This is a genomic window from Halomonas sp. TP35 (assembly GCF_052375975.1).
Taxonomy (GTDB): Bacteria; Pseudomonadota; Gammaproteobacteria; order Pseudomonadales; family Halomonadaceae; genus Vreelandella; species Vreelandella citrativorans.
Window position 1 is genome coordinate 1 of record NZ_JBQSUZ010000020.1, and the last position, 56913, is coordinate 56913.

52 protein-coding genes and 2 tRNA genes (1 of these 54 only partly in view) are annotated in these 56913 nt (G+C 55.8%); 24 read left to right on the forward strand and 30 right to left on the reverse strand.

Going from position 1 to position 56913, the window contains the following annotated elements:
* Positions 1–2: 2 nt before the first annotated feature.
* The gene (gene tyrS / locus ACT3RU_RS16350) at positions 3–1202 is read right to left on the reverse strand and encodes a tyrosine--tRNA ligase (protein ID WP_087108645.1); all 1200 of its coding nucleotides are present in this window, start codon (positions 1200–1202) and stop codon (positions 3–5) included.
* Positions 1203–1317: 115 nt separating this feature from the next.
* On the opposite strand from tyrS, the gene ACT3RU_RS16355 reads away from it, so the two are divergent.
* The 6 genes from ACT3RU_RS16355 to metW all read left to right on the forward strand — a co-directional run bounded on the left by ACT3RU_RS16355 (position 1318) and on the right by metW (position 6604).
* Positions 1318–2460 carry an anhydro-N-acetylmuramic acid kinase gene (locus ACT3RU_RS16355; RefSeq protein WP_192528371.1) on the forward strand — a complete coding sequence of 381 codons (1143 nt, stop codon included), beginning with the start codon at positions 1318–1320 and terminating at the stop codon, positions 2458–2460.
* 129 nt (positions 2461–2589) lie between these two features.
* Complete coding sequence (locus ACT3RU_RS16360; protein ID WP_192528372.1) at positions 2590–3300, forward strand: YggS family pyridoxal phosphate-dependent enzyme; 711 nt, start codon at positions 2590–2592, stop codon at positions 3298–3300.
* A gap of 14 nt (positions 3301–3314) precedes the next feature.
* Positions 3315–4139, forward strand: a complete 825-nt coding sequence (gene proC, locus ACT3RU_RS16365) for a pyrroline-5-carboxylate reductase (protein ID WP_192528373.1) — start codon at positions 3315–3317, stop codon at positions 4137–4139.
* Between the two features lie 28 nt (positions 4140–4167).
* Entirely contained in the window at positions 4168–4761 is a 594-nt protein-coding gene (locus ACT3RU_RS16370) for a YggT family protein (protein ID WP_087108653.1), read from the forward strand.
* 68 nt (positions 4762–4829) lie between these two features.
* The gene (gene metX, locus ACT3RU_RS16375) at positions 4830–6011 is read left to right on the forward strand and encodes a homoserine O-succinyltransferase MetX (protein ID WP_087108655.1); all 1182 of its coding nucleotides are present in this window, start codon (positions 4830–4832) and stop codon (positions 6009–6011) included.
* Entirely contained in the window at positions 6011–6604 is a 594-nt protein-coding gene (gene metW, locus ACT3RU_RS16380) for a methionine biosynthesis protein MetW (protein WP_192528374.1), read from the forward strand. Before metX ends, metW begins: the two co-directional genes overlap by 1 nt.
* On the opposite strand, the gene sfsA is transcribed toward metW, so the two are convergent.
* On the reverse strand, positions 6545–7378 hold the full coding sequence (gene sfsA / locus ACT3RU_RS16385) for a DNA/RNA nuclease SfsA (protein ID WP_192528375.1): 834 nt from the start codon (positions 7376–7378) through the stop codon (positions 6545–6547). The two genes, metW and sfsA, sit on opposite strands and share 60 nt — an antisense overlap.
* The gene (locus tag ACT3RU_RS16390; protein WP_192528376.1) at positions 7375–8535 is read right to left on the reverse strand and encodes an aminotransferase class I/II-fold pyridoxal phosphate-dependent enzyme; all 1161 of its coding nucleotides are present in this window, start codon (positions 8533–8535) and stop codon (positions 7375–7377) included. Before ACT3RU_RS16390 ends, sfsA begins: the two co-directional genes overlap by 4 nt.
* Positions 8536–8720: 185 nt before the next feature.
* Between ACT3RU_RS16390 and dksA the strand changes: the two genes are divergently transcribed.
* The 11 genes from dksA to ACT3RU_RS16445 all read left to right on the forward strand — a co-directional run bounded on the left by dksA (position 8721) and on the right by ACT3RU_RS16445 (position 21135).
* On the forward strand, positions 8721–9158 hold the full coding sequence (gene dksA, locus ACT3RU_RS16395) for an RNA polymerase-binding protein DksA (RefSeq protein WP_087108663.1): 438 nt from the start codon (positions 8721–8723) through the stop codon (positions 9156–9158).
* Between the two features lie 82 nt (positions 9159–9240).
* Positions 9241–10131, forward strand: a complete 891-nt coding sequence (gene gluQRS / locus ACT3RU_RS16400) for a tRNA glutamyl-Q(34) synthetase GluQRS (RefSeq protein WP_192528377.1) — start codon at positions 9241–9243, stop codon at positions 10129–10131.
* Between the two features lie 10 nt (positions 10132–10141).
* Complete coding sequence (locus ACT3RU_RS16405) at positions 10142–10318, forward strand: hypothetical protein (RefSeq protein WP_172117580.1); 177 nt, start codon at positions 10142–10144, stop codon at positions 10316–10318.
* On the forward strand, positions 10308–13250 hold the full coding sequence (locus ACT3RU_RS16410; protein ID WP_192528378.1) for an ATP-binding protein: 2943 nt from the start codon (positions 10308–10310) through the stop codon (positions 13248–13250). Before ACT3RU_RS16405 ends, ACT3RU_RS16410 begins: the two co-directional genes overlap by 11 nt.
* Positions 13228–14610 carry a sigma-54-dependent transcriptional regulator gene (locus ACT3RU_RS16415; protein WP_192528379.1) on the forward strand — a complete coding sequence of 461 codons (1383 nt, stop codon included), beginning with the start codon at positions 13228–13230 and terminating at the stop codon, positions 14608–14610. The genes ACT3RU_RS16410 and ACT3RU_RS16415 overlap by 23 nt, the downstream gene beginning before the upstream one ends.
* 841 nt (positions 14611–15451) lie before the next feature.
* A complete protein-coding gene (gene pcnB / locus ACT3RU_RS16420; RefSeq protein WP_192528380.1) occupies positions 15452–16837 on the forward strand; it encodes a polynucleotide adenylyltransferase PcnB in 1386 nt (461 codons plus the stop codon).
* Positions 16838–16844: 7 nt separating this feature from the next.
* Positions 16845–17345, forward strand: coding sequence for a 2-amino-4-hydroxy-6-hydroxymethyldihydropteridine diphosphokinase (gene folK, locus ACT3RU_RS16425; protein ID WP_192528381.1), 501 nt, complete (start codon positions 16845–16847; stop codon positions 17343–17345).
* Positions 17346–17581: 236 nt separating this feature from the next.
* A complete protein-coding gene (gene panB / locus ACT3RU_RS16430; RefSeq protein ID WP_192528382.1) occupies positions 17582–18373 on the forward strand; it encodes a 3-methyl-2-oxobutanoate hydroxymethyltransferase in 792 nt (263 codons plus the stop codon).
* A gap of 37 nt (positions 18374–18410) precedes the next feature.
* Positions 18411–19259: a pantoate--beta-alanine ligase gene (gene panC / locus ACT3RU_RS16435; protein ID WP_192528383.1), complete on the forward strand. Its 849-nt coding sequence runs from the start codon at positions 18411–18413 to the stop codon at positions 19257–19259.
* Between the two features lie 49 nt (positions 19260–19308).
* On the forward strand, positions 19309–19689 hold the full coding sequence (panD, locus tag ACT3RU_RS16440; protein WP_087108680.1) for an aspartate 1-decarboxylase: 381 nt from the start codon (positions 19309–19311) through the stop codon (positions 19687–19689).
* A gap of 267 nt (positions 19690–19956) precedes the next feature.
* A complete protein-coding gene (locus ACT3RU_RS16445) occupies positions 19957–21135 on the forward strand; it encodes an acetyl-CoA C-acetyltransferase (RefSeq protein ID WP_192528384.1) in 1179 nt (392 codons plus the stop codon).
* A 100-nt stretch (positions 21136–21235) separates the two neighbouring features.
* Here ACT3RU_RS16445 and ACT3RU_RS16450 read toward each other — a convergent pair whose 3' ends face one another.
* From ACT3RU_RS16450 to rlmE, 16 genes are all read right to left on the reverse strand, one after another.
* Positions 21236–22405 (reverse strand): MFS transporter, encoded by a 1170-nt coding sequence (locus tag ACT3RU_RS16450; RefSeq protein WP_192528385.1) that lies wholly within the window; start codon positions 22403–22405, stop codon positions 21236–21238.
* Positions 22406–22531: 126 nt separating this feature from the next.
* Positions 22532–24694 (reverse strand): polyribonucleotide nucleotidyltransferase, encoded by a 2163-nt coding sequence (pnp, locus tag ACT3RU_RS16455; protein ID WP_087108686.1) that lies wholly within the window; start codon positions 24692–24694, stop codon positions 22532–22534.
* A 183-nt stretch (positions 24695–24877) separates the two neighbouring features.
* Positions 24878–25147 (reverse strand): 30S ribosomal protein S15, encoded by a 270-nt coding sequence (rpsO, locus tag ACT3RU_RS16460; protein ID WP_018917553.1) that lies wholly within the window; start codon positions 25145–25147, stop codon positions 24878–24880.
* 168 nt (positions 25148–25315) lie between these two features.
* Positions 25316–26236: a tRNA pseudouridine(55) synthase TruB gene (gene truB / locus ACT3RU_RS16465; RefSeq protein ID WP_087108689.1), complete on the reverse strand. Its 921-nt coding sequence runs from the start codon at positions 26234–26236 to the stop codon at positions 25316–25318.
* Positions 26236–26646, reverse strand: coding sequence for a 30S ribosome-binding factor RbfA (gene rbfA / locus ACT3RU_RS16470; RefSeq protein ID WP_087108691.1), 411 nt, complete (start codon positions 26644–26646; stop codon positions 26236–26238). The genes truB and rbfA overlap by 1 nt, the downstream gene beginning before the upstream one ends.
* 18 nt (positions 26647–26664) lie before the next feature.
* Complete coding sequence (infB, locus tag ACT3RU_RS16475) at positions 26665–29205, reverse strand: translation initiation factor IF-2 (protein WP_192528386.1); 2541 nt, start codon at positions 29203–29205, stop codon at positions 26665–26667.
* A 27-nt stretch (positions 29206–29232) separates the two neighbouring features.
* Positions 29233–30747 carry a transcription termination factor NusA gene (gene nusA, locus ACT3RU_RS16480; protein WP_087108695.1) on the reverse strand — a complete coding sequence of 505 codons (1515 nt, stop codon included), beginning with the start codon at positions 30745–30747 and terminating at the stop codon, positions 29233–29235.
* A 72-nt stretch (positions 30748–30819) separates the two neighbouring features.
* Positions 30820–31281 (reverse strand): ribosome maturation factor RimP, encoded by a 462-nt coding sequence (rimP, locus tag ACT3RU_RS16485; RefSeq protein ID WP_087108697.1) that lies wholly within the window; start codon positions 31279–31281, stop codon positions 30820–30822.
* Between the two features lie 307 nt (positions 31282–31588).
* A tRNA-Met gene (locus ACT3RU_RS16490) sits at positions 31589–31665 on the reverse strand.
* A gap of 152 nt (positions 31666–31817) precedes the next feature.
* Positions 31818–31904, reverse strand: a tRNA-Leu gene (locus ACT3RU_RS16495).
* A gap of 34 nt (positions 31905–31938) precedes the next feature.
* Positions 31939–32298, reverse strand: coding sequence for a preprotein translocase subunit SecG (gene secG / locus ACT3RU_RS16500; protein ID WP_172117596.1), 360 nt, complete (start codon positions 32296–32298; stop codon positions 31939–31941).
* Between the two features lie 4 nt (positions 32299–32302).
* The gene (gene tpiA / locus ACT3RU_RS16505; RefSeq protein WP_087108701.1) at positions 32303–33052 is read right to left on the reverse strand and encodes a triose-phosphate isomerase; all 750 of its coding nucleotides are present in this window, start codon (positions 33050–33052) and stop codon (positions 32303–32305) included.
* 78 nt (positions 33053–33130) lie between these two features.
* Complete coding sequence (gene glmM / locus ACT3RU_RS16510) at positions 33131–34480, reverse strand: phosphoglucosamine mutase (RefSeq protein ID WP_087108703.1); 1350 nt, start codon at positions 34478–34480, stop codon at positions 33131–33133.
* Complete coding sequence (gene folP / locus ACT3RU_RS16515; protein ID WP_225733907.1) at positions 34477–35391, reverse strand: dihydropteroate synthase; 915 nt, start codon at positions 35389–35391, stop codon at positions 34477–34479. Before folP ends, glmM begins: the two co-directional genes overlap by 4 nt.
* Positions 35392–35488: 97 nt before the next feature.
* On the reverse strand, positions 35489–37507 hold the full coding sequence (gene ftsH, locus ACT3RU_RS16520) for an ATP-dependent zinc metalloprotease FtsH (RefSeq protein WP_192528387.1): 2019 nt from the start codon (positions 37505–37507) through the stop codon (positions 35489–35491).
* 204 nt (positions 37508–37711) lie between these two features.
* The gene (rlmE, locus tag ACT3RU_RS16525; protein ID WP_087109134.1) at positions 37712–38359 is read right to left on the reverse strand and encodes a 23S rRNA (uridine(2552)-2'-O)-methyltransferase RlmE; all 648 of its coding nucleotides are present in this window, start codon (positions 38357–38359) and stop codon (positions 37712–37714) included.
* Between the two features lie 114 nt (positions 38360–38473).
* Between rlmE and yhbY the strand changes: the two genes are divergently transcribed.
* Positions 38474–38800 carry a ribosome assembly RNA-binding protein YhbY gene (gene yhbY, locus ACT3RU_RS16530; RefSeq protein WP_192528388.1) on the forward strand — a complete coding sequence of 109 codons (327 nt, stop codon included), beginning with the start codon at positions 38474–38476 and terminating at the stop codon, positions 38798–38800.
* 128 nt (positions 38801–38928) lie between these two features.
* On the opposite strand, the gene greA is transcribed toward yhbY, so the two are convergent.
* From greA to carA, 3 genes are all read right to left on the reverse strand, one after another.
* Entirely contained in the window at positions 38929–39405 is a 477-nt protein-coding gene (greA, locus tag ACT3RU_RS16535; RefSeq protein WP_087108711.1) for a transcription elongation factor GreA, read from the reverse strand.
* Positions 39402–42632: a carbamoyl-phosphate synthase large subunit gene (gene carB, locus ACT3RU_RS16540; RefSeq protein WP_192528389.1), complete on the reverse strand. Its 3231-nt coding sequence runs from the start codon at positions 42630–42632 to the stop codon at positions 39402–39404. The genes greA and carB overlap by 4 nt, the downstream gene beginning before the upstream one ends.
* Before the next feature lie 69 nt (positions 42633–42701).
* Positions 42702–43847, reverse strand: a complete 1146-nt coding sequence (carA, locus tag ACT3RU_RS16545) for a glutamine-hydrolyzing carbamoyl-phosphate synthase small subunit (RefSeq protein ID WP_192528401.1) — start codon at positions 43845–43847, stop codon at positions 42702–42704.
* Between the two features lie 111 nt (positions 43848–43958).
* On the opposite strand from carA, the gene ACT3RU_RS16550 reads away from it, so the two are divergent.
* Entirely contained in the window at positions 43959–44117 is a 159-nt protein-coding gene (locus ACT3RU_RS16550) for a hypothetical protein (RefSeq protein WP_192528390.1), read from the forward strand.
* Between the two features lie 229 nt (positions 44118–44346).
* Here ACT3RU_RS16550 and dapB read toward each other — a convergent pair whose 3' ends face one another.
* Complete coding sequence (gene dapB, locus ACT3RU_RS16555) at positions 44347–45150, reverse strand: 4-hydroxy-tetrahydrodipicolinate reductase (RefSeq protein WP_192528391.1); 804 nt, start codon at positions 45148–45150, stop codon at positions 44347–44349.
* A gap of 168 nt (positions 45151–45318) precedes the next feature.
* A complete protein-coding gene (locus ACT3RU_RS16560; RefSeq protein WP_087108719.1) occupies positions 45319–45603 on the reverse strand; it encodes a DUF2218 domain-containing protein in 285 nt (94 codons plus the stop codon).
* A gap of 288 nt (positions 45604–45891) precedes the next feature.
* Between ACT3RU_RS16560 and ACT3RU_RS16565 the strand changes: the two genes are divergently transcribed.
* Genes ACT3RU_RS16565 through ACT3RU_RS16575 form a run of 3 tightly spaced genes read left to right on the forward strand, consistent with a single transcriptional unit; the run spans position 45892 to position 48822 of the window.
* Positions 45892–47019, forward strand: coding sequence for an ABC transporter substrate-binding protein (locus ACT3RU_RS16565; RefSeq protein ID WP_192528392.1), 1128 nt, complete (start codon positions 45892–45894; stop codon positions 47017–47019).
* Positions 47009–48079, forward strand: coding sequence for a FecCD family ABC transporter permease (locus tag ACT3RU_RS16570; protein WP_192528393.1), 1071 nt, complete (start codon positions 47009–47011; stop codon positions 48077–48079). The genes ACT3RU_RS16565 and ACT3RU_RS16570 overlap by 11 nt, the downstream gene beginning before the upstream one ends.
* Positions 48073–48822, forward strand: coding sequence for an ABC transporter ATP-binding protein (locus ACT3RU_RS16575; RefSeq protein WP_087108725.1), 750 nt, complete (start codon positions 48073–48075; stop codon positions 48820–48822). Before ACT3RU_RS16570 ends, ACT3RU_RS16575 begins: the two co-directional genes overlap by 7 nt.
* On the opposite strand, the gene ACT3RU_RS16580 is transcribed toward ACT3RU_RS16575, so the two are convergent.
* From ACT3RU_RS16580 to grpE, 4 genes are all read right to left on the reverse strand, one after another.
* Complete coding sequence (locus ACT3RU_RS16580; protein WP_192528394.1) at positions 48800–49699, reverse strand: DMT family transporter; 900 nt, start codon at positions 49697–49699, stop codon at positions 48800–48802. The two genes, ACT3RU_RS16575 and ACT3RU_RS16580, sit on opposite strands and share 23 nt — an antisense overlap.
* Before the next feature lie 98 nt (positions 49700–49797).
* Positions 49798–50949, reverse strand: a complete 1152-nt coding sequence (dnaJ, locus tag ACT3RU_RS16585; RefSeq protein ID WP_192528395.1) for a molecular chaperone DnaJ — start codon at positions 50947–50949, stop codon at positions 49798–49800.
* 111 nt (positions 50950–51060) lie between these two features.
* Entirely contained in the window at positions 51061–52992 is a 1932-nt protein-coding gene (dnaK, locus tag ACT3RU_RS16590) for a molecular chaperone DnaK (RefSeq protein ID WP_192528396.1), read from the reverse strand.
* 129 nt (positions 52993–53121) lie between these two features.
* On the reverse strand, positions 53122–53751 hold the full coding sequence (gene grpE / locus ACT3RU_RS16595) for a nucleotide exchange factor GrpE (RefSeq protein ID WP_087108733.1): 630 nt from the start codon (positions 53749–53751) through the stop codon (positions 53122–53124).
* 223 nt (positions 53752–53974) lie between these two features.
* On the opposite strand from grpE, the gene recN reads away from it, so the two are divergent.
* Positions 53975–55648, forward strand: a complete 1674-nt coding sequence (gene recN, locus ACT3RU_RS16600; protein ID WP_192528397.1) for a DNA repair protein RecN — start codon at positions 53975–53977, stop codon at positions 55646–55648.
* A gap of 115 nt (positions 55649–55763) precedes the next feature.
* Here the strand turns inward: recN and fur are convergent, their stop codons facing one another.
* Positions 55764–56216 carry a ferric iron uptake transcriptional regulator gene (fur, locus tag ACT3RU_RS16605; RefSeq protein ID WP_018917582.1) on the reverse strand — a complete coding sequence of 151 codons (453 nt, stop codon included), beginning with the start codon at positions 56214–56216 and terminating at the stop codon, positions 55764–55766.
* Positions 56217–56288: 72 nt separating this feature from the next.
* On the opposite strand from fur, the gene ACT3RU_RS16610 reads away from it, so the two are divergent.
* Positions 56289–56759, forward strand: coding sequence for an outer membrane protein assembly factor BamE (locus tag ACT3RU_RS16610; protein WP_087109136.1), 471 nt, complete (start codon positions 56289–56291; stop codon positions 56757–56759).
* A gap of 5 nt (positions 56760–56764) precedes the next feature.
* Here ACT3RU_RS16610 and ACT3RU_RS16615 read toward each other — a convergent pair whose 3' ends face one another.
* Positions 56765–56913 carry the final stretch of an RnfH family protein gene (locus ACT3RU_RS16615; protein ID WP_192528398.1) on the reverse strand. It continues 163 nt past the right edge of the window, so 149 of the gene's 312 nt are visible here — the last part of the coding sequence; its start codon lies off the right edge, out of view — the gene reads right to left on this strand; the stop codon is at positions 56765–56767.

Genomic DNA, 56913 nt, shown 5'->3' on the forward strand with positions numbered 1-56913 from the left:
CTTCAAACAAGCGTCACACGGCCGTAACGTTTCTTGCCCGCCTGTATAACGTAGACCTTCCCCGTTGCCAACATAGTGTCCTGCGCAACCACGTTGCCATCAACCTTAACACTCCCGTTCTTAAGCATGTCTTTCGCTTGGGCACTATTTTTGGTAAGGCCTGAACGGTTGAGTACGGCAGCAATGGGCGCTTGACCAGCGCCTTCAAAATCCACTGCTATTTCTGGCAGATCATCAGGCACTTCGCCATCGGCCAGTTGGTTACCCGCTGACTTGTGCGCATTAGCGGCGGCTTCTTCACCGTGGTAGCGAGCAATCAGCTCACGCGCCAGTTCCATTTTCACATCACGCGGGTTTGCACCCTGCTCAACGCTCTGCTTAAGCGCACCAAGCTCTTCGTTGGATTTCAGCGACAGTAGCTCAAAGTAGCGCCACATTAAGCTATCGGGCATTGAAACCAGCTTGTTGAACATGGAACCCGGTGCTTCATCAACGCCCACGTAGTTACCGAGCGACTTCGACATCTTCTGCACGCCGTCAAGACCTTCCAGCAGCGGCATGGTGATAACGACTTGAGGCTCCTGACCGAAGTGCTTTTGAATTTCACGCCCCATCAGCAGGTTGAACTTCTGGTCGGTGCCGCCTAACTCGATATCCGCTTCCAGCGCCACAGAGTCATAGCCCTGAACCAGCGGATACAGAAACTCATGAATGGCGATAGGTTGATTGGCTTTATAGCGTTTTTCAAAATCATCCCGCTCAAGCATACGCGCAACGGTGCTTTGTGCGGCCAGCTCAATCATCTTGGCGGCGGTCAGCTCGCCAAACCACTCCGCATTAAAGCGCACCTCGGTCTTTTCAGGATCAAGGATCTTGAAAACCTGCTCTTTATAGGTTTCCGCGTTGGCTTTCACATCGGCTTCGGTCAGTGGCTTGCGGGTGATGTTCTTACCCGTCGGGTCACCAATACGTCCAGTGAAGTCACCGATCAGAAAAATAACGGTATGCCCCAGGTCCTGGAATTGACGCATTTTGGTCAGAAGCACACTGTGCCCCAAATGCAGGTCAGGGGCTGTGGGGTCAAAACCAGCTTTGATACGCAGCTTGCGCCCGGAGGCCAGCTTCTTTTTAAGCTCGTCCTCTACGAGGATTTCATGCGTACCCCGCGCCAACAGCGCTAAAGCCTGATCCACCTCACTCATTGCCTCTCTCCACTCTAAACGTTGCCCCATTGGGCATACAGATGAACAATAGCCGACGATGTTACCATGCCTGCCCGACCTGGTTGAGCCTTCGCACCGCCTTGGATACTGCTTTATGAAAACGCTCCCCACTGCTCCCACGCTTTATTATATGGGTTTAATGTCAGGCACCAGCCTTGACGGTATTGATGCAGCGCTTATTGCGATCACTCCCACCGCCCCGCCTCGGCTGGTGGCCACCCATGCCGAGCCCATGCCGGAAGCATTGCACAGCGCACTATTAACGCTATGTAACGCAGAGCAGGTAAGTTTCGCCCAGTTGGCCTTGGCAGAAAATGCCTTTTGCCACCTTCAGGCGCAGGCTATTAACACACTCTTGGCCCAGCAGGATCTTTCACCCAGCCAGATTAGTGCGATCGGCAGTCATGGCCAAACCATCGAGCATGCGCCTGACGGACATAGCGGCGGCCCTGCCTACACGCTGCAGTTGGATAATCCAAGCCTATTGGCGGAATTGACTGGCTGTACTGTCGTCGCCGACTTTCGCCGCCGCGACTTGGCGGCAGGCGGTCAGGCAGCCCCGCTTGCACCCGCCTTTCATCAGGCACTGTTCGGCAGACAGACGGTAGAGCAGCTCATCCTTAACCTGGGCGGGATTGCCAACGTCACTTGGTTGCCGCGCCATGCAGACCAGCCGGCACTGGGGTTTGATACCGGTCCGGCTAATGTATTACTGGATGCCTGGTTTGCGAAACATTACCCCAGCCGGTTTGATCAAAACGGCACCTGGGCCAAAAGCGGCCAGGTAGATAGCGCTCTCTTGGTGCGTTTTCTCACCGAGCCCTTCTTTCGCCAACCGCCGCCGCGCAGCACCGGGCGCGAACTTTTTCACTTAACGTGGCTCAAGCAGCACCTTACCGGCACAGAGTCGCCCGAAGACGTGCAGGCCACACTTGCCGAGCTAACAGCGATCAGCGTGGCCGAAGGCATTAAGCACTTATTACCCGACAACCAACCCGCGACCCTAATCGCCTGCGGCGGAGGCGCCCATAACGCCTATTTAATGGCACGCCTAGCCCATCACCTACCTAACGCCACGTTTACCTCCCCATCGGCTTACGGCTGGCCAGAAGACTGGATTGAAGCAGGTGCGTTTGCCTGGTTTGCCCATCAGCGCTTGCACCATTTACCTGGCAATTTACCCTCGGTCACTGGCGCCAGCGGCCTGCGCGTATTGGGGGGCATTTACTCACGCTAAGTGCCAAGCGGCGGAAGCTGCTGATCTTTATTAGCGAAAAGAGACCTTTCGAACGCATTCTACTTTGCCGAGGGTGCGCGCAGTTCGGTAATATCCCTATCACTTCCAACTGCGGTAAGGTGCTTGAGTATGATGGACATCGCGCTTCCTGAATCGCTCGCCCAAGCGCGAGAACGTCTGCATCAGGCGCTTTTAGAGGCCAAGCGCCCTTTAAATGACGCAACGCTGCTGGCGGTGAGCAAAACCAAGCCAGTCTCCCTGATTCGCCAAGCTTATGCGCTTGGTCAACGGGCGTTCGGCGAGAACTATTTGCAAGAAGCATTAGACAAGCAGATCGAGCTCGCTGACCTGAACGACATTGTGTGGCATTTCATTGGTCCGCTACAGTCAAATAAAACCCGTGCGGTGGCAGAGCACTTTGACTGGATACATAGCATTGATCGCTTAAAAATTGCCAACCGGCTCAGCGAGCAGCGCCCAAGCCATTTAGCGCCGTTAAATATATGTTTACAGGTTAATATTAGCCGTGAGGCGTCTAAATCGGGGGTTATACCTGAAGACGTTAAGGCGCTGGCCTATGAGGCAGCCCAACTGCCCCGGTTACGGCTGCGCGGTTTAATGGCAATTCCCGCGCCAGCTGACACGCTAGAGGCGCAGCGCAAGCCGTTAGCCGAACTAAGTCATCTGCTGACAGAACTACAGACAACGCTGCCTCAGGCCCCATTAGACACGCTATCAATGGGCATGAGTGATGACCTTGAAGCCGCCGTGATGGAAGGTGCCACACTGGTACGTTTAGGCACCGCTATTTTCGGTGCGCGCGGCGCAGTCAATTCATAACAAAGGACACGCACATGACAAATAAGATCACTTTCATCGGCGCAGGCAATATGGCGACCGCTATTATCGGCGGCCTTATCGACAGCGGTGCTGCGCCCACGGACCTTACCGCCACCGCCCCCAGCAGCAGCGAGCTTGCGCCGGTTAAAGAGCGCCTGGGTATTAATATCCACACCGACAACAACGTTGCCGTCAGTCACGCAGACGTGGTGGTTCTGGCCGTTAAGCCACAGATCATGCGGGTGGTATGTGAAGAGCTGCGGGAGACTATTCAGCAACAACGCCCGTTGGTGATTTCGATTGCAGCAGGCCTGGACGCCGCGACCATCGACCAGTGGCTAGGGGGCAATAACGCCTTGGTCCGCTGCATGCCCAATACACCTTCGTTGGTGGGATACGGCGCCAGCGGCCTGTTCGCCAATTCAGCCGTGAGCGATACCCAGCGCGATATCGCCACTCAGCTAATGAACGCCGTCGGCATTGTTGAGTGGGTGGAAGAAGAGTCGCTTTTGGACGCGGTAACGGCGGTTTCGGGCAGCGCCCCGGCCTACTTCTTTTTAATGTTTGAGGCCATGGAAGAGGCTGCCGTAACGCTTGGCTTACCGGCTGAAACGGCACGCCGCCTGGCCATCCAAACAGCGCTGGGCGCCGCCACCATGGCGCAGAAGAGTGACAAAGACCCTGCCACGCTTAAGCAGAACGTGATGTCGCCTGGCGGCACTACTGAACGCGCGATTCATCATCTGGAAGAGGCGCAGTTGCGCACTACCATTGCCGATGCCATGGAAGCCTGTGCCAAGCGCGCCCAGGAAATGGCCCGTGAATTAAGCAGCCACTGAATCATCTAACGTAACGGAGACACCAGCAATGGGCAGTCAATTGGGTAGCGCCGGGTTAACGCTAGTTAACTCACTGATCAACATTTATTTATTTTTACTTATGCTGCGATTCTTATTGCAGGCATCGCGGGCGGACTACTACAACCCGCTAAGTCAGTCGGTGGTTAAGATCACCCAGCCTGTCGTAAGGCCTTTCCAGAGCTTTTTAGGCCCTGTGGCAGGCCGTTTCGACCTTGCCACACTCGCCGCAGGCTTTGTGCTGAAAGTAGTGAGCATGGTGGCTATCTTCATGGTGATCGGCATTGGCATCCCGCCCATTGCCGGGCTGCTAATTGCAGGGGTGGCGGCGATTGCCAATGCGATCTTAAAGATCTACTTTTTCGCTCTGATTGTGATGATCATTTTGAGCTGGGTTGCTCCGAATGCCAGCCACCCGGGCGCACTACTGGTCATGCAGCTGGTTGAGCCCATCATGGCGCCGGTACGCAGGGTAATTCCACCGCTGGGAATGATCGACCTGTCTCCCATCGTGGTCTTTATTGCCATCAATCTTCTTGATGGCTTGGTGGCTGGCTCTCTGATCCGTGCTGCCGGCATTTCAGGGGCCCTGGTAGGGCTTTAAGATTTTTTTAGCCCCGCTTCCCCCCGGCTTTATTCAGAAGAACCCATTTTGCAGGACTAACGCTTTCGATGCCCGACTCAGACACGCTTGCCTTTGCTGACCGACCAACGGACGCCGTTGGTCTTGTCACGCCTCATATTGCGCAGTTCGACACGCCACTTGCCCTCGCCTGCGGAAAAGTGCTTCCGGAATATGAGCTGATCTATGAGACCTACGGCACGTTAAACGCCGAACGCAGCAATGCGGTGTTGATTTGCCATGCGCTTTCCGGCCATCACCACGCGGCGGGCTATCACAGCCAGAATGACCGCAAGCCCGGCTGGTGGGATGCGCACATTGGGCCAGGTAAATCGATCGACACCAATCGCTTCTTTGTGGTTTCCCTGAATAACCTGGGCGGCTGCCACGGCAGCACCGGGCCGGTTAGCCACAATCCTGAAACCGGTCGCCAGTGGGGGCCAGACTTCCCCATGGTCACGGTCAGTGATTGGGTCGCAAGCCAGGCGCGCTTGGCCGACCACTTGGGGATTGAGCGCTGGGCGGCAGCCGTAGGCGGAAGCCTCGGTGGCATGCAGGCACTGCAGTGGACAATAACCTACCCTGAGCGAGTGGCAAATGCCGTGGTGATTGCCGCAACGCCCCGGCTTTCAGCGCAGAACATTGCGTTTAACGAAGTAGCTCGTCAGGCCATCCGCTCGGATACCGAGTTCTTCGGCGGCTGGTACGCCGAACACGATACCGTACCCAAGCGCGGGCTGAAACTGGCGCGTATGGTGGGGCATATCACCTACTTGTCAGAAGACGCCATGGGCAGTAAGTTCGGGCGCGACCTTAGAAGCGACGACCTTAACTTCGGCTTCGATGTTGAGTTCCAGGTCGAATCCTACCTGCGCTACCAGGGCGACGCGTTCTCCACCGCCTTTGATGCCAATACCTATCTCTTGATGACCAAGGCGCTGGACTATTTTGACCCGGCCGCCACCTGCGACGGCGACCTGGCCAAAGCGCTTGCCCCTGCACAGTGCCCTTTCCTGATTGTCAGTTTCACTACCGATTGGCGCTTCCCGCCCGCCCGTTCCCGTGAGCTGGTCGATGCCCTTACCCGTGCAGGCAAGTCGGTTAGCTACGCCAATATTGCGTCGCCCCATGGGCACGATGCGTTTTTGCTACCGGAGCCACGTTATGAAGCGCTGTTCAGCGCCTTTATGAACCGTACTGCTCGTGAGCTAGGCCTGGAGGAGATCCGTTGATGCGCGCCGACCTTGAACTGATTTACGACTGGGTGCCCAAAGGGGCTCACGTGCTGGACCTCGCCTGCGGCGATGGCGAGCTTCTGGAGAGCCTGGCCCGCGACAAGGGCGTAACTGGCTACGGTCTGGAGATCGACCCAGATGGTATAGCCAGCTGCGTGGCACGCGGCGTCAGCGTGATAGAGCACAACCTGGACGACGGGCTGGCCAGCTTTTGCGATCACAGCTACGACCAGGTCATCATGACCCAAGCACTCCAGGCGCTGCGCCGCCCCGACAAAATGCTTGATGAGATGCTGCGCGTCGCTGACGAAGGCATTATCACCTTCCCCAACTTTGCCTACTGGCGTCACCGCGTCTACCTGGGCCTACGCGGCTACATGCCGGTCTCCAAGTCGCTGCCTCACGCCTGGTACGACACACCCAACATCCACTTGTCGACCTTTAACGACTTCGAGCAACTGTGCCGTGAAAAGGGCCTGGTGATCGTGGACCGCGCCGTGGGTGTGGGCGAGCGCCGTGGGCACTGGACCTCAAAGTGGTGGCCCAACCTCTTCGGCGAGATCGCCATCTTCCGCGTACGTCGCCGTTAAGCGAACCGGCAGCGTGCGCGCAAGCGTTACGCTGACCGGAACACCCTCCCTCCACTGGGTGCTCGTACCATACGCGAGCACTTCAACACCGCTGGCAATCGCCGCCTCAAGCCCTGCCGCATAGGCGGCGTCGATATGCGCAGCGGGTGCGACATCATTAATACCTTCGTGAGCAATGCAAAACAGCAGCACGGCCCGTTCACCCTGCAAGGCCAATGCACTTAACGCCTGCAGGTGTTTAAGCCCACGCACGCTTACCGAGTCGGGGAAATAACCGTATCCATCCAGCTCTTTGAGGGTTACCTGTTTGACCTCAATGTACGCACGCCCTTTAACCGGGTCCTCAAGCAGAAAATCAAGCCGCGATTCCCCTACCTTTACCTCACGACGCTGGCAGGCATAACCGGCGAGCGCCTCCAGTTGGTTAGCGCTGAGCGCCGCCTCGACAATCCGGTTGGTTCGCCCCGTATGAACTGATGCCAACGACACGCTGCCATCGGGCTGGGGCAGTTCAATGAGCTCCCATGTCCATAAAAGCTTACGTTTGGGGTTATCACTGGGTGACAGCCACACTCGGCAGCCGGGCACATTGACGGCTTTCATCGACCCGGTATTGGGGCAGTGCGCTATCACTTCTCGGCCATCGTCCAGGCGCACATCGGCAAAAAAACGCTTGTAGCGGCGCAGCAGCGTACCGGGCACCAGTGACGGATAACGCAATGGGGAATGCAACGGAGAATGCAACGGAGAATGCAGCGAAGAGGCCAGTGTCATAGCCGCCCCACGAAGCGGGTGATCCGCGCCACCGCCTCCTCAAGCCGAGCAACGTCATTGGTAAACGCAATCCGCACATGGTGCTCGCCACCGCGCACGGCAAAATCAATACCGGGGGTAATGGCTACATTTTCCTCTTCCAGCAGCCGTTCACAAAATACCTGGCTATCGCGGCTATAGCGCGAGATATCCAGCCAGAGATAAAACGCGCCTTGAGGCGGTAAATCGGGCGCCAAGCCGAGCGTCGCCAGCCCATCAAGTAATACCTGACGGCGCTCGGCGAGAATTTCACGACGTTGCTCCAGAATCGCCCGGCACTCGGGAGTGAAAGCGGCAAGCGCTGCATGCTGAGAAGGGGTAGAAGCCGCCAGAAAGACGTTCTGAGCAAGCCGGGTCAAGGGCTCAACCGCGCGCTGCGGCGCGACCAGCCAGCCCAGGCGCCAGCCGGTCATCCCGAAATATTTTGAGAAGCTGTTAACCACAAACGCTTCACTGGAAAGTGATGTCGCAGACAGTGGAACATCGTCGTAGTTGAGCCCTTGATATATCTCATCAACGATCACTTCGCCCGAGCGCATGGCCACGGCGTCCAGCACTTGAGAAAGCTGCTCAGCACTCAAGGTGTGCCCAGTAGGGTTGGAGGGCGAGGCCAGCATGGCCAACCGAGTTTCAGCACGCCAGTGCCGCTCGACCAAACCAGCATCCAACTGCCAGCCACTCTCACGCCCCACGGAAACCGCGTCAATTTCAGCGCCTGCCAACGCCATGAAATGGCGGTTGCACGGATAATTGGGGTCCGTCATCAGTACCCGATCACCGCCCTCTACAAGCAGTTGGCTTGCTAGCAGCAGCGCGCCGGATGCACCCGGTGTAACCAGAATTCGGGCAGGATCCACGTCAGCATTAAAGTGTTCAGCATAGTGGTCAGCGATAGCTTCACGCAGCGCAGGCAGCCCGGCGGCGGGAGTATAACGCGTCTGGCCACGTACCAAGGCCTGTTGGCCTGCCGCAATGATCGGCTCAGGCGTGGCAAAATCAGGCTCACCGACCTCCAAATGAATCACATCATGCCCGGCTGCCTCCCGCGTCTGGGCCATTTCCAGCAAGTGCATCACACGAAAGGGCGCCACGTGGCTGACTCGCGAATTCCAGGCCATAACGGCTCCTCCACCTAATAGAATAAAAGCATGACATGGGTCGTACAAACGGTAGGACCATAGTCGCAAACGCACCATTATGCTTGCAAAGCGGGAGTTTTTCAGCTAAACAAGCATCCCTTTGGCGTGAGATCGTGGCATACGCTCATGATCAATCAGCAGTCATATACGTAAGGGGCAATCCCATGCCAGTAGCGGAAAAAAAACCGGAAGCGGCCAAGTCCTTCACTCCGTATGAGTCGGCACCGGGTGAAGAGTACATGAACGATAAGCAGTTGGCGCATTTTCGTCAGCTGCTGTTGGACTGGAAGCAAGACCTCATGGAAGAGGTGGACCGCACCGTGCGCCACCTTCAGGAAGACGCCAACAACTACGCCGACCCCGCCGACCGGGCAACGCAGGAAGAAGGCTTTAGCCTTGAACTGCGCACTCGCGACCGCGAGCGCAAGCTGCTCAAGAAAATCAACGAAACCATCGAAAATATTGACGACGACGATTATGGCTTCTGCGAAGCATGCGGCGTTGAAATCGGTATTCGCCGCTTGGAAGCCCGTCCTACCGCCACCCTTTGCGTTGATTGCAAAACCCTGGCGGAACTTAAAGAAAAACAGCTTGGCGGCTAAGCCGGTTATTTAACCCCTTGGTACGCTAACGCTGAAAGCGGGCACCTTTGGGTGCCCGCTTTTGTTTTGGGTAAAGGTTTTTATGATGTCTTCTACCAGCTACCGGGGGCGCTTTGCCCCCACTCCTTCAGGGCCTTTGCATTTTGGTTCGCTTGTTGCAGCGCTCGGCAGCTATCTGGATGCCCGTGCCGCTGGCGGGCGCTGGCTGGTGCGTATTGAAGATATCGACCCACCGCGCTGCCCCCAAGGGGCAGACGCCACCATTTTGCGCCAGTTGGAACGCTTTGGCTTACAGTGGGATGAAACGCTGTGCTGGCAGCACAACCGCCATGACGCTTATCAACAAGCGCTGGATCAACTCATTGATCAGCGCTTGGCGTATCCTTGTAGCTGCTCACGCAAACAGTGGCAATCGCATGCTATTTATCCAGGCTGGTGCCGTGACGGGTTAAGGGAGCCGGGTAAGCCGGTTGCCTGGCGGTTACGCAGTGACCTGGCTAAGCGCCCGATTGTCTGGCAGGACCGTCTGTTTGGCGCGCAGCAGTTTGACCCAGTAGCGCTGGGTGACGTAGTGCTTAAGCGCAAGGATGGCCTTTGGGCTTATCAACTGGCGGTCGTCGTTGACGATGCCGAGCAGGGTATTACCGACGTGGTTCGTGGGCTCGATTTACTCGACAACACCCCTTGGCAGCGTCAGCTTCAAAGTGCTTTGAAGCTTCCAGAACCGCGCTATTTACATTTGCCACTGGTCGTCACCCCAGACGGCCAAAAGCTTTCAAAACAGAACCTGGCCCCGGCGCTTGCCGAGGATGAGGACGGCATGCGGCGCCAGCTTTTTCAGGCGCTTCAAGCGCTTGACCAAGCACCACCGGCAGCTCTGGCCACAGAACCTCCCGCCAGCCAGCTACACTGGGCAGTGGCAAACTGGGCGATTGAGCGCCTTTCCCCCACCGAACATCGCCGCTCGCCGTAAGGAGTTCTCCATGTATGTCTATCGCATCATGCTGTTTTTGGTGTTTGGCGGTTATTTGCTCTCTCCGTTATTAATGGACGGCTGGAGCAATCCGAGCACGGCCTGGTACCGCCCGTTCGCTATCTGGGGCGTGTTGATTGCGCTCACGCTATGGCTTGAGCAAAAAAGGAAGTTAGATGAGCGTTGAGTTAACCGGCGTTTTACTGCTCGGCCTGGGCTTCCTGGGGCTGATGTTTAGCTGTGGCGTCGCCGTTGAGCGCGGCTGGTTGCCTACATACGTTACCCGCCACCCCATCGTTTACACCCTCGCACTCGGCGTTTATGCCAGCGCCTGGGCAATTTATGGCAGCGTTGAACTTGCGGCCCAGGCAGGGTTTGGCTACTTGGCTTACTACCTGGGCGCGGCCGGTACCTTTCTACTTGCTCCGGTCCTGCTGGTGCCTATCCAGAGGATTACCCGCACGTATCAGCTCACCTCACTCGCGGATCTGTTTGCGTTTCGGTTTCGTTCGCGCTGGGCAGGCTCGCTGGTCACGTTAATCAGTCTTTTGGCCGTGCTGCCATTGTTAGGCATTCAAGTTCAAACCTTGAGCAGCGCTATTCAATGGCTCACCGGCAGTGCCTATAGTTCTGCGGTCGCACTGCTATTTTGTGGGCTGATTGCGGTACTCGCCGTGATGTTCGGAGCCCGGCATAGCCATACGCGCCAGGATCCGTTAATCAGCATGTTGGCGCTTGAGTCTCTGATCAAACTACTCGCCATGCTGTGCCTGGGAGCGGTGGCCTTATGGCTTGTTTTTGATGGACCCAATGATTTACAACGCTGGCTTGAGGGGCCGGGCCTACAAGCCCAGCAGGCAACCTATCAGTTGGATGACGCTCAATGGCGCACGCTGTTACTGCTGTTTTTTGCAGCTGCGTTCATGATGCCCCATCTATTTCATATTACCTTTTCCGAAAACCTGTCACGCCACACCCTGCTTCAGGCCAGCTGGACATTACCGCTTTACCTGTTATTGATGGCCTTGCCTATACCGCTTATCTGGTGGGCCGCTCAATCGGTCAATAACGAGCTTCCGGTCACTGCCTACGCGGTGTATATGATCAGCGAACACTGGTGGGTCAAAGCGCTGGCTTTTCTGGCCGGACTAGCCGCTGTCAGCGGTACGATGATCATGATCGCCCTGGCGCTATCCGGCATGATGCTCAACCATATTGTGCTGGTGGCCAGGCCGCCCGAAGCGCGTAGCGACCTTTATGGCTGGCTACTCTGGCTACGCCGAGCCTTGGTGGTCGGCGTGATTGTTAGCGGCTGGCTATTTTATGAGGGGGTCGGGCGCCATCACGACCTCGTTACCCTGGGCATGGCATCGTTTGTGGGTATGGCGCAGTGCTTGCCCGGCATGCTGGCACTGCTTTACTGGCCAGGCGCAAATCGCAAAGGCATGGTTGTTGGCCTTATCGCAGGTGTCACCCTATGGCTTTGGGGGCTTTGGCTACCGCTTATCTTCACGTTCCCGACACCCGCACTGCCCTTCACTCACCTGATGAGCGACAGTGCGCCCCCCTGGTACACGGTAACGCTGGTATCACTGGCTACCAACATTGTTCTCTTGATTGTTATTTCGCTGTTTACACGTATTTCTGAGGGCGAAAAATCGGCAGCCGAAGCGTGCTCCGTCGATGCCGTTATCCGCTCCAAACGACTACCGCTGGAGGCTGCCACCGCTGCTGACTTTTCTACTCACCTGGCTCAAGCGATCGGCGATGAAGCCGCCCAGCGAGAAGTGTCCAGAGCATTAAAAGCGCTTAAGCTCACACCACAAGAACGACGCCCTTACGCACTGCGCCGCCTGCGTGACCGTATTCAGGCCAACCTGTCAGGCTTAATGGGGCCTTCGGTCGCACGTGATATTGTCGACCGCTACCTGCCCTACCGCCATGACGATGTCCCGGTAACGGACGACATCCACTTTGTGGAGAGCCGCCTGGAAGCCTACCGTTCACGCCTGACCGGGCTTGCCCGAGAGCTTGACGGACTGCGCCGCCATCACCGCCAAACACTAGCTTATCTTCCTGTTGGCCTGTGCGTATTTGGCGATGACAAAGAGCTTTTGATGTGGAATCAGGCGCTTTCCCAGCTCTCCGGCATCAGCGGCGAAAGCGTGATTGGCGCGCGCTGCGATAATTTACCTGCGCCGTGGCCTGAGCTATTGGGCAACGTCTTGCTAGCCTCCCACACGCCGCTTTATAAGCAGGCGGTATCGCTGCACGGCAAGGATTACTTTCTTACCCTGCATAAAGCTGAGCTTAGCGGCCACGACAGCCGAGGCGGCAGCGTGGTGTTGGTCGAAGACCACACCGAGATGAAGTGGCTGGAAGATGAGTTGGTACATGCCGCCCGCCTGGCTTCTATTGGCCAGTTGGCAGCTGGCGTTGCCCACGAGATTGGCAACCCGATTACCGGGATTTCGTCACTGGCGCAAAATTTACGCTACGATACCAATGACCCCGCTCTGCTAGAGACTGCGGATCAGATCCAGCAGCTAACCCGGCGCGTAACGACCATTGTGAACTCGCTAGTCGGCTTTGCGCATGGCGGCCGCCAGTCTGGCCCGCCGCCTGCGTCCCCCGTGGCGCTTAACACGCTGAGCGAAGACGCATTAAACTTGATCCACCTGGCGCGCTCGGGTGAGGATGTAACGTTGACCAATGCGTGCCCTGATGCTCTTGTGGTGCGCGGGGATGCTCAGCGTTTAACCCAAGTGATGGTCAATCTGCTTAGCAACGCCAGGGACGCTTGCATGCCCGGCGGCCAAGTGGTGATTACCGCAGGGCAGCAGGCAGGCAGTGCCTGGTGGAGAGTGACTGATAACGGCCAGGGGATTGATCCTCGCGTGCGTGACCACTTGTTTGAGCCTTTCACCACGACCAAACCTGCAGGCGAAGGCACGGGACTTGGGCTGTCGCTTGCGTATCAAATTATCAACGAGCACCAAGGCAGAATAGACGTGGCCTCGCCGCCGCCCAATGAGCCTCGCGGCACGGCCATTACGCTTTGGCTGCCGCTTTACCAACAGGATGGCCAGCGACCCTATGCCCAGGATTCTGATTGTTGAAGATGAAGCGATTATTCGCAGTGCGCTAAAGCGCCTGCTTGAGCGTCATGACTATACCGTCAGCGAAGCAGGCAGCGTTGAAGAGGCCAGCCAACTAACGCTTCCTGAGTTCGACCTCATCATCAGTGACCTGCGACTGCCGGGCGAGCCTGGCACCACGTTGATTGGCGCTGCTGCTCCCGCGCCGGTGCTGATCATGACCAGCTATGCCAGCATGCGCTCAGCGGTAGATGCCTTAAAACAGGGCGCCGTCGACTATATCGCCAAGCCGTTTGACCATACTGAAATGCTGGAGACCATTGAGCGTATATTGCATCAGCAGTCGATGCAGCATGGCGAGCCACCTGCAATTACCGGTGATGGTGGCAGCCAGCAGATGATGATTGGCGAATGCGCGGCCATGCAACAGGTCTATACGCGTATCCGCAAAACTGCGCCAGCCGATGTGACCGTGCTGATTTTAGGAGAATCAGGTACCGGCAAAGAGCTGGTTGCACGGGCCATTCACCAACAAAGCAAGCGCGCCAACGCCCCGCTGATCAGCGTTAACTGTGCCGCTATTCCCGAAACGCTGATTGAGTCTGAACTGTTCGGCCATGAGAAAGGCGCGTTTACCGGCGCCAGCGCATCACGCACCGGCCTGGTGGAAGCCGCCGACCAGGGCACGCTGTTTCTTGATGAGATTGGTGAACTGCCCCTTGATGCCCAGGCACGCCTGCTACGTGTGTTACAAGAGGGAGAAATCCGCAAGATTGGTTCTGTGGAAACCCGCCACGTTAATGTCCGCCTGATTGCCGCAACCCACCGCGACCTGCGGGCATTATCCAAAAGTGGTGAATTTCGCTTGGACCTTTACTACCGCTTAAACGTGATGCAGATCGAGCTCCCCCCGCTGCGCGAACGCGAAGACGACGTGCTCCAGATTGCCGATATCTTGCTGGATAAAGCGTGCACGCGTCACGAGCGCCCCGGCCTACGGCTTTCAAGGGCCGCCCGTCAGGACCTGCGTGATTACCCGTGGCCAGGTAACGTTCGTGAGCTTGAAAACGCCCTGGAGCGAGGCGTGATTTTAGCCGAAGGCCATCTGATTCACCCGGACGATCTCGGGCTGGCACCTGCACCGCCTCGTGCCCATTCACAGGCGAGTTCAGCGGCGTCCTCCAGCGAGGAGAGCACGCCAGCGGAGGATGAGGATGATCTCTCTTTGGAAGACTATTTCCAGCACTTTGTGCTTGAGCATCAGGACCTGATGAGTGAAACCGAGCTGGCTCAAAAACTGGGCATTAGCCGTAAAAGCCTGTGGGAACGGCGCCAGCGGCTCGGTATACCGCGTAAAAAAACCGCTCGGCGTCCTAACTGACGCCGTTTGCACGCTTACCTGCGAACGCCTCACACCAAATGCTTACGACCATCGTCTACTATACTGATTTAAATAAAAAATAACCGAATTTGCGTTACCCAATCATTGTTACCTACCCACACAACGCCCTTAAAAAACCGGACCAAAAACGGTAACACTTATCTGTTACCGAAGTTCCTCAAAATAAAAAATAATCATAAGCGATTGAAACAAATAAACATTTCAACAAGTGGCACGACGAGTGCAGTATTACTGGGTAAGAAAAATAAACTGGGCCGAGCGGTGGGTCGCTAACAAAAACAACATGACACCACCCCAACCTGAGCCATAACAAAAACAACAAGGCCAGGTGAGATAACAGCACTAATAATAACAACAGGCTTCAATCTCATGACTTGCTGGCGCTAAGCACAATAAGCGCAGCTAATAAAAACAACAGGTAGCAAGTGCCCAAAATGGACGCGACGTACACCAAATGATCTGCGCCCCAACAAGAATAATAGCAGTGAGTGTGTACACCCCCGGAACCAACAATAATACGTCGGGGAAGAAAAGTTCGCGGTTGGATTATTGTTTTGAATACGAGGCGGTCGGATACTGCCTATCGACTGCGGTGCGTATTCAGGGCGATGTGCCATCATGAAGAAAAACAGCAGCATGGACGCTGATTCAATGCTTTATAGGGGAGGCTCTTTTAGCCTCCCCTTTCCGCGTTTAATGGGTAAGGCGCTCGCAAACCTGCCCGAGGTGCTTTGCAAGCGTAAAGGGGTCGGCTACACTCATCGGCTTACCGCTTACTTCACGGTCACTTTTTCGATACCCTGCGAGTCGATATCGCCGCATGTTCAAAGGATTTACCCGTTTCTTACATAGCCCGGGAGAGCAATTGAAAACCCTGCTCGATCCCCAAGAGAGTGAAACCGCTCTCAGCCCACGCATTATCCCTCGGTCCGAGCACCCTGTTTCTCGCCAACATATCAGCGACGCTGCGCTAAAAGTGCTTTACCGCCTTAGCGGTGCAGGCTTCGACGCCTACCTGGTGGGCGGATGTATTCGCGATGCGCTGCTTGGCAAAATGCCCAAGGACTTTGACGTTGCCACCAACGCCACGCCGGAACAGGTGCGTGACCTGTTTCGCAATTCGCGTTTGATTGGCCGACGCTTTCGTATTGTCCATGTCCGCTTTGGGCGCGAGGTCATCGAAGTCACTACGTTCCGTGGCAAGCCACAAGACGAACACGGCGAGAATATCGCTCACCAGTCGGACGACGGCTTGCTGCTGCGAGACAATGTATGGGGCAGCATTGAGGAAGATGCCTTACGGCGTGACTTCACCGTTAACGCGCTGTACTACAACATTGCCGACTTCAGCCTTCACGACTTTGCCAACGGTGCACGTGATATTGAATCGCGCACGCTGCGCCTGATTGGCGACCCGGCCACACGCTACCGGGAAGACCCGGTACGTATGCTGCGCGCCGTTCGCTTCGCGGCCAAGCTCGACTTCACTATTGAGCCGGCCACCGAAGCGCCGATGTACGACCTTGCGCCGCTGTTGCTGCAAATTCCGCCTGCACGGCTATTTGATGAAGTGCTTAAGATGTTTATGTCAGGCTATGGGTTGGCAACCTTCCGCCTGCTCAGCCATTACGGCCTGTTTGGCATGCTCTTTCCCGAGTCGGAAGAGGCCATGGCCGATGCGGCATGGGCGGAAAAGCTCATTGAATTCGCCCTGGCCAATACCGATAAGCGCATTGCCGAAGATCGCCCGGTGACGCCTGCCTTCCTGCTGGCCGCCTTCTTATGGGCCCCGGTTGCCAATCGCCAGGTCGAGCTTGAAAGTGAAGGCATGCCCGCGATACCGGCACTGCAAACGGCCGCGCAGGAGGTAGTATCGCGTCAGTTGGAACATACCTCTATCCCTAAACGCTTTGGCATGCCCATGCGCGATATTTGGGAGCTACAGGCACGCCTGCCGTTACGACGTGGCAAGCGCGCGTTCCAAACCCGCGAGCACCCACGCTTCCGCGCCGCTTACGACTTACTGCTGCTGCGTGAGCAGGCGGGCGAAATCCCGCGCGGTTTGGGCGACTGGTGGACGGCCTTCCAGCAGGGCGACGAGCATGAGCAGCTTCGCTTGCTACAAAAAATTGGGGGCGACCCGGCAAGCCAGGGCGACCGCCGCCGCAAACGGCGCCGTAAACCCACGCACAAATCGGAAAAGTGAGCAACGCATGAGCACGACATCGCTTACGTATATCGGCTTGGGTAGTAATCTTGATGATCCTATCAGGCAGGTGCGCCAGGCGATTTCGGCACTTGCCCTACTGCCCTTGAGCCAGCTGACGGCCACCTCCTCACTTTACGCGAGCCGCCCGGTTGGCCCCCAGGACCAGCCAGATTTTGTCAACGCAGTGGTCAGCCTGACAACGCTCCTTTCGCCGCTGGCGCTGCTTGACCAGCTACAGGCGTTAGAACAACAGCACCGGCGCCAGCGGCTACGCCACTGGGGCCCACGCACGCTGGATCTGGATTTACTGCTTTTTGACCAGCAGACAATTTCCTACCCGCGCTTAAACGTTCCCCATCCGCGTATGCACGAGCGCGCCTTTGTGCTCGCTCCCCTGGCTGAACTGGACGCAACGCTGGCGCTTCGCCAGCAGCCGGTAAGCGAATGGCTAAATCAAATCCCCGAACCAGGCATTCAGCGTTTAGTCGAAGATGGCCCTGCCTAAGCGGTTATCTTGCTACCCTAACCTCGACACACAGCACTGGACCGGGTAACAATCGTTTTCCAGCCCACATACTAACGTTCTGGTTCGTCTTTCAGGGTCAATTGTTCAAGACCCGTTTTTAAGAACTGTTTTTAAGAACTGTTTTCAAAAATCGTATTTAAGAACATTGCAACATCGTGATATTAACAACGGCCGGCTGCCCATGCCGCAGCGGCCACGACGAGTGAGAGCATGCCATGAAACCCGTGACTCTAAGCACGCTACAGGCCTACAAGCGCGCTGGCGAAACGTTTAGTTGCTTAACCGCTTACGATGCCTCTTTTGCCCAAGCGGCTAGCCACGCCGGTATCGACGTACTCCTGGTGGGTGACTCGCTCGGCATGGTGCTCCAGGGGCATACCAGCACGCTCCCCGTGACAGTCGACGATATTTGCTACCACACCCGCTGTGCCGCACGCGGCAAAGGCCATAGCCTGTTGATGGTTGACCTGCCGTTTATGAGTAACGCCTCTACCCAGCGCATGCTGGAAGATGGCGCAGCCCTCATGCGTGCTGGTGCGGAACTGGTCAAGGTCGAAGGTGAAGCCTGGATGGCCGAGGGGATTCGTGAACTTACGCGGCGCGGCGTACCCGTATGCGCCCACTTGGGCTTAACGCCACAGGCGGTTTATCAGCTAGGCGGCTACAAGGTACAAGGACGAGACACCGTCCAGGCAGAGCGTATCCTGCAGGATGCCAAGGTACTGGTTGAAGCGGGTGCTTCGGTTATTTTACTGGAGTGCGTACCGGCAAGCCTGGGCAAGGCCATTACCGACGCGCTTGATGTACCGGTCATCGGTATTGGCGCAGGCCCCGATACCGATGGCCAAATTCTGGTCATGCACGATGTGCTCGGCGTCACCCATGGCCGCCCGCCGCGATTTGTGAAAAACTTCATGGCAGATGCTGGCAATATTCAGGGCGCCTTTCAGGACTTCCACGAGGCGGTCAAAACGCGCACCTTCCCAGCTCCCGAACACTGCTTCTAACCTGCCCGTTAGCGACGTAACCTTACGACACATGACTATGCGTACATTGCGAGAGATCAACGACCTGCGCAGCCTCCTGCGCGACTACCGAACGCACGGCCAGCAAATCGCCCTCGTGCCGACCATGGGCAATCTTCATGCCGGGCATTTAGCGCTGGTTGCCAAGGCGCGTGAGCACGCTGATATTGTCGTTGCCAGCCTGTTTGTAAACCCCATGCAGTTTGGGCCTAATGAAGACCTGGACGGCTACCCACGCACCTTCGCCGATGACCAGGCAAAGCTTAGGGCAGCCGGATGCGACGTGCTCTTTTCACCCTCGGTAAGTGCGCTTTATCCCAATGGGCTAACCTCACAAACGTGTGTTCACGTGCCTGACGTGGGCGAGGGCCTGTGCGGTGGCTCACGGCCAGGGCACTTTGACGGCGTGTCTACCGTTGTCACTCTGCTGTTTAATCTGGTACAGCCCGACGTTGCCTGCTTTGGTGAGAAGGACTACCAGCAGCTTGCCGTTATTCGCAAGTGTGTGCATGACCTGCATATGCCGATTGACATCATAGGCGTACCGATTGTGCGCGCCGACGATGGGCTAGCGCTTTCATCGCGTAACAGCTACTTGAGCGATGCCGAACGCGCGATAGCCCCTACGCTTTACCGCACGCTGTGTGAATTGCGCGACGCGTTAGAGCAGGGTGAGCCACTAGAAACCATTTTGGCGAACGGGCTTATTGAACTTGCCGAGGCGGGCTTCACGCCCGATTACCTTGAGCTTCGTACCCCTGAGTTAACGCCTGTCAGCACCACCACTCGTGATGCGGTATTACTGGCCGCCGCTCGGCTAGGTCCCGCTCGATTGATTGATAATCTCAGCGTGCAGCTGCCCGCTTGATCCATTACGCTTTATCGCCAAGCCGCAGGCTTCGCAACCAGGAGTTGTTATGCAAACGATTATGCTCAAAGCCAAGCTCCATATGGCACGCGTTACCCATGCAGTGCTTAACTACGAAGGGTCTTGCGCCATTGATGGCGACCTACTGGATATGGCCGGTATTCGTGAAAACGAACAAATCCAGATCTATAACGTTGAAAACGGTGAGCGTTTTACCACCTACGCGATCCGTGGCGAAGAAGGCTCTCGTTTGATCTCGATTAACGGCGCGGCGGCGCATTTAGCCGCCCCCGGTCACCGGATTATTATCTGTAGCTACGCCCACTATTCGGAAGCCGAGCTTGAGCAGCACCAGCCAGCTCTGGTCTACCTACAAGAAGGTAACGAGGTTAGCCATACCAGCAACGCCATCCCGGTGCAGCTCGCATAGAAGCCATCGTTTTTTTCAGTTATTTAGAGCGGACCTTTAAGGTCCGTTTTTATTTGTATCCAAAAGCGCATTGCCGCAACGCACAACTTTCCCCTATGCTGAGTAGCAAGCCTGACATAAAAAACAGATAGCGTAGGTTATGCTCAGTACATCAGGCAGTAAGAACAGATAGCAAGAACAGACAGTAAAACAGGTCCGTAAAAACAGGCCCGTACAAACAAAATAGCAAAACAGGCGGTCTACCTTACTCACGTTAGGAGTCATCTCATGCAAGAAGTGGTCATTGTTGCGGCTCGCCGCACTGCGGTCGGTTCCTTTGGCGGTTCACTGGCAGGCATTCCTGCAAGCGAGCTTGGCGCGTTAGTGATTAAGGATATCCTTGAATCAACCGGCGTTTCTCCCGACCAGGTGGACGAAGTACTCCTCGGCCAAGTACTAACGGCGGGCGTGGGACAAAACCCTGCTCGTCAGGCGGCGATTAAAGCGGGCCTGCCTGCTTCCGTACCGTCCATGACAATCAACAAGGTATGTGGCTCAGGCCTAAAAGCCGTGCATCTTGCAACACAAGCGATTCGCTGTGGCGACGCTGAGCTGATTCTGGCGGGTGGGCAGGAAAACATGTCGGCGTCTCCCCATGTATTACCCCATTCGCGTAAAGGGCAACGCATGGGCGACTGGAAAGCCATTGATACGATGGTACACGACGGCCTTTGGGATGCGTTCAACGACTATCACATGGGCATCACTGCAGAGAATCTTGCTGAAAAATACGGCATCACCCGCGAGGAAATGGACGCGTTTGCCGCTCAATCGCAACACAATGCCGCCAAGGCCATTAAAGAGGGCAAATTTAAAAGCCAGATCGTGCCGGTGCAGATCCCCCAGCGCAAAGGCGATCCCGTTGTGTTTGATACCGACGAGAATCCGCGCGAAATTACCGCTGAAAAGCTGGCGGGCATGCGCCCGGCGTTCAAAAAGGACGGCACCGTTACCGCAGGTAACGCCTCCTCACTGAATGATGGCGCGGCCGTTGTGATGATCTGTTCGGCAGAAAAAGCCAAGGCGTTAGGTCTTGAGCCGCTGGCACGTATTGCCGCTTATGCCAATGCGGGCGTAGACCCTGCCATTATGGGTATCGGGCCAGTGCCTGCTACCCGTCGCTGCCTGGAAAAAGCCGGCTGGAGCCTGGAGGATCTGGACTTGGCGGAAGCCAACGAGGCTTTTGCGGCACAGGCCCTTTCTGTTCAGAAAGAGCTGGGTTGGGACATATCCAAGGTGAACGTCAACGGCGGCGCGATTGCCCTGGGCCACCCCATTGGTGCCTCTGGCTGTCGCGTGTTGGTATCGCTCCTTCATGAAATGATTGCCCGGGATGCCAAGAAAGGCCTGGCGACGCTGTGTATCGGCGGCGGCCAAGGGGTGGCACTGGCGATTGAGCGCCCTTGATCGCGGCGATTAACGGATAAAATGTAAATGCCCCTGTCACTGACAGGGGCATTTTTATGCCTCAAGGCTTCACGCCTGACATCTAACCCTCATTTGGCATTTAACGGTGCTTTTCACCCACAATGGTGGCGGGTGTTCGCCATACCAACAGCGCGCCCAGCAAGAATAGGCCTGATGCGGCCCACATGGTAATAGGCAGGCTAGTAGCATCAACGACCCGGCCACCGACCATCGCGCCCAACCCAATGGAGAGGTTGAACACAAAGGCCATCAAGGCGGTTGCGGCTTCGGTATTGGGCGCCGTGCGTAAAATCCACGTCTGAATACTCACCGACACGCTGCCAAATGCCGCACCCCACGCCATCAGTAGTAGCACGCCGCTGACAGGCTCGACCCCGAGCAGCGGGAAAGACGCCACTACCAGTAGCAGCAAGCCTGGAATCGCCAGTACAGCGCGATAGGGGTGGCGCCCAGCGAACATGCCTGCGGCGATATTGCCCAGAATTCCTGCCGCCCCATAAAGTAGCAGCAAGCTGCCCACATGGCTCTGAGCCACACCACTTATCTCCTGAAGGATAGGGCTAATGAAGGTGTACGCTGCAAAGTGTCCGACAACCACAAAGCCCGTGACCAGAACCGCGACCCGAACGCCACGGTTAGTAAACTGCTGGGCTAGCACTTTGAGGCGGACTGGCTCCCGGGGTGGCAGTGGCGGCAGCCAGCACCATAGTGCCAGTGCGGTTAACAGGCTAAAACCGCCCAAAGCCGCAAACGCGATTCGCCAGTTACTTAGATCACCCAACAAGGTACCCAATGGCACGCCAAGTACCGATGCAGCGGCTACGCCGCCAAAAATAATCGTCATGGCCTTGGGCACTTTATCGCTAGGCACCAAGCGCGGAGCAATACTCCCGGCCACGGCCCAATAACCGCCGATGCTGACACCCACCAGCACGCGGGCGGCCAGCAGCAGAATAAAGCTACTGGCCAGCGCTGAAAGCACGCTACCAATCACCATGACGACCATGAGTAGCGTGAGCATAATGCGTCTATCCAACCGGCCTACCGCCACGGGCAGTAGCGGTGCCGAAAAAGCGGCGACCACGCCCGGTACCGTTACCATCAAACCAGCGACACCGGGCGTTACATCCATGGATGAAGCCACCTGAGACAACAACCCGATAGGCAGCTGTTCAGCGGTTACCAATAAAAAAATGCCGATCATCACGGCGACCACCGCCCACCAACGCGGTGCCTGTTCCTTCTCCATGCCGACTTCCTTCTAACTAAACGTCCATCCCACCAAACTTTCTTTTAATCAAACTTTCTTTCAATCAAACAACGCCGCCCCCGTAACCAGGGGCTACGGGGGCGGCATAGACAACCTCGCGGCAATTTAGTCCGCGATGTTCTCACTTTCAGCGGCAAACGCTGCTTTCTCTTCTTCAGTGATCTCTTTCATCGAGAGCTTCACGCGGTTGCGGTTATCGATGTCGAGCACCTTCACAATCACGTCGTCGCCTTCATTCAGGAAATCACGCACGTTGTTAACGCGCTCAGCCACGATTTGTGAAATATGCACAAGACCATCGGTACCCGGCATGATGTTCACAAAGGCGCCGAAGTCAGCAATACGTACGACCTTGCCGTTATACAGCTTGCCAATTTCCGCTTCTGCAGTAATCGCCAATACGGTATCGATGGCTTTTTTCGCCGCCGCTTTGTCTTCGGCGTAGATGCGCACGGTACCGTCGTCATCAAGGTCGATAGACGCGCCGGTATCTTCGCAAATCTTGCGAATGGTGGCGCCGCCTTTACCAATAACGTCACGGATCTTGTCCGGGTCGATCTTGATAGTGGCCATGGAAGGCGCATTATCGGAGACGTCGGTACGGCTCTGGCTAATGACCACGTTCATCTGCTCAAGGATACCCAGACGCGCTTTGTGGGCTTGCTGAAGCGCGGTCTCCATGATTTCTTCGTTGATGCCTTCGATCTTGATGTCCATCTGCAGGGCAGTAACACCCTCCTCTGAACCGGCAACTTTAAAGTCCATATCGCCAAGGTGATCTTCATCACCCAGGATATCGGTCAGTACCGCGTAGCCATCTTCGTCTTTCACCAGGCCCATGGCGATACCCGCCACCGGCGCTTTCAGCGGTACACCCGCATCCATCAGCGCAAGCGAGGAGCCACATACCGAAGCCATCGAGCTTGAACCGTTGGATTCGGTAATTTCCGATACCACGCGAATGGTGTAGGGGAAATCTTCTTCGGACGGCAGCATGGCTTGAATACCACGACGTGCCAAACGGCCATGGCCGATTTCACGACGTTTCGGGCCACCCATAAAGCCCGCTTCACCGACCGAGTAGGGAGGGAAGTTGTAGTGCAGCATAAAGCGGTCTTTACGCTCGCCTTCCAGCGACTCGATCAACTGAGAGTCACGCAGAGTGCCCAGCGTTGCCACTGCAATCGCTTGGGTCTCACCGCGAGTGAACACCGCCGAACCGTGAGTCTTGGGCAGCACGCCCACTTCGATCGCCAGCGGGCGCACGGTGAAGTTGTCACGGCCATCAATGCGCGGCTCACCTTTTACAACGCGTGAACGTACAACGCGCTTCTCAAGACCAGCAAAGGCACCTTTTACTTCGTCTTTGCTGAACTTGTCGTTAACCGGCTCGCCGTCAACGACTGCCAACTGCTCAACCGCCTGATCTTTCAGAGCTGCTAGCGCGTCTTGGCGCTGCATCTTATCGGTGATGCGATAGGCATCGCCCACCTGAGCTTCAAACGCATCCGCAATGGCGGTTTTCAGCGCCACGTTCTCAGCGGCTGGCTGCCAGTCCCAACGCGGTTTCCCGGCCTCTTGAACCAGTTCGTTAATCGCGCTAACCGCGACCTGCATTTCCTGATGACCAAACAGTACGGCGCCCAGCATTTCGTCTTCCAGAAGCTCTTTGGCTTCGGACTCGACCATCAGCACAGCATTTTCAGTACCGGCAACCACCATGTTCAGTTCAGAAGTCGCGAGCTCTTCAACGGTCGGGTTAAGGAAATAACCTTGCTCTTCGTTGAAGCCAACGCGCGCAGCGCCGATCGGGCCGTTGAACGGCACGCCAGAAATGCTGAGTGCAGCGGAGGTACCCAGCATCGCGGCAATATCCGGATCGTGGTTACGATCAGTGGAAAGAACGGTACAGATAACCTGCACTTCGTTCATAAAGCCTTTGGGGAAAAGCGGACGGATCGGACGATCGATCAGACGCGAGGTCAGAGTTTCTTTCTCGGTCGGACGCCCTTCGCGCTTAAAGAAGCCGCCGGGAATTTTACCTACTGCGTAGGTTTTTTCCTGGTAATGAACCGAGAGCGGAAAAAAGGGTTGGCTGGGGTTGGCTTCTTTACGCGCCACCACGGTACACAGCACAACGGTATCTTCCATGGTGACCATGACGGCACCTGTGGCTTGACGAGCGATACGCCCGGTTTCTAGCGTGACGGTGCTACGACCGTACTGAAACGTTTTTTTTACCGGATTCACGGCGACTTCCTTTAACATTAATATCTACTTGTCTATTCGTTTGGGTCGTTTTGACTCGCCACCATTCTAGGCGCTGTAGCGCCATACGGCTACCAGAAACCCAAAATCACCGGGGCAAAGCCACGGCCTGTGACCGACACGCATAAAAAAACGGGCAGCTCACAAGGAGCTGCCCGTTTCTCAATCTTCGCCAACAATAACTTAGCGGCGCAGACCTAAACGCTGGATCAGAGACTGATAGCGTTCGAAATCTTTACGCTTCAGGTAGTCCAGCAGTTTACGACGCTGGTTTACCATGCGGATCAGACCACGACGCGAGTGGTGATCCTGCTTGTTGGTTTTGAAGTGGTCCTGCAGGCCATTGATGTTGGCGCTCAGCAGTGCAACCTGTACTTCAGGGGAACCGGTATCGTTATCGCCGCGGCCGTATTCGTTGACGATTTCGGCTTTCGTTTCAGCGGTTAATGCCATCTGTCTCTCCAGTAAGCAATATGCCTAAAATTTAATGGGTGAGACCACGCATATTTGCAGTCTCAGGCGACTCTTTTCGACGTACTGTTTCCAGTACTATTTCAAGTGCTATTTCAAGTGCTATTTTCGCGTAAATCGTCACATCCTTGCAACGTTTCACCCGGACTCTTACGAGATAGCGACGGTACTTAACAGTCGCTTGGGCGCTACTTCCTGAGCACCTTTTACAACACCGAGGCCGATAAACGTCTCAGCATAATAAAGTCTTGCCAATGCATCGGGGGCCAGCGTACCAATACTCAAGTTGACCGATTGACCGTGGGCTAAGCGCCCGTAAGCCGTTTCGTCCACCTCAAGCGTCGGCAGGTGATCCACCAGCACATCAGCGGGCATTAATTCAGCCTCACGCGAGGCCTGATCGGCCAATGCTTCAAGCGCTTCGAGGGTCCACATCGCATCGCCCGTAAAAGGCCCGGTTTTGAGCCTGCGGAGCTGACTGATGTGAGCACCACACCCCAGCGCCAAACCGATATCTTCGGCCAGCGTACGGATGTAAGTTCCCTTGCTGCAGGTGACTTCAAGCTCGAAGGCTTCGCCGTCAAACGCAAGCAGGCGCGCATCATACACGCTTACCCGCCGCGCTGCACGCTCTACCTGCTTACCCTCACGGGCCAGCTCATAGAGTTTTTTGCCCTGATGCTTGAGCGCCGAATACATCGGCGGCACCTGATCGATCTCACCGCGAAAGCGCGCAATCGCGGCTTCGACATCATCCGCTGTTAACGACGGCACATCGCGGCGTTCAATCACCGTGCCTTCTGCATCACCGGTGTCGGTGATCACACCCAGCTCAACGCGGGTGCGATACATCTTGTCGGCTTCCAGCAGGTGCGCGGAGAACTTGGTGGCCTCGCCCAGGCAAATCGGCAATAAACCGGTTGCCATGGGGTCCAGCGTGCCGGTATGCCCGGCTTTTTGAGCCTCGAACAAACGACGCACACGCTGCAAGGCATGGTTGCTGGAAATACCCTTGGGCTTATCCAGCAGCAATACCCCATTGACCGGTAAACCGCGACGGCGACGGGCCATTAGCGCGTCTCCTCACCTTGATCAGAGTCACCCTCTTCATCCGCTTGACGAGCCCGGTCAGTCGATACGGCCTCTTCAATCAGGGAAGAGAGGTGCTGCCCACGCACCACGCTCTCATCGTAATGAAAACGCAGTTCAGGGACATGGCGTAGCTGAATACGTTTGGCAATCTGGCTTCTTAGAAATCCGGCGGCGCGCTTAAGCACCTGCAGATTCTCCTTGATACGCTCAGGCTCCTGCTCACCCAGCAGGGTGACATGGATATCGGCGTAGCCAAGATCACGGCTAACGGTCACGCCGCTCACCGTGATCATGCCCAAACGCGGGTCTTTCACTTCGCGTTGAATAAGTACCGCCAGCTCCTTTTGGAGCTGGTCGGCTACTCGGTCGGTACGCTTAAATTCGCGCATGGTTGTCTCCTCGCGGCCTTACAGGCTGCGCTCGACTCTGACTTGATCGAAGACTTCGATCTTGTCGCCGACCTGGACATCGTTGTAGTTCTTCACGCCGATGCCACACTCCATACCGTTACGTACATCTTGTACGTCGTCCTTGAAGCGGCGCAGCGATTCGAGCTCGCCTTCGTAGATGACCACGTTGTCACGCAGTACGCGGATGCGTTTGCTGCGGGACACGGAACCTTCGACGACCATACAACCCGCCACTGCACCGATCTTCGGCGCACGGAACACGTCGCGCACTTCGGCAACACCGACGATCTCTTCTTTCCACTCGGGTGCGAGCATACCGCTCATCGCCTGCTTGACCTCATCGATCAAGTGGTAAATGACGCTGTAGTAACGCAGATCCAGGCCTTCACGCTCAATAATCTCGCGAGCGGCGGCGTCAGCGCGGACGTTAAAGCCGACCACGATCGCCTCAGAGGCCAGCGCCAGGTTAGCGTCGGTACCGGTGATACCACCAACACCTGAAGAGACCACCGCCACTTGTACTTCATCAGTGGAGAGCTCTTCCAGAGCACCTTTAATCGCCTCCAGAGAGCCTTGTACGTCGGCTTTAAGAACGATATTAACCTTGGCCACTTCATCCTGGCCCATCTGGCTAAACATGTTCTCAAGCTTGGCTTTCTGCTGACGCGCCAGACGTACTTCGCGATACTTGCCTTGACGGAAGTTAGCCACTTCGCGGGCTTTCTTCTCATCAGCCACGACCATGAAGTCATCACCTGCATCCGGCGTACCGTCCAGGCCCTGAATCTCAACGGGCATGGCAGGACCGACGCTCTCAACCTGCAGGCCAAGTTCGTTGGTCAGCGCACGTACACGGCCGTAGTGCAGGCCAGCCAGAACGATATCGCCTTTCTGCAGCGTACCGTTTTGAACCAGCACGGTGGCAACGGGGCCACGACCTCGGTCAAGACGCGACTCAACGACAACGCCTTTACCTGGTGCCGACGGCACTGCTTTCAGCTCAAGCACTTCAGAAACCAGCTGAATCGCTTCCAGCAGCTCTTCAATACCGTCACCGGTCTTGGCGGAAACGTGTACAAACTGCGTATCACCGCCCCACTCTTCGGAAATCACGCCGTGCTGCGAGAGTTCGTTACGAATGCGGTCAAAATCAACACCCACCTTATCGATCTTGTTCACCGCAACGACCATGGGTACTTCAGCCGCTTTGGAGTGCTCAATCGCCTCGATGGTCTGGGGCATCACGCCGTCGTCAGCAGCGACCACCAGGATAACCACGTCGGTTGCCTTGGCACCACGAGCACGCATGGCGGTAAACGCCGCGTGACCAGGGGTATCCAGGAAGGTCACGCCACCGTGATTGTCTTCAACGTGATAGGCACCGATATGCTGGGTGATACCACCCGCTTCACCAGTGGCCACTTTGGCACGACGAATGTAATCAAGCAGCGAGGTTTTACCGTGGTCAACGTGACCCATAACGGTCACGACGGGAGAACGGGTGATCTCTTCGCCTTCATAGGAGATGCCTTCAAGCATTTCCGTTTCCAGCGCATCATCTTTCACCAGTTTGACCTTGTGGCCCATCTCTTCCACTACGATGGCCGCTGTATCCTGGTCAATCGTTTGGTTGATGGTCACGGCCGCGCCCATGTTAAACATGGCCTTGATGACCTCGTTGGCCTTGATCGACATTTTGTCGGCAAGCTCAGCCACGCTGATTGACTCAGGGATCGATACTTCACGTACGATCGGCTGAGTCGGCTTCTGAAAGCCGTGCTTACCATTGCCGCTCTGGCTTGGGCCACGGCGGCCGCCACGACGTTCGGCACGTTTTACTTTCTTCGCGCCACCGCCGCGCTTACGCTCTTCGCGATCACCACGGTCATCTTCAGCATCACGACCTTTTTTCTTCGCGACAGCTTTCTTGGGCGGTGCGGCACGACGGTCGGTACGGCCTTCTTTCGGCGGTGCCGGCGGCATATCATCTGTCGCTGGCGTATCGTCGATCTGAAGCTCGGGCACTTCAAGCTTAGGCTCAGCCGCAGCTTTTGCTTCGGCTTCTTTGCGCGCTGCGTCTTCCGCTGCTTTCGCTTTAGCGGCCGCTGCTTTCTCTTCAGCTTCACGTGCTTCACGTGCTTCGCGCGCTTTACGCTCGGCTTCAGCTTCGGCCATATCGCCCACTAGCTGGCGCGGACCTGAATGCTTGGGCTCAGCGACTTTCGGCTTATTCTCTTCAGCGCTTTTAACATACGTTTTTTTCTTACGTACTTGCACTTCAATCGTTTTACCGCGCTCGCCGGTATTGATGCGGCTACGTGTTTTGCGAGTCAGCGTGATCCGGTTTTTGCTCGGATCGGCTTCAGCAACACCACCATGGCTTTTCTGCAAAAAGCCAAGCAGTTTCTGCTTATCTTCCTCAGACACGGCATCGCCTTCAGAGGCGTGCTTCAAGCCAGCTTCTTTCATCTGTTCTAATAGGCGGGGCACATCACGGCCCACCTTTACTGCAAAATCTTTAACTGTCATATCTGACATAGTGACCCTCCTCAGCCCGTGACCTGTTTACTGTGTGTTCGAATCCGATGCGTTATCGTCTTCAAACCAGGGCGCACGGGCAGTCATGATCAGTGCCGCTGCGCGCGCTTCGTCCAACTCCTCGATATCGACCAGATCGTCGACAGACTGCTCGGCGAGATCTTCCATAGTGACAATGCCACGGCTAGCCAGAATGAAGGCCAGATGGCGCTCCATGCCGTCCATTTCCAGCAGATCTGCTGCTGGTTGGGCACCGTCTAGCGCTTCTTCCGAGGCAATCGCCATCGTCAGCAGCTCGTCTTTCGCACGTGCACGCAGCTCTTCAACCAGATCTTCATCGAACTCTTCGATCTCGAGCATTTCTTCAAGCGGCACGTAGGCAACTTCTTCCAGGGTGGTAAACCCTTCTTCGACCAGCAGGCGAGCTACGTCTTCGTCCACTTCCAGTTGCTGAACGAACGTGTCCACCAGACTGTCAATTTCCTGCTCGCGCTTGGATTCGGCTTCTTCTTCGGTCATCACGTTGATACGCCAGCCGGTAAGCTCTGACGCCAAGCGTACGTTTTGACCACTACGACCAATTGCCTGTGCCAGGTTATCTTGAGCAACCGCCACGTCCATTGCATGGGCGTCCTCGTCGACAAGGATAGACCCAACATCAGCGGGCGCCATGGCATTAATGACCAGCTGGGCGGGATTGTCGTCCCACAGCACGATATCGACACGCTCATTTTGCAGCTCAGACGAAACAGCCTGAACGCGTGAACCACGCATACCCACACACGCCCCTACCGGGTCGATGCGGCGATCATTCGTCTTAACGGCAATTTTGGCACGTGAGCCAGGGTCGCGCGCAGCCCCTTTAATCTCAATCAGCTGCTCAGCAATTTCAGGCACTTCGATTTTAAACAGCTCGATAATCAACGCTGGGTTAGTACGCGACAGCTGCAGCTGGGCACCCCGTGCATCCGGGTCAACTTTAACCAGCAGTGCGCGAACCCGCTCGTTCATGCGGTAACGCTCGCCGTGGATCATCTCATTGCGCGGCAAGAAGGCTTCAGCATTCTCGCCCAAATCAATAATCAGGCCGTCACGGGTGGTCTTTTTGACAATACCGGCCACCAGCTCGCCTTCACGGTCCGCGTATTGACGAACCACTTCAGCGCGCTCAGCTTCACGTACTTTTTGTACGATGACCTGCTTGGCGGTTTGGGCGGCAATGCGTCCAAACATCGCGTTTTCAATCTGCTTTTCGACAACGTCGCCAAGCTTCAAAGGCGGGTCGCGCTGCTCAGCGATGGTCTCTTTGATTTCGTAATCTGGCGTTTCGAATTCGTCATCTTCAACGACTGTCCAGTAGCGGAAGGTGTCGTATTCCCCTGTACGGCGGTCGATACGCACCCGCACATTGGCTTCTTCATTTTCAAAACGCTTGCGTGACGCACTCGCAAGAGCCGCTTCTACCGCCTCGAAGATGACATCACGGGGGACGCCTTTTTCGTTGGAGATCGCGTCAACGACCATTAAAATTTCTTTACTCATGCGTTTGCCTCGCCAGAAAACCTGTCCTTTTGTGCATCACCCCGGCAGCCTGCCGGCAGCGCCGCCACCCGGTTAATCGTCGAACTGCGGTACGATGTGCGCTGAATCAATGCTTTCAATCGGAAAGCAGAACTCCTCGCCATCCAGTTGTAGCAGTACTTCATCACCCTCGACACCTGCCAAGAGCCCCTGGTATTTGCGCCGTCCATCAAATGCCACGCGCAGCTTAAGTGCGACATGGTGGCCTTGATAGCGGGTAAATTGATCCAGGGTATATAAAGGGCGTGCCATACCGGGCGAAGAGACTTCCAGCCGGTACTCACCGGGAATGGGATCTTCCACGTCCATCACAGCACTGACTTGGCGACTAATATCAGCGCAATTTTCCACACTGACACCGCTTTCGCTTTCGATGTAAATCACCAACCGCGAATGCTTGCCTTGGGAAACATGGTCGACACCCCATAGCTCAAAGCCCATGGCGGCGACGACAGGTTCAATTAGCGCATGTAGCGCTGCGTGTTTAGTGGCCACAGACAAAGCTCCTATAGCCGTTGCATCAGGCACCTGGCCAGGAGTTATTAGAGAAGCCAGGAGGCTGATTGGCGTTACCCGGAATGTGTCTCCGGCAACTCGGACGATATCCGCTCTTGAGACACGCTTGTTAACAAAAAGCTTGCTAACAAAAAGCCCCTTCACAGGAAGGGGCTTTTCATAAGAAACCTGTAATACCAACCAGGAAACACAACGCAGGATTTACCTACTTGGCAGCTAACCCTTATCGACATTTCATTACCATGATCTGTCAGGCTAGTCGCCTATCTAACGTGTTACCAGGAAATGGTAGCGGGGACCGGATTTGAACCGATGACCTTCGGGTTATGAGCCCGACGAGCTACCAGACTGCTCCACCCCGCATCAATCTAGGTCGACGATAATAGACACTTGAACCACTTACGTCAAGAACTCTTTTCGTCTCAGGCGCTAAACCTGGGTTTCTTTATCAAAACGTTTTTTGACGAACGTTGTTTGATAAAGAGTCTGGGAAGCTGGCGAGCCAGCAAAACAGATGGTGCCGAAGGCGGGACTTGAACCCGCACGACCATACGGTCACTACCCCCTCAAGATAGCGTGTCTACCAATTCCACCACTTCGGCATCAGGGGAGGCTAACGAAAGCGACATCAAGCATTTACTCGCTGCTTTCCTCTAGCACTGGCGCGGTATTATCCACACTTGCAGGGCTATCGTCAAGCGTTGGAACGCTTTGCTGTTGCTCGATCAGGCGTGAATCAGGAATGCCCGCTTCCGGCGCCTGGCCTGCTTGCGTTGCAAAGTACGCTAGCGCCATAGAGGTTACGAAAAAACCTGCTGCCAGAACCGCAGTTGTACGCGATAAAAAGCTACCGCTACCGCGCGAGCCAAATACCGTTTGAGAGGCACCACCTCCAAACGCGGCACCAGCTTCGGCACCTTTACCCTGCTGAAGCAGGATCAATACAACCAGGGCGACCGCAATCACCACGTGGACCATAAGAATTGCAACTTGCATGGCGTTATCCTGCTGACTGACAAATGGCGTAGAAATCATCGGTTTTGAGCGAAGCACCGCCCACTAAACCGCCGTCGATATCCGGCTGGGCAAGTAGCTCAGCCGCATTTTTTGCGTTCATACTGCCGCCGTAGAGCAACCGCATCTGCTCAGCGAACGCTGTACTAAACTCTGCGAGGTAGGCGCGAATTCCGGCCATTACGTCCTGCGCCTGCTCGGGCGTTGCTGTCCGCCCAGTACCAATCGCCCATACGGGTTCATAGGCAATCACGACCGCTTGGCGCTGTTCGGGCGCTAAACGCGTCATCGCATAGCCTACCTGGCGCAATACCACATCCATGGTCTTTTCTGCATCACGCTCGGCAAGTGATTCACCCACACACAGAATGGGCGTCAGACCATTATCAAGCGCCGCCAATAAGCGATCAAACACCTGCTCATCGCTTTCACGGTACAGCTCGCGACGCTCGGAGTGACCCACCAGTACGTACGACACCTCGAACTCTTTGAGCATACGTCCGCTCACTTCACCCGTATGCGCACCAGACTCGACTGGATTGAGCGTCTGGGCGCCTAGCGTTAGCGGTGTATTGCGAAACGCCTGACGCGCCGCGTCCAGATATGGAAAGGGGGGAATAAGCACAACGTCCAAGGCTGCAGGTAACGAGACATCAGCAAACGCGCTGCCAAAATCATTTATCAGTGCAGCGGACCCGTTCATTTTCCAATTACCGGCAATTAATGGCGTACGCATGAACTCTCCTCACTCAAGGTGGAGCGAAATGGTATAGGAGCGGCCTTGACAAGACAACCGCTGACAAGCACAGCTGCCTTATTTGAGCAAGGCTTGAACACGATCAGCCAGCCCTTGAGTCAACTGTTCGACATTCAAGTGACCACAGCCTTCTACCATAACGCGTATCAATGGCTCAGTGCCGGAGGGCCGCAACAGCACTCGCCCCTGATCACCCAGCTGTTTTTCAACGTCAGCAACAGCATCCTGTAGCGTGCTTAATGCCATAACATCATGCGCCAAGGTTCCTGCGGGCAAGCGCACATTCACTAATGCCTGAGGGACTTTCTCAAACCCTTTCAGTAATTCAGGCAACGATGTTTGCTCACGGATCATCAATGCCAACACCTGTAGAGCAGCGACAATGCCGTCACCAGTGGTTTGCACATGACCGCATACAATATGTCCCGACGCTTCGCCACCCAACTCCCACTCGTTAGCAGCCATCATTTCCATGACAAAGCGATCGCCCACCTTGGCACGCTTAAAGGGGATACCCAGCTTTTCAAGCGCGACAGCAAGGCCAAAGTTACTCATTAAGGTGCCTACCACGCCACCTGCTAACAGGCCTCGCTCATGACGGTCACGGGCAATCAAATAGAGAATATCATCGCCATCAATTTCGCGGCCATCACTATCCACCAGCAGCACGCGGTCCCCATCACCATCAAATGCGATGCCTAAATCGGCCCCCCGGTGAATGACCGCAGCACGTAGCGCCGCAGGATGCGTAGAGCCTACTTGATGGTTAATATTCAAGCCGTCAGGTGACGCGCCGATAACGCTGACCTCAGCGCCTAGCTCGCGAAACACGTTTGGCGCAATGTGATAGGTCGCACCGTGGGAGCAATCCAGCACAACGTTTAGCCCATGCAGGCTTAAGCGGTCTGGCAGCGTCGATTTGCAAAACTCGATATAGCGACCGGCGGCATCACCGATCCGGGTTGCCTTGCCCAGCTGGGCCGCTTCAGCGGTCGTTAACGGCGCCTCCAGCATGGCTTCGATACGGTCTTCTGTCTCATCGGGGAGCTTTTTGCCCTCTGCCGAGAAAAACTTAATGCCGTTATCATCAAACGGATTATGTGATGCTGAAATCACGATCCCTGCATCGGCACGAAAAGTGCGGGTGAGATACGCAATACCCGGTGTCGGCATCGGGCCCAAAAGCGACACATCAACGCCTGCTGCCGAAAGCCCAGCCTCTAACGCCGACTCAAACATATAACCTGAAATACGCGTATCTTTACCAATCAACACCCGCGTCCGACCCTTTTCGCGGCGCAATACCTGGCCCGCTGCCCAACCAAGCTTGAGCATAAAATCGGCAGTGATAGGTGCTTGTCCAACCGTACCCCGAATCCCGTCGGTACCAAAATAGCGTCGTGTCATGAATGTTTTTCCTCGTTTAGCGGCATGTCGCACCCCTCCTGGAGTACCGCCCAGGCCATATTAACGGCATCGACCGTCGGCCCTACATCGTGCACGCGTAGAATTTTAGCGCCACGTTCAACGGCCATGGCAGACAGCGCAAGACCACCCGCCAAACGCTCTTCAACCGGACGCCCCAGCACTTTGCCAATCATGCTCTTACGCGACATTCCAACCAATAGCGGCAAACCAAGCGACTGCAGGGCACCCATATATTTTAGCAGGCGCAAATTGTGTTCAACCGTTTTACCAAACCCAAAGCCTGGATCAAGCAGCAAACGGCTGCGACGAAGACCAGCAGCCTCGCACTCCGCTACACGCTGCGCCAGATAATCAGCGACAGCCACTTCCACCGGTTGGTCATAAGAAGGTGAATGCTGCATATCCTGTGGCTCACCCTGGCGGTGCATTAAACAGACAGGAAGCCCGCTGCCAATGGCCGCCATTAAGGCATCTTCACGCTCAAGCGCACGCACGTCGTTAATCATTCCGGCGCCAAGCGCACTTGATTCGCGCATCACCAGCGAGCAGCTGGTATCGACCGACACCAACGCATCCAGCTCACGAACCAGCGCTTCAACAACCGGCGCGACCCGATCAAGCTCCTCTTGAGCACTTAGCGGCTCAGCCCCGGGGCGCGTCGACTCACCGCCCACATCAATAATCGCGGCACCTTCGGCAAGCATACGCTCGGCATGACGCAGCGCGTCATCCAGCGCTACGTGCCGACCACCATCAGAAAAAGAGTCGGGCGTAACATTTAAAATCCCCATAACGCGAGGAAAAGAGAGATCCAGCACATGGCGCCCGCAACGCATGTGCACATTATCATTCATTGCGGGTGATAAAGAGGGGTCAATTATTGATTTCATGCGGCTACCTATTAAAAAGAAGCACTGCTACTGCCTGAATAACAGCATAACAAAAAGGCGCCCCATATTGGGGCGCCTTTGCAGTGGCCGGAGCGTATCAGGAACCCGTTGAACCACCTAGCGGGTCAGAGGGGCGCCGGCGAGGCTTGTCATCATCCTCATCACCCTCGCCACCTGAAGCACTACCACCAGACGCATGATCAGTGGCGTTCGATGAATCGTTCTGCGCCGCCGGTACGTCATCGCTAACGGGCGTACCACCGCCAGGTGAATCACCATCGTTCCAGCCTTCCGGCGGACGCGGATCACGGCCTTCCATGATGTCTTTCAACTGGTCGGCATCGATGGTTTCGTACTTCATCAACGCTTCGGTCATGGCTTCCAGCTTATCGCGATTATCGGTCAGGATCTGACGCGCCTGCTCATAACAATCGTCAATAATCTTACGAATTTCTTTATCAAGACGCGTCGTTGTGTCACCCGACTTCATCTTGCTGCCGCCCTGACCTGGGCCACCGAGGAACTGATGTGACTCGTCTTCGTCGTACATGATCGGGCCCATCTCATCCGACAGCCCCCATTTCGCGACCATGTTATGAGCCAGTTCCGTAGCGCGCTTGATGTCATTAGAAGCACCGGTGGTGACACCGTTGGCTCCCAGTGTCATCTCTTCGGCGATACGACCACCGAACAGCGAACAAATTTGGCTAAGAATCTGCTGACGCGACAGGCTATAACGGTCTTCCTCGGGCAGGAACATGGTGACACCCAATGCCCGACCGCGCGGAATAATCGTTACCTTGTAGACCGGATCGTGCTCAGGCATCACCAGGCCAATAATCGCATGGCCCGATTCGTGATAAGCCGTATTCAGCTTCTCTTTATCGGTCATGACCATCGATTTGCGCTCAGCGCCCATCATGATCTTGTCTTTGGCAAGCTCCAGCTCTTCCATGCTGACCAGGCGCTTGTTACGGCGCGCGGCGAACAGCGCTGACTCATTCACCAGGTTAGCCAAATCGGCACCTGAGAAGCCTGGCGTTCCACGAGCAATAATCGACGGTTTAACGTCTTCAGCCAGCGGCACCTTACGCAGGTGAACGCCCAGAATATGCTCACGGCCACGGATATCCGGCAAGCCAACGGTCACCTGACGGTCAAAACGGCCCGGACGCAGAAGCGCTGGGTCAAGTACGTCCGGACGGTTGGTCGCGGCAATCACGATAACGCCTTCGTTGGCTTCAAAGCCGTCCATCTCAACCAGCAGTTGGTTAAGCGTCTGCTCACGCTCATCATTACCGCCGCCCATACCAGCACCGCGTGAACGACCTACCGCGTCAATCTCATCGATAAAGATAATACAGGGTGACTGCTTCTTGGCCTGTTCGAACATATCGCGCACCCGCGAGGCACCGACACCCACAAACATTTCAACGAAGTCGGAACCAGAAATCGAGAAGAACGGCACCTTGGCTTCACCGGAAATCGATTTTGCCAGCAGTGTTTTACCGGTTCCCGGTGGGCCCACCATCAACACACCACGAGGAATCGTACCGCCCAGGCGCTGAAATTTAGTCGGATCACGCAGGAAGTCGACGAGCTCTTCTACTTCCTCTTTCGCTTCATCACAGCCGGCTACGTCGGCAAAGGTAGTTTTGATCTGATCCTGAGAAAGCAGCTTGGCCTTGGACTTGCCAAAGCTCATCGGGCCGCCTTTACCGCCGCCAGCACCACCCTGCATCTGACGCATAAAGAACATAAAGATGGCCAGGATCAACAGAATCGGAAAGCTTGCGATCAGTAGGCGCGTCCAGATGCTTTGCTGCTCTGGCGCTTTACCCACAACCGTTACACTATTGCTTAGCAGGTCATCCATCAGCTTGGGATCTTCAGCCGCCGGACGAATCGTCTGGAACTGCGAACCGTCCGTACGCTCACCGTTAATGGTATAGCCATCAATGGTAACGCTACGAACCTGCTGATTTTGCACCTGCTCCACAAACTGGGAGTAGTTGGTGCTTTGGGGAGCACTTTCGGTACTAAAATTGTTGAACACTGTCAGTAGCACAGCCGCGATGACCAGCCACAGAATCAGGTTCTTCGCCATATCGTTCAAGGGGCTACCCTCATTACAAGAATCCGTCAGTTAAACGCCAATACTGAGACCTTACACCAGTACCTGGCGTTCAACCATTGCCAAAGCACTATTAACTTTGGGCCATCTGTATCACGCTTATCTCATGCGTATAATGTGACACACCTTGCGCCTGCCTGTCTGGCAATCGCGATGATAAATCTTTGCTATGCACAACCTGTCATTTTAGCCGCGAAACCCCTCCGCTAGAAAGTAGACTTCCCGCGAACGAGCCCGCGAGGCATCTGGCTTACGGATCACGACACGATCAAAACTGCCGCGCAATTCTTTAAGGTAGGCATCAAACCCTTCCCCCTGAAACACCTTGGCCAAAAAGCGGCCTTTGGGGGGCAGTGTCTCACGGGCGAGCTCTAGCGCCAGCTCTACAAGGTACATGGCCTGAGGCTGGTCAATCGCAGCCATACCACTCATATTGGGGGCCATGTCGGACATCACAAGGTCTACCTGACGATTTCCCAGCCGTTCAAGAATCGCATTAAGCACTGACTCTTCCGTAAAATCGCCTTGAATAAAGTCCACCCCTGCCAGCGCATCCATCTCCAGTATGTCAGAGGCGATCACCACGCCGTCCATACCGACTTTCTCAGCAGCGATCTGGCTCCAACCGCCAGGTGCCGCGCCCAGATCAATGATCGTCATGCCCGGGCGAAACAGCTTATCTTTTTCATCCAGCTCCAGCAGTTTATAGCTTGCGCGAGAGCGATAACCATCCTGCCAACTCTGTTTCACGTACTGGTCGTCAAAGTGCTCTTTCTTCCAGTTGTTGCTGGTTTTGCTCACTGAATGTTTACGGTTCGGGGGCTTTTGCTGCATATCAGAATCTAACACTGCAATAAGAGATAGGCGCGTTAACGCGATAGCTTTCACTTGGTGGCATTTCACCGTAAGATGGAACGTTAAGCGCTAACCGGGATACCGCAAGATACCATGAGCTTGTCACAGGCACAAAAGAAAGCATTTCGCAGCATTGGCCACCATTTGAACCCAGTGGTCACCGTTTCTGAAAACGGCGTCTCCGAAAATTTGCTCACAGAACTCAACCGCGCGCTCAACGATCACGAGCTTATCAAGGTGAAACTTGCCCTGCCTGAGCGTGACGACCGTGCGGCCATGCTAAACGAACTGGTCACCGGCAGCCGCGCCGAGGTCGTGCAAACGATTGGCAAAATGGCACTGCTTTATCGCAAAAACCCTAAAGCCAATCCGAAGCTCTCTAACGTTTCACGCTTCGAGGGTCACCACGGCCGCCACTAAAGCACCACTGACTGGTTGTTACAAAGAACGATAAAAAGCCCGCGACTCGGTTGATATCAACCTGATAAGCGGGCTTTTTTATGGGCGCCCATTAAGCTGGGCACCCACTAGCTCTATAGACCTAGCGCTTAGACATATTCAACGCTTTCGATCTCATACTCAACGTCGCCACCGGGTGTTTTCACCACGGCAACGTCGCCCTCTTCTTTACCGATCAGCGCACGTGCAATTGGGGACGTAACGGAAATACGGCCAGACTTAATATCTGCCTCATCTTCGCCCACAATGCGGTAGGTCACGCTGGCATCCGTATCCAGGTTGAGCAGAGAGACCGTGACACCAAAGATCACTTTCCCTGTATTAGGCAGCTTGGTGATATCAATCACCTGCGCTACCGAAAGCTTGCTCTCGATCTCCTGAATACGACCTTCGATAAACCCCTGTTGTTCACGGGCAGCGTGGTATTCGGCGTTCTCCTTAAGGTCGCCGTGCTCACGCGCTTCGGCAATCGATGCAATCACTCGTGGGCGCGCTTCGCCCTTAAGATGATTGAGTTCTTCGCGAAGGCTTTTTTCACCCGCAACCGTCATCGGGACCTTGTTCATTGACTTGCTCCTGCATGCAGATCCTGAAGGCGACGCACCGTAATCTCCCTACCGTACTCAAGTGCCATACAAACGGCATTAGCGCCCGCCAAGGTGGTTGCATAGGGCACCTTGCGCGCAAGAGCAGTACGGCGAATGACCGAAGAGTCATTAATAGCCTGACGACCTTCGGTAGTGTTCACGATGTAGGCGATTTCGTCGTTCTTAAGCAGATCGACGATATGGGGACGACCTTCATAGACTTTATTGACGTGCTCGACCGCAAGCCCAGCGGCTTCCAGTGCTTCGGCTGTGCCGCGTGTCGCGCATAGTGTGAAGCCTAATGTTAGCAGAGAACGAGCGACTTCGATAATCCCCGCCTTATCCGGCTCACGCACGGAAAGGAACGCCTTGCGATCACCCTCAAGCGCCGGAATCGCTTCGCCCGCGCCCAGCTGCGCCTTAAAGAACGCTTCTGCAAAGGTCTCGCCTGAACCCATCACTTCACCGGTAGACTTCATCTCCGGCGACAGAATCGGATCAACACCCTGGAACTTGTTGAACGGGAAAACCGCCTCTTTCACGCTATAGAAGTGCGGAATGATTTCGCGCTCAAAGCCCTGCTCTGCAAGTGTCGTGCCCGCCATGCAGCGTGCCGCAATCTGGGCAAGCGAAATACCAATGCATTTGGATACAAACGGCACGGTACGTGAAGCACGTGGGTTAACTTCAATCACGTAGATCTCGCCATCCTGCCAGGCAAGCTGCACGTTCATTAAGCCCTTCACGCCCAGCTCTACGGCCATCTGCTTGACCTGCTCGCGCATCTCATCCTGCACATCGGCGGGCAGCGAGTAGGGCGGCAGCGCGCAGGCGGAGTCACCGGAGTGAACGCCCGCTTGCTCTACGTGCTGCATGATACCGCCAATCACTACCTGCTGACCGTCTGATACCGCATCAATGTCGATCTCAATGGCAGCACTCAGGAAGTGGTCCAGCAGCACCGGCGAGTCATTGGAAACCTTGACCGCATTGGTCATGTAGTTCTCAAGCTCAGAGGCGTCATAGACGATCTCCATGGCCCGGCCGCCCAACACGTAGCTTGGGCGCACCACCAACGGGTAACCGATGATTTCCGCCTTGGCGAAGGCTTCTTCAAAGCTGCGCGCGGTGGCGTTAAGCGGCTGCTTCAGGCCGAGCTTTTCGATCATCACCTGGAAGCGCTCGCGGTCTTCGGCACGGTCGATGGCATCCGGCGTGGTGCCAATAATCGGCACACCAGCCGCTTCCAGCTCGCGGGCAAGTTTCAGCGGCGTTTGGCCACCGAATTGGACGATCACGCCGACCGGCTTCTCTTTGTCGGCAATTTCAAGCACGTCTTCAAGCGTTACCGGCTCGAAGTAGAGACGATCAGAGGTATCGTAATCGGTCGACACGGTTTCCGGGTTGCAGTTGACCATGATGGTTTCATAGCCGTCATCGCGCATGGCGAACGCAGCGTGAACACAGCAGTAGTCAAACTCGATGCCTTGACCAATACGGTTCGGCCCGCCACCCAGCACCATGATCTTCTGGCGATCAGATACGTCCGCTTCACACTCCTCTTCATACGTGGAATACATGTAGGCGGTATCAGAAGCGAACTCGGCGGCGCAAGTATCCACGCGCTTGTAGACCGGACGAATACCGGCGGCCTGACGCGTTTGGCGGAACTCTTTTTCGCTCACGCCCAACAGCTTGGCCAAGCGCGCATCGCCAAAGCCTTTGCGCTTGAGCTGATAGAGTTCGCGCGCAGAGAAATCGCTTAGCGAGCGCTTGGCAACGGCGGCTTCCGTCAGCACCAGGTCTTCCATCTGGGCCAGGAACCAGGGGTCGATATTAGTCAGCGCAAAGACGTCATCCACGCTCATGCCCGAACGCATGGCATCGGCAACATAGAAGATACGCTCAGCGCCTGCCGCCTGAAGTTCACCCTTGATCAGGGCCATATTTTCCGGGTTGAAATCGGTAATAATTGGGTCTAGGCCGTCGTTACCGGTTTCCAGGCCGCGCAGAGCTTTCTGCAAGGATTCCTGGAAGGTACGGCCAATCGCCATGACCTCGCCCACGGACTTCATCTGAGTGGTCAGGCGGTCGTTGGCCTGAGGGAACTTCTCGAAGGTGAAACGCGGGATCTTGGTGACGACGTAATCGATAGACGGCTCGAACGATGCCGGCGTGCGGCCACCGGTAATATCGTTTTGCAGCTCGTCCAGGGTGTAACCAATCGCCAGCTTGGCGGCAATTTTGGCAATCGGGAAGCCGGTTGCCTTGGACGCTAGCGCCGATGAGCGCGATACCCGTGGGTTCATCTCGATCACGACCAGGCGGCCGGTTTTCGGGTCCATACCGAACTGCACGTTGGAGCCACCGGTTTCTACGCCAATCTCACGTAGAACCGCAAGGCTCGCATCGCGCATGATCTGGTACTCTTTGTCCGTCAGCGTCTGTGCCGGAGCGACGGTAATCGAGTCGCCGGTATGCACGCCCATCGGGTCAAAGTTTTCAATCGCGCAGACAATGATGCAGTTGTCTTTTTTGTCGCGCACGACCTCCATTTCGTACTCTTTCCAACCCAGCAGCGACTCATCAATCAGCAGCTCGTGGTTATTGGAAAGCTCGAAACCGCGCGTACAGATCTCTTCAAACTCTTCCTTGTTGTACGCCACGCCGCCGCCGGAGCCGCCCATGGTATAGGAAGGCCGAATAATGGTCGGGAAGCCAAGCTCGGCTTGAATTTCCCACGCCTCATCCATGGTGTGCGCGACTTTCGCTTTCGGGCACTCAAGGCCAATACGCTTCATGGCTTGGTCAAACAGGTCACGGTCTTCGGCCATGTTGATGGCGTCGGCGTTGGCACCGATCATCTCCACGCCGTGCTTTTCCAACACGCCATGTTTTTCCAGATCCAGCGCACAGTTAAGCGCGGTTTGGCCACCCATGGTAGGCAGAATAGCATCAGGCTTTTCAGCCTCGATGATCTTCTCAACAGCCTGCCAGGTAATCGGCTCGATGTAGGTAGCATCCGCCATGGCCGGGTCGGTCATGATGGTGGCCGGGTTAGAGTTCACCAAAATAACCCGGTAACCCTCCTCGCGCAGCGCCTTACACGCCTGGGCGCCGGAGTAGTCGAATTCGCAGGCCTGGCCGATAACGATCGGGCCAGCGCCAATGATCAAAATACTGTTTAAGTCGGTACGCTTAGGCATAACGGTTCCCGCAAAAAATGGTGACGAAGAGCGACAAAAGCGGCATACAGTGATGAAGCAGAGCCTGCGTTAGCGGCGCGCCTGCATCATCGTGATGAAGCGATCAAACAGCGGCGCTACATCACGCGGGCCGGGGCTGGCTTCCGGGTGACCCTGAAAACTAAATGCGGGTCGGTCGGTGCGCTCAATACCCTGCAGCGTGCCGTCAAACAACGAACGATGGGTGGCGCGTAGATTGGCCGGAAGGCTCGTCTCATCTGCGGCAAAGCCATGGTTCTGGCTGGTGATCATTACAGCGCCCGTGTCCAAATCCTGAACCGGGTGGTTAGCACCGTGGTGACCATGATTCATTTTGACGGTTTTGGCACCCGAGGCGAGCGCGAGTAGCTGGTGGCCCAGGCAAATACCGAACACCGGCGTGTCCGTTTCAAGCACGTCCTGAATCGCCTTGATGGCGTAGTCACAGGGTTCGGGGTCGCCCGGGCCGTTGGCCAGGAAAACACCGTCCGGATTCATCGCCAGCACGTCAGCCGCGGGCGTTTGCGCGGGCACCACCGTCAGGCGGCAACCACGCGCAGCGAGCATGCGCAGGATGTTGAATTTCACGCCGTAGTCAAACGCTACAACATGGTAAGGGCGCTCGCCTTTCGTTGTATCCGCATAGCCTTCGCCCAGCGTCCACTCGCCTTCTGTCCACTCGTAAGCCTCTTTACAGGAGACCTCCTTGGCCAGGTCCATACCCTTCAGACCCGGAAAGGCCTTGGCGGCCGCCAAGGCACGCTCAACGGCATCATCACCTTGCGCATCTTCGCCTGCCAAAATCGCACCGTTCTGGGCGCCTTTATCGCGCAAAATGCGCGTCAGGCGGCGGGTATCAATATCAGCGATACCGACAACGTTTTGGCTTGCCAGATAGTCAGACAGCGTTTGTTCCGAGCGGAAACTGCTAGCCATCAAAGGCAAATCGCGGATCACCAAACCGGCGGCGGCAATGGACGCAGACTCAACGTCTTCAGCGTTAATACCAGTATTGCCGATATGGGGGTAAGTGAGCGTTACGATCTGGCGGGTATAGGAAGGGTCAGTCAGGATTTCTTGATAGCCGGTCATGGCTGTATTGAACACTACCTCACCGCTTGTTAATCCGTCCGCGCCAATGGCGATTCCATGAAACACGCTACCGTCTTCCAGGGCCAAAATCGCAGGTTTGCTCAATGCGGGGTTATTCAAGTCAAGGTCCTCCCATGCTGGTGGGAGCCTGTGGGCGCAGGCTCAGCGATACTGGCTGAAAGCATCCGCAGGATGCCCTCACCAGAATCGAGATTAATGTTTGAAGTCTGGTTTTTTAAACCCGGTGTTGAAACCCAGCTACCAAAACTTCAGTATCAAATGCTTAAAACTCGGGTCGTAAAAAAGCGGGACGAAGCCGATAAAGAAAAAATCGGTTTCATCCCGCTTGTTGTTCTGAGCATCTCAGGCTTGTGATGCTGGGTCTATATGCCAAAGGCAATACAGACAGTGTAACTAATCTCGCTGTAGCGAACCTGAGTAGGCAGTGGTGACCAACGCAACAAGCGCGCCGTCTGTTTCTCATGGGCCACCCGGCCAAAATTTATGGAATGTTACAGCATTTTTTGGCCCTTGACTACCTATAAAAACCCGCGACGTGTGGTGCGCTTATAAAGCGGGTTAAGTATCGATGAAATGCTTCTCACTAAAGCCCTAACACATCCTGCATGTCGTAACGGCCATGCTTTTGACCTGCGACCCAGCGCGCCGCACGTACAGCGCCTTTGGCAAACGTCATGCGGCTGGAAGCCTTGTGGGTAATTTCGATGCGCTCGCCTTCGGTGGCGAACATTACCGTGTGCTCGCCGACAATGTCGCCCGCGCGTACAGTGGCAAAGCCAATCTCTTTATCGGTACGCGGACCGCACTGGCCTACTCGCTCAAATACGCCGTGCTCTTTTAAGGTACGCCCGAGGCTATCGGCTACCACTTCGCCCATTTTAATCGCAGTGCCGGAGGGCGCATCCACCTTGTGGCGGTGATGCGACTCGATGATTTCGATATCGTAGCCTTCATCGCCTAACGCTTTAGCGGCGGTTTCCAGAAGTTTGAGCGTAAGGTTTACTCCAACGCTCATATTGGGCGCGAATACCATCGCAACCTTATCGCGGTAGCTATCCAACTGGGCGAGCTCATCATCACTCATGCCCGTGGTGCCAATCACCATGCGCTTATCGTGCTTGGCACAAAACGCCAGATTAGCCAGCGTCACCCGGGGAGCGGTAAAGTCGATCAGCACATCGAAGTCGTTAACGATTGCATCAAGGGAGTCGACTGCGCTAACACCGCGCTTGCCCACGCCCGCTAACTCACCAATATCCGCACCTGCCAACGAGCTGCCCGGCTCGACAATCCCACCGGCGAGCGTTGTGCCAGCATCCTGTTCAATAGCGCTTACCAGCGTACGGCCCATTCGGCCAGCCACGCCCACAATGGCAACTCGGGTCATGCGAACTCCTGCATTTTGCAATCAATTACGTCGAATCAAGCTGAATAGTAACCAGGCGGCGATTATAACAGACGCTTCAAGCAGTGCTGTGCTTGTGTTTCAGGCGGCCTGATTTTTCTGCCACTGGTTTTCAAACGCTGGCTTCTAAAAGCATGTCTTCCAAAACCGTTAATTCTGCCAAACGACAATCAGCTCCTCGTCTTTCGCCATGCGCACAAGGTGATTTTCCACCACGCCTTCCAACTGATCCAGATGCTCCTCTTCCAGGGCTTCGATAGACACCAGCAACTTGTCAGCTTCTGCGTGCAACAAGCAGGTGCCTTTGTCAGGAAATACAATCCTGCCCTCCTGCTGGCTGTGCTCAACCTCCAACTTATGCGCCCAGTGCTTGCAAAGCCGGTTAATGATGCGCTCGCCTGATGCAGTCGCAATTTCAGCACGTGATAAAGGCATAGAATTCTCCACTGGATAAAGGGTGTTACCTCTAGCTTATGGGTAACTGGGATAGCCGCCAAACAGTTAAATGCCTTGATAGCGCAACAGCGTGTTCAGCATCGCCTGAAAAATGTTCTCACCGTAACAGATGTCATCTCGACAGCTACACCGGATTCCATGATAATGCCCCACTATGAGAATGCGAATTATACCCAAAAACTTCATATTCGATGCTTTTCATGCGCTGACACCAGTTCCAGCCTGGCACACTGACAACCGACCCACCCACAAGTGATCAATACGCTTATGACGTCCTCTCTTTTAAAAACGCTGATAGGTATGGCAGCGGTTGTGAGCTGCACTACGGCAGCGGCAGACTCTGTTACCGTTACCGATGTTACCGGCCGCGAAGTCACGCTGGAGGCGCCCGCTGAGCGTGTTATCCTGGGTGAGGGTCGTCAGATCTACTTGCTCGGCCTACTGGAGCCAGAGGACCCGTTTGCGCATATCGTCGGCTGGCGCGAGGATTTTTCCCAAGCAGACCCTGATAACTACGCCCGCTACGCGGAACGCTTTCCTGAAATTGAAGCCCTGCCGACGTTTGGCGGCTTTAAAGACGGCACCTTCGACGTTGAGCAGGCCGCCTCGCTTAACCCTGACGTGGTCTTTATGAACCTTGAGGCCAAAGCGGCCACCGAAGATGCTGCCTATGATGACAAGCTTGCTCAATTGGGCATTCCGATCATCTACGTCGATTTTCGTGAAGACCCCATCGAGCACACCATTCCCTCCATGCGCATCATGGGCCAAGTCATGAACGACGAAGCGGCGGCTGAGGAGTTTATCGACTTCGCTGAGGCGCAGCTGGCACGGGTGACCGATGTCATTAACGAAGCGAACCCCGAGCGCCCCAGCGTCTTTATCGACCGCGCGGGCGGCTACTCGGATGAGTGCTGCATGAGCTTTGGCCCCGGTAACTTTGGCGAGTACGTGACACTGGCAGGCGGCACCAATATCGCCGACGGCATCATTCCCGGCAGTTTCGGCACGCTGAATCCTGAGCAGATCATTGCTGCAAACCCTGATCACGTTGTAGTGACCGGCGGCAATTGGGACGCCTACGTACCCGGCGGCGCCTGGGTAGGCGTAGGACCCGGCTCTGATATGCAAGCCGCTCACGCCAAGCTTGAAGCGCTGACCTCGCGTACCGCCATGACCGGCATCCAGGCGGTGGAAGATGGAAACTTCCACGCCATTTGGCACCAGTTCTACAACAGCCCCTACTACTTCGTGGCCATTCAGCAGCTCGCCAAATGGCTGCACCCAGCGCTGTTTGAAGATCTAGACCCTGAAGCCACCCTGCAGGAGCTTCACGACCGCTTCTTGCCTATTGATTACGAGCCGGGTTACTGGGTATCGCTCCATGACGACTGAGACTATCGCCGCCGACAGCTACTCACAGGGGCGCGCCTTCTACCGCACTCAGGTATTCCGCCGCCAGATGATTATTCTGGCGCTGGTGGTGGCGCTGCTGTTTAGTCTCTGCGTTGATTTGGCGCTGGGGCCAGCCCGCTATAGTCTGGGCGAAGTGGTCGCCGCTCTGCTGACGCCCCAAAGCGTCAGCCAGCAGGCACGCGTTATTCTCTGGGAAATCCGCATGCCGGTGGCGCTAATGGCCCTAGTGGTAGGCGCCAGCCTTTCGGTAGCCGGCGCGCAGATGCAAACCATCCTGAGCAACCCACTGGCCAGCCCCTTTACGCTGGGCATTTCCGCCGGAGCAAGCTTTGGCGCCGCCCTTGGGCTTGCCTTCGGCGTGGCGATTGTACCCGCCGCCATTGAGTTCGTGGTGCCGCTCAACGCCTTTATCATGGCCATGTTCACCGCATTTCTCATCCACGCGCTGAGCCTTAAACGCGGCGTGACGGTGGAAACCATCGTACTGCTCGGCATTGCCATGGTGTTTATCTTCAACTCACTAATGGCGCTGATCCAGTTTTTTGCAAGCCAGGAAGCCGTCTCGGCAGTGGTGTTCTGGACCATGGGCAGCTTAACCAAGGCGACGTGGCCCAAGTTCTGGATTGCACTGGGCATTCTTGCCGCCGTTATGCCGCTGCTTGCCCGTCACGGCTGGGCACTTACCGCCATGCGCCTGGGCGATGCCAAGGCCGAAAGCATGGGCGTTAACCCGCGTGCGCTGCGTCTGGAAGTGCTGGTGCTGGTATCGCTGCTTGCCGCAGTGGCCGTGGCATTTGTGGGCACTATCGGTTTTATCGGCCTGGTGGGGCCGCATATTGCACGCATCCTGCTCGGTGAAGATCAACGCTTCTTTCTGCCGGGTTCAGCACTTTGCGGTGCACTGATTCTTTCGGTGGGCTCGGTGATCTCCAAGATCATTATTCCAGGCACGATTATTCCCATCGGTATTATTACATCGCTGGTGGGCATTCCCTTCTTCCTGTTTCTGGTGCTCAACCACAAGAAGGCTTCATGGTAACCCTACAGCTAACCCGCGTTTCGGCCCGCTACGGGCGCCGCTCAATTCTGGAAGATATCACGACACCCTGCTTTCAAGGCGGTCAAGTGGTCGCCCTGCTAGGGCCTAACGCTGCCGGGAAATCGACGCTTTTCAGGCGTATTCTAGGCTTGCTGAAAGGCGAAGGTGACGTCGCTATACGCCATACGAGCGCCGAGCGCCCGGTGGCCTATATGCCTCAGGACACGGGCGCCAAAGCGGTGTTGACGGTTTATGAGTCGGTGCTGCTCGCACGCATGCAAGGGCGCAGCCTGAAAGTGCAGCCAGAGGATCTGGCCCAGGTGGACCGGGCACTTGAAGAGCTTAATATTACGGCACTTGGCGAGCGTGACATTGGCGATTTAAGCGGCGGCCAACGCCAGTTGGTCAGCGCGGCGCAGGCACTGGTACAAGAGCCCGAGATTCTGATGCTGGATGAACCTACTTCGGCGCTGGACCTTAACCGCCAGATCAACCTGCTAACGGTCTTACGCCGCTTGGCAGATGAACGCCAAATGCTGATTCTGGTGGCGCTTCACGACCTGGGCCATGCGCTGCGCTTTACCGATGCTTCCATGGTGCTTGAAAACGGTCGCCTGATCGCATGCGGCCCCACAGAAGAGGTCATTACTCCTGAGCTTTTGCGCCAGGTGTACAAGGTGGCGGCACGTATCGAGCCGTGCTCGAAAGGCCGCCCCCAGCTTATCGTCGAAGAAGCTGTCTAAACCGCCGCCCTTCCAGGGCGGCGAGCGCCACCCCACTGAGCATCAAGGGAAGCGCCAGCAAGAAATTACTCGATACCGGAATACCGAACAACACCCAGTCGGCCGCTACTGGCCAAATCAGCGCAATGTACTCAAACGGTGCAAGCCGCGATGCCTCGGCATAGCGAAGTGCCAGCGTCATGGCAATATGCGCCGCACCACCAAACAGCCCCGAGAGCACCAACAGCCAAAGGGCCTTTGTATCCAGCGCTGCCCACCCCAACGGCAGCGTGGCCAACCCCGCAAGCGCAGACACCAAAATAAAGTAAAAGGCGATAGAAGCTGCTGTTTCAGTACGTGAAATGCGCCTAACGGTAAGCAACGCCCCTGCCGTTAAAAGTGCGCTTAGCGCGCCCAACACATAGCCGGTCATCAGGCCACTTTCAGAGCTGGCATTAAGGCCAGGCAGTACCAGCACCGCCATACCGGCAAGCGCCAACAAAATGGCCCCAGCGCGATAAAACGAGAACCGCTCACCCAGCAACAGCACCCCGCCCACCGCCATAAACACCGGCGTTAGCTGAGCCAACAGCGTTGCCTCGGCAACGGGCAGCAGTGCGACCGCCGCAAACGAGGCAAACATTGCCGCCGCCCCCAACCCTGAACGCAGCGCATGGCCCAACGGACGACGCGTCGCCAGCCCCCCCGGGAACTCCCGGCGAATCATCAGAAAAACCATAATCGGCAACAGCGCAAACAACGAGCGGAAAAACACCGACTGCCCCACCGGCACTTCATCACTCACCGCTTTAATACATACCAGCATGCCGGTAAACAGCAGACCGGAAAGGATTCTGAGCCAAATGCCCAACGTGGGTTTGTCCTGCAAGCTATCCATTACGCTTTATGTTCCTTAAACGTCAAAAACCCCCGGCCTGGGCCGAGGGTCTGCGGAACCTAACATTGTACAATTACGTTAGGGCAGTCACACCAAAATCAGGGCTTCATCTCTTCAAAGAACTTCTTCACGCTGTCGAAGAAGCCGGTTTTCTTGGGTGAGTGGCTATTGCTGCCTTCCAGACTTTCCTGGAATTTACGCAGCAAATCGCGCTGCTCTTCACCCAGGTTGACCGGGGTTTCGATAACGACTTTGCAGAGCAGGTCGCCCGGCGCACCACCGCGTACTGGTTTGACACCTTTGCCGCGCAGACGGAAGAGTTTGCCGGTTTGCGTCTCCGGCGGAATCTTCAGCTTCACACGGCCATCCAGCGTGGGTACTTCAAGCTCGCCACCCAGCGCTGCATCGACGAAGTTGATCGGTACGTCGCAGTGCAGGTTTTTACCATCGCGCTGGAAGATATGGTGCGCTTTGATAGAAACCTGAACGTAAAGATCGCCCGCTGGGCCACCATTAACGCCGCTTTCGCCTTCGCCGTTCAGACGAATGCGATCACCGGTATCAACACCCGGCGGAATCTTCACAGAGAGCGTACGCGTTTCACGCACACGTCCTTCGCCGTTACATTTGTGGCACGGCACTTTGATGTGCTGGCCGCTACCGTGACAGGTTGGGCAGGTTTGCTGTACCGCGAAAAAGCCCTGCTGCATACGCACTTGGCCGTGGCCATGACACGTGGGGCAGGTTTCCTTGGAAGAGCCTGGCTCAGCGCCGTCACCATCACAGCGGTCACACTCAATGTGGCGTGGCACACGGATGTCGACAGTGGTACCAGCTACCGCACTCTCAAGGTCCAACTCCAGGTTGTAGCGAAGGTCGGAGCCACGTGCGGGCGCGTTAGGACCACGACGGCGGCCGCCGCCCCCGCCACCGAAAATATCACCAAACACATCGCCGAAGATGTCGCTAAAGTCACCCGCGCCACCGCCACCGAAACCGCCGCCGCCAAAGCCACCGCCTTGGCCATCAACACCGGCATGACCAAACTGGTCGTACGCCGCACGTTTTTCGCCATCGCTAAGCACTTCGTAAGCTTCTGACACTTCGCGGAATTTTTCCGAGGCAGTATCATCGTCCGGGTTTCGATCAGGGTGGAATTTTTGCGCCAGGCGGCGGTAGGCCTTTTTGATCTCTTTCTGATCGGCCCCTTTATCGACACCCAGGACTTCGTAATAATCGCGTTTGGACATGGGTCCTACGCCTCCTGGTTAACTATGCTCTTGATTAGGCGTCTTGACCGCGGAAACAGCAACGCGGGAGTCTCCTCCCGCGTTACCTTCTTCCTTGGTAGAAAGAGGATGTTACGACTGCTTTTTATCGTCGTTGACTTCTTCGTACTCGGCGTCAACCACGTCATCTTCCTGCTTGGTGCTAGCATCTTCAGCACCTTCACCCGCCTGCTGAGCAGCTTCCGCCTGTTCGGCGTACATCTTCTGCGCCAGCTGACCAGACGCTTCGGTCAGTGCATCCAGTTTCTTCTGGATGTTGTCCGTGTCGTCAGTCTTGACGGCTTCTTCCAGCTCGCTGATGGCGGTTTCGATAGCCTGTTTCTCATCATCCGTCGCTTTGTCGCCCGCTTCTTGCACGGTTTTGCGCGTTGCGTGGATCATGCCATCGGCTTGGTTACGCAGCTGTACCAACGCTTCGAATTTTTTATCTTCGTCAGCGTGGGCTTCAGCGTCGCGTACCATTTGATCGATCTCTTCATCCGTCAGACCGCTGGACGCTTTAATGACAATCGACTGCTCTTTACCGGTCGCTTTGTCTTTGGCAGAAACGTTCAGAATACCGTTGGCGTCCAGGTCAAACGCCACTTCGATCTGCGGAACACCGCGCGGAGCAGGCGGAATATCAGACAAGTCGAAACGACCGAGCGACTTGTTCTGAGTCACTTGCTTACGCTCACCTTGAACGACGTGAATGGTCACGGCCGTCTGGTTGTCATCCGCCGTGGAGAAGGTTTGCGTCTTCTTCGTCGGGATGGTGGTGTTCTTGTCGATTAACGGCGTCATCACGCCACCCATCGTTTCGATACCCAGAGTCAGCGGGGTAACGTCCAGCAGCAGTACGTCTTTCACGTCGCCGCCCAGAACGCCACCTTGAATCGCTGCACCTACGGCAACCGCTTCGTCAGGGTTAACGTCTTTACGCGCTTCTTTACCGAAGAAATCAGCGGCTTTCTTCTGCACCATCGGCATACGTGTCTGGCCACCGACCAGGATCACCTCGTCGATTTCAGACGCAGACAGACCCGCATCTTTCAGCGCCATTTTGCAGGGCTCAAGTGAACGCTGAACCAGCTCTTCTACCAGCGATTCCAGCTTGGCACGAGTCACCTTAACGTTAAGGTGTTTCGGGCCAGTGTTGTCAGCCGTGATATAGGGCAGGTTAACGTCGGTCTGCTGGGCGCTTGAAAGTTCAATTTTGGCTTTTTCAGCGGCTTCTTTCAGACGCTGCATGGCCAGGTTGTCACCCGACAGATCAATACCGCTGTCAGACTTGAACTGGTCAACCAGGTAGTTGATCAGCGCCAAGTCAAAATCTTCGCCGCCCAGGAAGGTGTCGCCGTTGGTGGCGAGTACTTCAAACTGGGTTTCGCCTTCAACGTCGGCAATTTCGATGATCGAGATATCGAACGTACCGCCACCCAAGTCATAAACGGCGATGGTTTTGTCACCGCGTGACTTGTCCATACCGTAGGCGAGTGCTGCTGCGGTCGGCTCGTTGATAATACGCTTAACGTCCAGCCCCGCGATGCGGCCTGCATCCTTAGTGGCCTGACGCTGGCTGTCGTTGAAGTAAGCCGGTACGGTGATGACCGCTTCCGTTACCGCTTCGCCGAGGTAATCTTCGGCGGTTTTCTTCATTTTCTTCAGCACTTCCGCACTTACTTGCGGCGGCGCCATTTTTTTACCTTTTACTTCTACCCACGCATCGCCGTTGTCAGCTTCAGCGATCTTGTAGGGCACCATCTTGATGTCTTTTTGAACAACGTCGTCTTTAAAGCGACGGCCGATCAGACGCTTGATGGCGTAAAGCGTGTTTTCCGGGTTGGTAACGGCTTGGCGCTTGGCTGCCTGGCCTACCAGGGTTTCGCCGTCATCGGTGTAAGCGATGATCGAAGGCGTGGTACGGCCACCTTCAGCATTTTCGATAACTTTAGCACTGTCGCCATCAAGTACTGCCACACAAGAGTTGGTAGTACCCAGGTCAATACCAATAATGCGTCCCATAGCAAAAACCTCGAATTCAGTTGTATCAATACTTAAAACGTGTGCGGGATTTCCCGCGTGGTTGGCCTTTATCTGGGGGCCGCCAGTGACTTTTCAAGGGTTTTTTTACACTTTGCGTCACTAATCGGCTTAATTTGCCTTCTGACTGACCACAACCATCGCTGGGCGAACCAAACGCCCATTGAGCAGGTAACCTTTCTGCATCACTTCCATTACGGTATTGGGTTCAAGCTCGGGGTTCGGCACCATCGCCATGGCTTCGTGCACTTGGGGGTCAAAGGGCTCGCCTTGGGGCTCAATGCTTTCAACACCAAATTTATTGAGCACCCCCAGCTGCATATTGAGCGTCATGGAAACGCCCTCGCGGTGCGCCTCAGAGGCGCCGTCCTGCATGGATTCAAGCGCTTTTTCCAGGCTATCCACCACAGGCAGCAGCTCTTTTACAAATTTTTCCAAGGCAAACTTACGTGCCTTGTCCGCTTCCTGCTCGGCACGGCGGCGAACATTCTGAGCTTCAGCGGCAGCGCGCAACGCCTGGTCCTTGGCTTCTGCCAGGTTTTGCTCCAGCTCATTTACCTGAGCGGCTAGTACGTCGGCCTCGGGGTCGGCGAAGCTGCCTTCAAGCGGCGCTTCGTCGTTAATCAGGCCTTCCAGCTCCCCATCAATCAAGCGCTCTTCAGACTCCTGGTCCCTCATATCGGCTTCCCGCTCTTGGCGAGCGAGTTCGTCATCTAATGGAGTTTGCGGTTCTTTTGCCATGCCATGCTCCTCAAAAGGGGTTCGGGCTTTATCTGCCCAACACTGCTCATAAAAAATAATCAATAAATCAGTTTTAAAACAGCCCTAAACACGTATAGAGGCTATATGGGGGCCATAAAAGCCATCTCAAGAGGAGCATTGAAGTCAGTTATCGACTACTGTATAAAACAACATTTATTGGATAAGTATCCAGCTTCTGTGTCGCACCGCCTCAGGAGGCATCATGCTTACTCAGCTAGCGATTCAAGATTACGCGATTGTCGACCGCCTTGAGCTTGACCTAACCCACGGCATGACGGCCATCACGGGGGAAACAGGTGCAGGCAAATCCATTCTTCTAGGCGCGCTGGGCCTGTGCCTTGGTGAGCGTGCCGATGCTGGCAGCGTACGCCACGGCTGCGAGCGCACCGATCTATCAGCGCGTTTCGACATTCAACACCTGCCCGCCGCCGTCGAGTGGCTCACAGCCCGCGAGCTCCCCACCGACGAATGCCTGCTGCGCCGTGTAGTGACCGCCAGTGGGCGTTCAAAAGCGTGGATTAACGGCCAACCAGCGACCATCACGGACTTAAAATCGCTTGGCGAGCAGCTCATTCAAATTCATGGCCAGCATGCTCATCAAGCGTTAATGCGTGAAGAGGTGCACCTGGCCCTGCTGGATGATTATGCCGGGCTACGGGAGGCTCGCCAGCAACTGGCAGAAACCTTCCACGAATGGCGCAATGCGCGACGACGGCTTAAAAAGCTCAGTGAAGAAGGTAGTGAAGTAGAAGCCAAGCGCCAACTGCTGCGCTACCAGGTTGAAGAGCTGGACCAGCTTGGCCTGGGTGAAGGCGAACTACAGACGCTTGAAGAAGAGCAACTGACCCTTGCGCATGCCGAAGAGACGCTGCGTGAAACCCAGTTGGCTGCCGACTGCTGCGCCAGCGATGAAGGCGGCGCGCTGTCGCTTCTTAATCAAGCTTATGCACACTTAAGCGCCCTGCCGGGCAGCGATAAGGGCACGCTTGCTAATACGCTCGCCATGCTCAGCGATGCGCGCATTCAGGTGGAAGAGGCCGCAAGCGAGTTGCAGCACTTTGCCAGCAGCACCGAGCTCGACCCAGAGCGCCTGATGTGGGTGGAAGAACGCTTGACTGACATACACCGCATTGCGCGCAAGCATCACGTCGCACCTGAAGAAATTTGTGCCCTGCATAGCACCCTTCAACGTGAAGTGGCTCAGCTTGAAGCCAGCGATGAGGACCTTGAAGCACTGAGTGGACAGGTCGCCGAGTACCGTGAGCGCTACCGCAGCGGAGCCAAGAAAATCAGCGATACCCGTCAAAAAGCTGCCCTACGGCTGGGTAAAGAAGTTCAGCAGCAGTTGGCCTTTCTGGCCATGGGGAAGGCACGTTTTGAAGTGGCCGTTGCTTCGCGTGAAACACCCACGCCTGAAGGATTGGATAGCGTACAGTTTTTAATCAGCGCTAACCCAGGCCAGCCTGCTCGCCCGCTCGCCAAAGTTGCCTCCGGGGGTGAGCTTTCGCGTATCAGCCTGGCGATTCAGGTGGTGGCCGCCTCGCATTCGACGATCCCAAGCCTGGTGTTTGACGAGGTGGATGTGGGTATTTCAGGCGCCACGGCGGAAATTGTCGGCCAGTTATTGCGCAAGTTAGGACAGAACGGCCAGGTAATGACCGTGACGCACCTGCCCCAGGTGGCCGCACAGGCGCATCAGCACCTGCATATTGAAAAGCGTGCCAAGCGAGATTCTACGCGTACCTATATGGCCTTGCTGGACGAGCGGGGGCGCATCAGCGAGCTTGCACGCATGCTGGGCGGGGTCACGCTCTCTGACCAAACACTGGCTCATGCCCAAGAAATGCTGCATGCCAGCCAGCGCCTGCCTCATTAAGAGCTTTATCAAATCACGCTTTCATTAACGGCACGCAAAATACCCCCATGCTGCTCCCTGTAACAAGGAGCGGCATGGGGGTTTCGTCGCGGCCAAAACAGGTTTGCGGGAAACCCTATTTTTTATTGATCGACACGTTAACCTGGCGCGTTACGTCCGACCCACGAGGGCGCACGTAAAGTACCAGAGCGTGATCGACAAGCTCGTAGCCGTGCTCTTCTGCAATTTCTTGCTGGCGTCGTTCAATGATGTCATCAAGAAACTCGATGATTTCACCACTTTCCAAACACACCATATGGTCGTGATGGTCTTCTTGCGTCATCTCAAAGACAGCGTGGCCACCGTCAAAATTATGACGAATTACCAAACCTGCTGATTCAAATTGCGTCAGCACGCGGTAAACGGTTGCCAAGCCAACATCCTCGCCCGCATCAATCAGTGTTTTATACACTTCTTCTGCGCTAAGGTGGTGTTGACCCGAAGCATTTTCGAGAATCTGAAGGATCTTGACGCGCGGCAGGGTCACTTTCAGCCCGGCTTTGCGCAGTTCATGGTTCTGATCGGCCATGGTTGCTCTTCGCAGTAACAGGTTAGGTCGGGTATGATCGACCGAAACCACGATAGTGAAGAACAGGTCCAAATGCAAAAATTGACTCGCATCATTACACTTTCCGTTGCCCTTACTGTTGTAAGTGGCTGTAGTTACGTCGGTGTTTACAAACGTGACATCCCACAAGGCAACCTGGTAACCGAAGAAATGGTTAGCCAGCTTCAGCCGGGCATGACGCAGGAGCAGGTCACCTACGTTATGGGCCGCCCTTTGTTGGAAGCCCCGTTTGATTCAAACCAGTGGGATTACGTCTATCGATTGGACGAAGCGTACGGTGGCGTTGTACAGCGACGCGTCACACTTACTTTTGACCCGATGGGCCGCTTAGCCAACGTTCAGCAGCAGGGCGATTTTTCCACCGATCTTCCGCTAAGCACCGACTCCAGTCTGGGGCCTGCCGTTGAAGGCGCTGACCCGCTGAATACGCTTCCTCAGGAGAATATAAGCACGCAAACACCGGAGACAGCACCCGCACCTCAGCCCGTATTGCGCGCTGAGTAACAACATTACTGGCCGCTTGCTTGGCGTTTGGCACGTTCCAGGCGGGCGGCTTTAGGGTCGATCTCAAGCGGGCGATATACTTCGACACGATCACCGGTGCGCAATGTGTGCGTCTCGGGGTTGCGTAGCGCTTTGCCAAAAATACCCAGCGGCG

Bases quoted from the DNA above. Each gene is read 5' to 3' on its own strand.
- ACT3RU_RS16610 (WP_087109136.1), top strand. From the start codon at position 56,289: ATGCAAAAATTGACTCGCATCATTACACTTTCCGTTGCCCTTACTGTT.
- rlmE (WP_087109134.1), bottom strand. From the start codon at position 38,359: ATGCAGCAAAAGCCCCCGAACCGTAAACATTCAGTGAGCAAAACCAGC.
- nusA (WP_087108695.1), bottom strand. From the start codon at position 30,747: ATGAGTAAAGAAATTTTAATGGTCGTTGACGCGATCTCCAACGAAAAA.
- rbfA (WP_087108691.1), bottom strand. From the start codon at position 26,646: ATGCGCGAATTTAAGCGTACCGACCGAGTAGCCGACCAGCTCCAAAAG.
- ACT3RU_RS16445 (WP_192528384.1), top strand. From the start codon at position 19,957: ATGCAAGAAGTGGTCATTGTTGCGGCTCGCCGCACTGCGGTCGGTTCC.
- proC (WP_192528373.1), top strand. From the start codon at position 3,315: ATGACAAATAAGATCACTTTCATCGGCGCAGGCAATATGGCGACCGCT.
- ACT3RU_RS16415 (WP_192528379.1), top strand. From the start codon at position 13,228: ATGCCCAGGATTCTGATTGTTGAAGATGAAGCGATTATTCGCAGTGCG.
- dksA (WP_087108663.1), top strand. From the start codon at position 8,721: ATGCCAGTAGCGGAAAAAAAACCGGAAGCGGCCAAGTCCTTCACTCCG.
- dnaJ (WP_192528395.1), bottom strand. From the start codon at position 50,949: ATGTCCAAACGCGATTATTACGAAGTCCTGGGTGTCGATAAAGGGGCC.
- greA (WP_087108711.1), bottom strand. From the start codon at position 39,405: ATGAACAAGGTCCCGATGACGGTTGCGGGTGAAAAAAGCCTTCGCGAA.
- dnaK (WP_192528396.1), bottom strand. From the start codon at position 52,992: ATGGGACGCATTATTGGTATTGACCTGGGTACTACCAACTCTTGTGTG.
- recN (WP_192528397.1), top strand. From the start codon at position 53,975: ATGCTTACTCAGCTAGCGATTCAAGATTACGCGATTGTCGACCGCCTT.
- ACT3RU_RS16550 (WP_192528390.1), top strand. From the start codon at position 43,959: ATGTTTGAAGTCTGGTTTTTTAAACCCGGTGTTGAAACCCAGCTACCA.
- folK (WP_192528381.1), top strand. From the start codon at position 16,845: ATGAGCACGACATCGCTTACGTATATCGGCTTGGGTAGTAATCTTGAT.
- carB (WP_192528389.1), bottom strand. From the start codon at position 42,632: ATGCCTAAGCGTACCGACTTAAACAGTATTTTGATCATTGGCGCTGGC.
- glmM (WP_087108703.1), bottom strand. From the start codon at position 34,480: ATGACACGACGCTATTTTGGTACCGACGGGATTCGGGGTACGGTTGGA.
- fur (WP_018917582.1), bottom strand. From the start codon at position 56,216: ATGGCCGATCAGAACCATGAACTGCGCAAAGCCGGGCTGAAAGTGACC.
- grpE (WP_087108733.1), bottom strand. From the start codon at position 53,751: ATGGCAAAAGAACCGCAAACTCCATTAGATGACGAACTCGCTCGCCAA.
- truB (WP_087108689.1), bottom strand. From the start codon at position 26,236: ATGGCCCGTCGCCGTCGCGGTTTACCGGTCAATGGGGTATTGCTGCTG.
- sfsA (WP_192528375.1), bottom strand. From the start codon at position 7,378: ATGACACTGGCCTCTTCGCTGCATTCTCCGTTGCATTCTCCGTTGCAT.
- ACT3RU_RS16355 (WP_192528371.1), top strand. From the start codon at position 1,318: ATGAAAACGCTCCCCACTGCTCCCACGCTTTATTATATGGGTTTAATG.
- ACT3RU_RS16405 (WP_172117580.1), top strand. From the start codon at position 10,142: ATGTATGTCTATCGCATCATGCTGTTTTTGGTGTTTGGCGGTTATTTG.
- panB (WP_192528382.1), top strand. From the start codon at position 17,582: ATGAAACCCGTGACTCTAAGCACGCTACAGGCCTACAAGCGCGCTGGC.
- gluQRS (WP_192528377.1), top strand. From the start codon at position 9,241: ATGATGTCTTCTACCAGCTACCGGGGGCGCTTTGCCCCCACTCCTTCA.
- ACT3RU_RS16410 (WP_192528378.1), top strand. From the start codon at position 10,308: ATGAGCGTTGAGTTAACCGGCGTTTTACTGCTCGGCCTGGGCTTCCTG.
- ACT3RU_RS16575 (WP_087108725.1), top strand. From the start codon at position 48,073: ATGGTAACCCTACAGCTAACCCGCGTTTCGGCCCGCTACGGGCGCCGC.
- pnp (WP_087108686.1), bottom strand. From the start codon at position 24,694: ATGTTAAAGGAAGTCGCCGTGAATCCGGTAAAAAAAACGTTTCAGTAC.
- ACT3RU_RS16570 (WP_192528393.1), top strand. From the start codon at position 47,009: ATGACGACTGAGACTATCGCCGCCGACAGCTACTCACAGGGGCGCGCC.
- ACT3RU_RS16560 (WP_087108719.1), bottom strand. From the start codon at position 45,603: ATGCCTTTATCACGTGCTGAAATTGCGACTGCATCAGGCGAGCGCATC.
- panC (WP_192528383.1), top strand. From the start codon at position 18,411: ATGCGTACATTGCGAGAGATCAACGACCTGCGCAGCCTCCTGCGCGAC.
- rpsO (WP_018917553.1), bottom strand. From the start codon at position 25,147: ATGGCATTAACCGCTGAAACGAAAGCCGAAATCGTCAACGAATACGGC.
- ACT3RU_RS16580 (WP_192528394.1), bottom strand. From the start codon at position 49,699: ATGGATAGCTTGCAGGACAAACCCACGTTGGGCATTTGGCTCAGAATC.
- ACT3RU_RS16565 (WP_192528392.1), top strand. From the start codon at position 45,892: ATGACGTCCTCTCTTTTAAAAACGCTGATAGGTATGGCAGCGGTTGTG.
- ACT3RU_RS16450 (WP_192528385.1), bottom strand. From the start codon at position 22,405: ATGGAGAAGGAACAGGCACCGCGTTGGTGGGCGGTGGTCGCCGTGATG.
- metW (WP_192528374.1), top strand. From the start codon at position 6,011: ATGCGCGCCGACCTTGAACTGATTTACGACTGGGTGCCCAAAGGGGCT.
- ACT3RU_RS16370 (WP_087108653.1), top strand. From the start codon at position 4,168: ATGGGCAGTCAATTGGGTAGCGCCGGGTTAACGCTAGTTAACTCACTG.
- pcnB (WP_192528380.1), top strand. From the start codon at position 15,452: ATGTTCAAAGGATTTACCCGTTTCTTACATAGCCCGGGAGAGCAATTG.
- yhbY (WP_192528388.1), top strand. From the start codon at position 38,474: ATGAGCTTGTCACAGGCACAAAAGAAAGCATTTCGCAGCATTGGCCAC.
- dapB (WP_192528391.1), bottom strand. From the start codon at position 45,150: ATGACCCGAGTTGCCATTGTGGGCGTGGCTGGCCGAATGGGCCGTACG.
- infB (WP_192528386.1), bottom strand. From the start codon at position 29,205: ATGTCAGATATGACAGTTAAAGATTTTGCAGTAAAGGTGGGCCGTGAT.
- tpiA (WP_087108701.1), bottom strand. From the start codon at position 33,052: ATGCGTACGCCATTAATTGCCGGTAATTGGAAAATGAACGGGTCCGCT.
- folP (WP_225733907.1), bottom strand. From the start codon at position 35,391: ATGAAATCAATAATTGACCCCTCTTTATCACCCGCAATGAATGATAAT.
- tyrS (WP_087108645.1), bottom strand. From the start codon at position 1,202: ATGAGTGAGGTGGATCAGGCTTTAGCGCTGTTGGCGCGGGGTACGCAT.
- metX (WP_087108655.1), top strand. From the start codon at position 4,830: ATGCCCGACTCAGACACGCTTGCCTTTGCTGACCGACCAACGGACGCC.
- panD (WP_087108680.1), top strand. From the start codon at position 19,309: ATGCAAACGATTATGCTCAAAGCCAAGCTCCATATGGCACGCGTTACC.
- ACT3RU_RS16390 (WP_192528376.1), bottom strand. From the start codon at position 8,535: ATGGCCTGGAATTCGCGAGTCAGCCACGTGGCGCCCTTTCGTGTGATG.
- secG (WP_172117596.1), bottom strand. From the start codon at position 32,298: ATGCAAGTTGCAATTCTTATGGTCCACGTGGTGATTGCGGTCGCCCTG.
- ACT3RU_RS16360 (WP_192528372.1), top strand. From the start codon at position 2,590: ATGATGGACATCGCGCTTCCTGAATCGCTCGCCCAAGCGCGAGAACGT.